Genomic DNA, 57,671 nt, shown 5'->3' with positions numbered 1-57,671 from the left:
TTTATACAGAATTCTCTGAGATTTTTTCCTAATGTTCTTAAGATTCCTTCCATAACTATCTCACTGCAAATAGCATTCTGTGCAGTACCGCCATGAATTTTCCCAATAGATATAACAGCATTATCTACTGCAGCTATTTCTCTGGATACAATACTTTGCAGATTATCTATTACTTTTGCAGCAATCAATATACTGTCAATTCCATCCTCAGGATGTGCACCATGACTTCCTTTGCCTTTAATATTTATTTTAAAAGGATTGGATGCTGCACTTACAACATTTCTGTTAACCCCAATTATCCCAGTTTTAATTGTCTCCTCAACATGAAGCCCAAAAATGGCCTTGACACCCTCAAGTGCCCCTAATTCTATCATGTCCTTTGCACCACCATCTGTCTCTTCTGCTGGTTGAAATATTAGCCTGACAGTTCCCCCTAGTTTGTTTTCAATACTCTTTAAGCAAAGGCTGCTCCTAATAAAATAGCCGTATGGGCATCATGTCCGCAAGCATGCATTAAACCATGCTTAGTTGATTTATATGGTACATCCTTCAAGTCGACAATCTCTAAAGCATCCATATCTGCTCTTAATGCTACAATATTATTATAATTTGTTCCTACTTCTGCTATTATCCCATTATTATTAAATCTTTTATACTTTATAGCATTATTCTTTAAATAACTTTCAACCAAATCTGCAGTTTCCTTTAAATCCCTATCAATTTCCGGCTTCATATGTAGCTGTCTTCTAATGGAAATCATAGTTTCATGATAGTTTTTAGCTAATTCAATCAATTCATTCATAATATTTCTCCTTCTTTAGCTTGCTAGTATTTTTGTAAGCAATTTTTTTTCTATATCAAATAATTCCTTACTTGAAGTATGAGTCAAACCTTCTTTTATAATTCTTAAAGCACTTCTCTTATCTCCATTATTGTAATATATATATGCTAAATTGATATAGCTTTTTTCATATGCATTATTGTATTTTAGAGATTTTCTAAAATATTCTATCGCTAGATTTTCTCTTTTTAAATCAATGTTTACTACCCCGAGATTATAATAAACTAAATAATTATTTAAATCTTTTTCTAAAGCTAAATTTAAATATGCTAATGCGTCCTTAAAGTTCTTCTTTGAATAAAAGCATAGAGCCTTATAATAAAAATATTTTGGATCATCAATTGAAAAATTTCTTTCTATTAATTTTACAGCATAATTTGTTTTTTGTTTTTTTATATTTTCTAATATAACTTCTTCTATTTTCACATAAAAAACCCCTTTAAAGCTTTTTTATAGATTATACACTTTAAAGAGGATTTTTATTCTTACTTACTTCTTATATTGTTCGCAATCTGCCACATTTCATCTGCAGCCTTTAAAGCTTTAGAATTTAATTCAAATGCCCTTTGAGTAACAATCATATCAGTTAATTCTTTACCTAAATCTACATTTGATTTTTCTAGATATCCCTGTTTTATTTTTCCATTAACTATGGTTTTAGGGTTTTCAGCTTTATAAATATTATTACCATATGACTGCATTTCATCTAAATTTTTAAAGCTATACAAGTTTATCTTCCCTATATTGTTTGAATTTGAAGTTAAGGTTCCATCTTCAGCAATTTTAAAATCGCTACTCAATTTGGTACTATCGTATCCTTCAATATCTAAAATTAAACCAGAACAATGTACAAAATTTCCATATTTATCTACATTAAAACCTCCATCTCTGGTATAAAAGTAATTACCTTGTCCATCAGTTAGTCTGAAAAATCCTTCTCCTTCGATAGCTAAATCATCAGCTTTTGATGTATCAACAAGAAAGCCTTGGGTAAAATTTCTTATCAATTTATCAGCTCTACTTCCACTTCCAACAATGAGCCCTTCTTTGTTTGCTGTCGTTATAGGAGTTCCAAGCCTGTCTAATTTTTCATAAAAAATATCTTCAAATCCAACATCACATTTTTTATATCCATTTGTATCTATATTGGCTATATTGTTAGAAATAGTATCTATTCTATTTTGATTAGAATACAGACCTGATCTACCATTCCATAATGCCTTTAACATAAAATCACCTCAATTTATTTTAAGCTTCCAACTTCATTAACCGTTTTTCCTAAAGTCTCATCCATTTGCTGTAAGATTTTTTGATTAGATTCATAGTTTCTCATAAGAGTTATCAGTGAAGTAACTGCTTCAATAGGGTCAACATTTGATTTTTCAATTGAATTTTGTATTATATTTGAGGTTGTATCTATATCAGGCTGTGAATTAGAAGAATAAGTATTAGAAGGTCCTTTTTTTAAATCTTGGCTATTGTTAAAAGAACTTATTAAAAATTTAAGTCCTCCTGTATTCTCTATCAAACCATCTGAACCAAGTTTGAAATCTGATTTTTCTACCTTAATAAATTTTTTTATACCAGCAGCATTTATGCCAACTACCCTTTCACCATTTATTGTAGTTAAAAATCCATTTCCATCAATTTTAAACCTTCCATCCCTTGTATAGCGATATTCCCCATCTGCGCCTTCAAGGGTAAAAAAACCGCTACCATTTATTGCAAAATCTAAATTTCTACCAGTTTCTTCAATTATACCCTGCGAATAAGTAGTTACTGTTTCATCAATTCCTACACCAAATTCCATCTTCCCTAACTTATTTGAGAAAGATTTCCCATTTAAGTACTTATCTCTGTTTTCTAATAAAACTTCATCAAATGATTTTATTGCTAAGTTATCTTTTTTAAATCCGGCTGTATTTATGTTGGCAATGTTATTGGTCAAATTTTCCATTTGAACTTGTTTCGTTATCATTCCAGTAGCAGCAGTATACAGTCCTCTTATCATATAAATCCCCCTTATTTTTTATCTTGCTCAAAATAAGCCTTTATCTCATCTGGGTATTTCATTCCCATCTCCCTGGCTTTTTTTTCAATTGTTGCTTTCGACAGATTTGTTGGTCCATAGGAATATAAAACCAATGTAGAAAGAATTAAACCTATGCCCAAACCAATAAGAAAATTTTTATCAGTTATATAATAAGTTATCAATTCTTTTGTTTTAAAATACCAATTCTTAATAACGCTTCACCCTTTCCTATGTTCAACAATGAACATATTTCATCAATATCCTTTCCCATGTTATATAATTCAGATATTAAAGCATTTTTATCCCTTTCAGTGATAGTCTGAACAGAAGAATCATCCATAATCTTATTTTCAACAGTCCCTTCACCTATTACATTTTCCTTCTCAGCATCTTCAACATCATTATCCTTTTTTTTGTTTTCCCATTGAATAAGATTTAGTTTCTCATTTAAAACAAACACTGCATTTTCTATTTCTTCCATTCTGCTGTTAATTTCGTTAATTTTATTTATTATTTCTGCACTATTAATATATTCCTCATAATCTTGTCTTTTGTTGCTCTGATTTATGCTGTCATTTTTATTTCTTCCTAATTTAGATGATACATATATCAAGATAATACCTGTTATCAATATAAAATAAGGCATAAACCCTTCCTCCAAGGTTCTATATATATTTTAATTTTTTCATATTTTCCCTTAATCTTAAAATAGCTCTACTGTGAAGCTGTGAAACCCTCGACTCAGATACTTCCATTACTTTTCCTATTTCCTTTAATGTTAATTTTTCATAATAGTAAAGATTTAAAATTAATTTATCCTTTTCTGGAAGCATATCAATTGCATTCTTTAGCATTTCATATTTTTCATTTTCCTCTAATACTTTTTCTGGCTGAGGACTGTTTTCATCTTCTATTATGTTTTTAAATTGTAAGTCTTCCTCATCTGACTTAAAAAACACTTCTTCTAAAGACACTACAGATACGTAATTAACAAATGTTACAATTTCTCTAACGTCCTCAACTGAAACATTCATATCCGCAGCTATTTCCTTTTCCGTTGGTTCTCTATTTAATTTAATCTCTAAATTCTCTCTTGACTGATTTAAAGCAGATAGTTTTGAAAAAGCGCTTTTAGGAATCCAACTGATTTTCCTCAACTCATCGATTATTGCTCCTCTAATCCTCAATGTTGCGTATGTTTCAAACTTTATACCCTTTGTAGGATCAAATTTATTTATCGCATCTATCAACCCTAAGACACCATAACTAATTAAATCTTCGTATTCGATCCCAGGAGGCTTCCCTGCTGTTAATCTTGACGCTATATATTTTACATAGGGAATGTATTTTATAATCATTTCATCCCTTTCATCAATCTGCTGACAGCACATCATATAGAATCCCTCCTTTTATCGTAATAATCTATTTTGTTCTCTTAATTTTTGAAAAATAAATCTAATTATTTTTTCTCTTATTCTTTCATCAATAGAATCAAATCTCAAACCTATTTTGTATTGATTAGTTTCATCATCCTTTTCAACTCTGACAACTGTACATAATAAGATAATTTCTTCAAAAAGATTAATTTTTATAATAACATTTGTATTCTTCATAACTGCTTCGCGAGTTACAAATTTTATACCGCCACCGCTTATATCTATAGTAACAGCCCTTTGCATCCTATCAAAATAACCAATGGGTACATCTTTAATGTGATTATATACACGATTTTCTGGCAAGAAATAATATTTTATTTCCATTGCGACTGGCAATCTAAAATACTCTCTTCTCTGTATTTTCTCTAAAACTTCTGGATAAGTTATCAAGACAAATTGCAGATTATTATCCATCTTTTTACCTAAAACTACAGATTTACACTTGTATACATTCTTATCTTCTGCACAATAATAAAATATTAACTCACTTCCTTGGTGCATCATATAATAGTTGTTACCAGAAATAGGCATATCAATAAGGACAGTCTTTTCATGAACATCATGGACATTACTTTTATAGGTGATATTTTTATCAATTATTTCAATTTTATCATTTATTCTAAACTTTATTGCCGCCATAATTATCTCCCCATTTTTCTCAGTAGTTTACCTAAATAGTCTTTTATGGAATTATTTTTATTTTCAATTGTTTCTCCAAGAATGACTGATGAGATTTTTTGTAAACATAAAGTTGCTTCACTTTTCGGATAAGCAATAACGTAAGGATTTTGTTCCCTAACAGCTTGTCCAACTTTTGAATCCTCAGAAATATACCCTAAATATTTTAATTTATAATCTAAAAAACTTTCTACGGTTCTACTAAGTTTTTCAAATGTATCCTTTGCTTCTGTGATACTTTTAACCCTATTTATTACTACATTTAAATTAGCTTTTATGTTGCTTTTTATTATAACTTTGATTAAACCGTAGGCATCTGTTAAAGCAGTGGGTTCTGCATTTGTAACAATTATTACATCATCAGCAACTTCAACAAAATTTAGTACAACATTTGACAAACCTGCACCAGTATCTACTAAAAGTATATCAATATTTTGTAATTTTGAAAACTCTGACAGCAATTTTTCTCTTTTTTCATCATTTAATTGCCCAAGTTCCTTAATACCTGAGCCACCTGGGATAATTTTTATATTATCCTTTGTTGTTACCATTATTTCTTCTATATTTTTCTCTTCGTATAATAAATGATATACACTATATTTTGATTTCACACCATAAAGAATATCAACATTTGCCATTCCAAAATCAGCATCTAATATCGCCACTCTAAATCCTCTCTTTTGAAGTATAGCAGCTAAATTTATAACAAAATTGGTTTTGCCTACTCCGCCTTTCCCACTTGTTACAGTTAAAACTCTAAATTTATTGTCATTATTTGCTTTTTTTAAGTTCATCAATTGTCGTAATTTTTCTGCTTGATCCATCAGTTATCAGCCCCCAGTATGAGTCTAGCAAGTTTATCTTTTTTAGCTGTTTCAATGTCCTCTGGTACGTTTTGTCCAAATGTTAAATATGAAACTGGAACGTTACCCTTTTTTATACAAGTTAAAATAGATCCACATACATCTGTTTCATCTACTTTGGTTAATATCATACTGTTATAATTTACTATTTTATAATTATCAATAATTGACGCTAAATCCTTCTGTTTTGTCGTCATACTAACAACAAGATATGTCTTATCGGCTCTTAATTCTTCGATAAATTTTCTAATTTCAGATATCTGCATTGTATTTTTACTATTTCTTCCCATTGTATCAACAAGTATAATATCGCAGTCCTTCATTTTTTCCATTACTTCTGGAATATCTTTACTTGTAAGAATTACCCCAAATGGTACACCTAAAATTTCAGCATAAGTTTTCAGTTGTTCTACTGCACCTATTCTGTAGGTATCAATTGTAACCAATCCCACCTTTTTATTTTGGTAAAGCGTGTAGTGACTGGCAAGTTTTGCAATAGTTGTAGTTTTCCCAACTCCTGTTGGCCCCACAAAAACTTGTATTCTCCCTTCAACTTTTTCATCTACTTTTATTATCTCTTCAAGTGCTTTATATATTTCTTTTTCATAGATACTTGCATTGAGTCTCTTATCTTTATATTTTTCTCTAACAACATTCAGTAAGTCATCTACAATTTCTTCTAAGATGTCATTCTCAATTAATTTTTGTTTAAATTTATTCTTACTTTCTTTCTTTACTGAAACATTATCCTTTTTTTCAACAATGCTCTGAATCATGCTTTTTAATTCATCTATCTCTTTATAAACATCCTTCTCATTATTTTTTGGTTGCTCTGCAACATTTTTTTTAGGTTTATCATCAACTGCTGCTGTAACTTCCAATTTTTTCTTTTTAAAGATTCCAATTAATCCTTTTTGTTTTATTTTTCTTTGGCTTACTATAACAGCCTCACTGCCTAATTCATATCTTATCTTTATCATAGCTTCATTCATATTATCAACAACATATCTTTTAATAATCACTTATTTCCACCACCCCTACTGTTTCTATCTGCATGTCAGTTGGAACTTCGTTCATTGATAATATAGTAATGCTTGGGAATACTATCTCCGTTAATTTCCTAAATGCTGGTCTTACCCTTGGAGAACAAAGAATTACAGGCTGATTATTATTAAAGAATGTTCCTTCAATACATGATTGTATTGATTCAAATACTTTCCTTGTTGTTTCTGGGTCTAAAGCCGGATAAGAGCCTTGAAAAGATTTTTGTATACTATCTCCAATTATTTGCTCTAATCTCGGATGTAAAGTTAAGACCTTAACACAGTTATTTTCATCAGAAAGTGGTTTACATATTGTTCTACCAAGTGCAAATCTTACATATTCAGTAAGAAGCTCTATATCTCTAGTACTTGAGGCATTATCAGCCAAACTCTCAAGTATTGTTACTAAATCTCTTATTGGAACCCTCTCTTTCAATAGATTTTGAAGAACTTTTTGAACTTCACCTAAACTTAAAAGTCCAGGTATTAATTCTTCAACAACAGCACTATAGTTCTCTTTTAAATTATCTATTAACATTTTAACTTCTTGTCTACCTAATAATTCATATGCATGCTGTTTTATTATTTCAGTCAGGTGTGTAACTAATACAGTTGTTGGATCAACTACTGTTATACCCAAAAGTTCTGCATCTTCTCTCTTACTGTCTGGAATCCAAACAGCAGGAAGTCCAAAGGTTGGCTCAACAGTTTTAATTCCTTCTATTGGTATTCCTTCGTTAGCTGGATCTATAGCCAAGTAGTGATTACACAAAATATCACCCTTAGCAACTACAGTATTTCTTATTTTAATTGTGTACTCATTGGTGGCTAACTGTAAATTATCTCTAATACGAATTGGTTGAACGATTATTCCCATCTCAACTGCACATTGCCTTCTAACCCCTGCTATTCTATCAAGGAGATCTCCGTCCTGTGATAAATCTGCAAGTGGAATAAGTCCGTATCCTATTTCTATCTCAAGGGGCTCAACATTTAAAAGATTTAATACATTCTCAGGCTCTCTTCTTTCCTGTACAGTATCAGTAGTGGCTGCTACTTCATCTAAATCAGGTTTTTTACTATCCTGAATTAAAAGATAAGCAGAAACACCACATATTACAGCCATAGTTAAAAAAACAAGTTTTGGCAATGAAGGTACCAAAGATAATATGAATAGAATTCCACTGGCAATAGCCAATACTTTAGGATATGAAGTTATTTGTTTTGATAATTCATCTCCAAGTGAAGTTTCATTGGCAGATCTTGTAACTATTATACCTGAAGCAGTAGATATTAATAATGCTGGCAGCTGACTAACAAGACCATCACCAACTGTCAATAAAGCATAGGTTTTCAATGATTCCATAGGAGATAAACCATGACTTACAATTCCAATAACTATTCCAGCTAATATATTTAATACAACAATAACTATTCCAGCAATTGCATCTCCCTTAACGAATTTACTAGCCCCATCCATTGCACCATAAAAATCGGCTTCCTGCTGCAATTTTTTTCTTCTTTTTTTAGCTTCTTCATCATTAATTATTCCTGCATTTAAATCTGCATCTATACTCATTTGCTTTCCAGGCATTGCATCTAAAGTAAATCTAGCTGCAACCTCTGCGACTCTGCCGGCTCCATTGGTAATTACGACAAATTGTATAACAACAATTATAATAAATAGAATAAAACCGACAATATAGTTTCCTCCAACAACAAAGTTTCCAAAAGCGTGTATAATCTCGCCAGCTTCAGCTTTTCCTAGTATAAGTCTTGTTGAAGAAATATTCAGCCCTAATCTTAGAAGTGTTGTAATTAATAATAGGGTTGGAAATATTGAAAATTCCAATACTTCTGTTGTAAACATTGTAAGAAGTAGTACTATTAGAGAAAAAGTTAAATTAAAGGCTAGCAAAATATTTAACAACACCGTATTCAAAGGAATTATAATCATTAAAACTATTAAAATAATAGCCACAGCTACTACGATATCTATATTCCTGCCTAACTTTGAATTTCTTCTATTTGTCATCAAATTCACCCTCACATTTTCTTTAAGCTGTAAACATATGCTAAAATTTCTGCAACAGCTTGATATAATTCCATAGGAATAGATTGATCAATTTCAACTTTAGCATATAAAGCCCTTGCAAGGGCTTTGTTCTCAACAATTGGAACACTATTCTCCTTTGCAATTTCTTTTATCCTTAAAGCCACAACATCTACTCCCTTTGCAATAACAGTTGGAGCAGAATTCTTACCCCTCTCATATTTTAGTGCCACTGCATAATGTGTAGGATTTGTTATTACAACTGTAGCTTTAGGAACTTCATGCATCATTCTTCTCATTGCAAGCTGTCTTTGCTTTTGCCTTATTTTTGATTTAAGTTGAGGATCTCCCTCTGTTTGTTTATATTCTTCTTTAACTTCCTGCTTTGTCATCCTCATATCACGTTTAAACTGTCTCTTTTGAAAAATAAAATCAGTAATACCAATAACAATCATTATTATTATTACCCTATTTAACTGTGTATCAAGAATATTTTTTACAAATGAAAAAACTCCATTTGGATTTAAATCACTGGTCTTTAGTATTTCAAAGATTTTAGAGCTTATATATTTATATGATACAAAGAAAATAAGTGCTATCTTAGCAATTGATTTCAAAAGTTCAACAATTGAACGTTTAGAAAAAATCCTTTTAAATCCTTCAATGGGATTAAGTTTTTCGAGTTTAGGTTTCAGTCCCTCGGAGGAAACTAAAAATCCAACCTGGGCTATGTTAGCAACTATACCCAAAATCATAACTGTTAAAATTACAGGAAGCCCTGCAATTAAACCATTTTTTATCATGTATATAAATATATTAGCTACATCGGTTAACCCTAAATCATCTTTTTTAATAAATTTAAAACTCTCAATTATAAATAATCTTCCATTGTTATAGTAATAATTACTGATAAAAGTAAGAACCAATACTGCTCCAAACAAAATTATAGCTGAATTAAGTTCCACACTTTTAGGTACCTGACCTTTCTTTCTTGCTTCTTGTAACTTTTTGGGTGTAGCTTCTTCAGTTTTATCATCTGATGCCATTAAAAGTATTACAGGAAAAGTTGAGAAAAACTTCATCAATTCCTCAATAATTTTATCAAAAGTCTTAATATACATATGGCTCAAACCTGGTAATATGGTTGCTATTGCCATCAAACCAACAATAACCTTCAATGGCATGCCTAAAATAAAAACATTTAGCTGCGGTACTGTCCTTGCTATTAAACCCAGTGTAAAGTCAGTAATAAAAAGAACAATAACAATTGGAGCAGCTAGCTGTATCGATATAAAAAAGAAATTAGAAAATGTATTCATCAAAACCATGAATGAACTTGAGTTCATGGTTGAAATTCCTGGACTTATTATTTCAAAACTCTTTATAATTGCCAATAAAATATTATGATGAAAGTTAAAAGTAACAAAAATTATAAGTGCAATCCAATTAAATAATCTTTCTAATGGTGTTGACATACCGCTTGTTGACGGATCATAATATTGTGCCATGGAAAACCCTATACTGAAATCCATAAGCTGTGCAGAAGCTCTAACTGCATTAAATATAAGTGTTGATATAAATCCTATAATAATCCCGATAATTATTTCTTTACTACATGTAATAGCTAAATCGATAATATTGTTTGGTATTATTACATTTGAAAAATCTGTTACATTTGCAACTATAATGGCAATTGAAAAGGATATTCCTACTTTTACCAAGGATGGTATTTGTCTCAAGGAATAAACTGGAGATGAAATAAGCATTGCAATTACCCTGACTGAAACTAGAAAATAAATAAGAAAATTATATCTAAGTTCCATTTCACTTTGTTATATAAGTTATATTTGAAAGCATATTCTGAGTAAATTGCACGATTACCTTCATCATCCATGGACCTAGTATTAAAAGTATTATTATGATTGCTATCATCTTTGGAACAAATGTTAACGTTTGTTCTTGTATCTGTGTAACTGCCTGAAATATGCTAATTAATAACCCAACCAACATTGAAACAATTAAAATCGGTGCAGATACTGAAAGAGCTGTTAAAATTGCTTGCTTTCCTATATCTAAAACAAAGGCATCACTCATATTATCACTCCTACATAAAGCTTTCTATCAAAGATTTTGCAACAATATGCCATCCATCTGCAAGCACAAATAACAGTAATTTAAATGGCAATGAAATAGTAACTGGTGGGAGCATAAACATCCCCATCGACATTAAGACACTTGCAACTACCATGTCAATTACAATAAATGGTACAAATATCATAAAACCCATCTGCATAGCTGTTTTTAATTCACTTATAACAAACGAAGGTACTAATATGTTAAAAGGAACCTTATATCTGTCTGTTGGTTTTTCAATATTTGCTGCTTTATAAAATAAAGCTAAATCTTTTTCTCTTGTTTGATTTAGCATAAAATCCTTTATTGGTTTACTACCAACTTCAATAGCCTCCTGCTGAGTTATCTGTCCCTTAACATATGGTTGTATCGCCTTACTATTGACTTCATTATATACAGGAGCCATAATAAACATCGTCATAAACAGTGCCAGACCTATCAGAACCTGATTAGGCGGTGATTGTTGAGTTGACAAGGCATTCCTTACAAAGCCTAGTACAATAATAATTCTAGTGAAGGATGTCATCATCAGAACTATTGCTGGTATAAAAGTTAATGCTGTTAGCAAAAGCAGCAGCTTTATGTTATTTACATATTCCTTTGGAGAATTTGACCCATCGACTGATAACGTTACCTTAGGTATCTGAATATCATTTGGAGCTGCATATGCAACAAAAGAACCTATTAAGATAAATAAAATAGATAATAAAAAAACCTTAGTTATTCTTTTCATTTTTCATCTTTCCTTTAATCCAATTTAAATTTATGGAACTTAAATTAAAGCCTAGTGCATTTTGGTTTTGGCTCTGTATTCCTATCATATAATCATTAATACTTTCTTCATTTAACTCAAGTAAAATCTGTGCACCTTTTTCACCATTTGTAATTAAATAAGGTTTATTATTTATTGAGACAACTGCTAAAAATGTATTTTGACTTAGAGGAACCTTTTCAATAATCTTAATAATTTTACCTCGGTTCATTTTTTCCATATACTTACCACTATATTTCATGGTAAAAATTATTAAAAATACAACTAAAGGAAGTAACACAATCAGTTTTAACAACTGTATTACAAAATTACCATCCATTATATACCCTGCTTTCTATTGAATAATAATATCATTTAGATAGATATTTGTTATCTTTCCATTTTCTAACAATCCATTAATTTTACTAACTAATTCACCTTTTAATTTAAGCATTCCATTTGAATTTAATTCTTCAGCTTTTTTAGTCATTAAATGAGTATTTATTATATCTCTTATTTGAGGTGTCTTTTCACCAATCTCAGTTTCCAACTTCTTATCTGTAAAAGCTAAATTTATTTTAACCTTAATATATCTAACATCTTCATCTGCTAAATTTACAACAAATTCATCTAGTTGAACAGTTTTTTCAGTTAAGGTTACTTTATTATTTGATGTTTTTGTTTGCTTATTTTTATATAAAATAAAATATCCAAAATATCCAGCCATTGCTACAACAATCGTTAAAGTAACAATCAATAAAATAATTACAAGTTTATTACTCTTTTTTGCTTCCATTGTCTTTATTCTCCTTTTCAGTAGATACAATTAAAATATTTACTCTTCTATTTTTTTGCCTTCCCTCTGGGGAATTATTATCGGCAATTGGGCTGAATTCGCCGCAACCTACAGCCTTAAACTGCTTTGGGTTTAATCCATTTACTTCTGACATATATCTTACTACTTTAACAGCCCTGTCAGCAGATAATTCCCAATTAGAGCGAAAATAACCCTTATTTATAGGAATATTATCAGTATGCCCTTCAACTATAATCTCATTTGGAAACTGTTTAAGAAGTTCGCAGATTTTATTTATAACTTCAAGGCTGCTTTTCTTTAATTCAGACTTACCTGAATCAAAAAGAATCTTTTCCTGCATCTCTATTATAACCCCTCTTGAATCTTCCTTTATCGAAACCTTGTCTTCAAGCTTATGCTTTTTTATAAAATCTGCTACCTGTTTGTAGTTCTTTTCAGTTTCCCCCTTAAGACCAGCATTTTCCATTATTTTATTTTCTACACCTGGATTACCATCAATAGGTATTGGTCCTTAGTTCCCACCATGATTTATGACCCCTGTTTTTCCTCCAAAAGCTGACGACAGAGAAATTGCTATTTGTTTAAACTTAATAGCATCAATGCTAGAAAATGAATACAATAGTACGAAAAATGTCAGTAACAGCGTCATTAAATCTGCAAAGGTTGTAAGCCATTCGCCACCACCTGAGGACGTATTTTGTTTCTTTCTTCTACTCATTTTGTTCCACCACTCTCGCTTCGCCATTTACATCTTTCAATTTTAATCTTGTTTCAGGTGATAAATAAGTTTTAAGCTTATCTTCCATTATTCTTGGATTTACACCTGCCTGAAGTGCAAGTATTCCCTCAAGCATCATTTCTCTTCTATTTGCTTCTTCTTCACTTTTAATTTCAAGTTTTCCTGCTAATGGTGTAAAAATTAAATTAGCTAAAACAGCACCATAGAAAGATGTGATTAAGGCTACTGACATACCTTTTCCAAGCTGAGATTGATCTTCAAGTTTTGCAAGCATCTGAATCAATCCGATTAAAGTACCAATCATTCCAAATGCAGGAGCAAAGGAAGCCCATGTTTTTAAAACTGAAATACTGCTTTGATGTCTTCTTTCCATTTCATTTATTTCTAGTTCTAATATCTCTCTGATTGTTTCTGGTTCAATTCCATCAACAACCATTTGCATACCGTTTTTTAAATATTCATCATCTATTGAATTTATGTCATCTTCTAAAGAAAGAAGACCTTCTCTTCTTGCTTTTTTTGCTATCTCAACAAATTTAACAATTATCTCATCTGGCTGTATCTGCTTATCTAAAAAAGCATTTTTTAATGATTTAGGCAGTTTTTTTAGTGTACTTAATGGATAATTTATAATTATAGCAAACAAGGAGCCAAATAAAGTTATAAAAACTGAGGGAAGGTCCCAAAACATTTTGGGACTTCCTCCATTAAGCATTCCTAAAATAATAGCTATAACACCTAAAATTAAACCTAACCCTGTTGACAAGTCATTCTTTTTCATAGTTTACCTCCGGCAAAGAAGTCATATATTTCTTTCTAAAATCAATAATTCTTTTAATTATCTCCTCTGGTGTTTCAAGAACTACAAACTTTTTTCCATTAGAAAGAGTAATTACTGTATCAGGGGTAACCTCTATTTTTTCAAACATATCACAATTTAAATAAAAAACTTTATTATTTAATGCAGTTAACAAAATCATAATCTATACCCCATTATCTCTTAAGGTTTATAAGCTCTTGTATCATTTCATCTGATGTTGTAATAGTCCTTGAGTTGGCTTGGAAAGCCCTGCTAGCTATTATCATATCAGTAAATTCATTTGCTAAATCTACATTTGACATTTCAAGGGCACCTTGATTTACACTTCCATAACCATTGCTACCAGCATAGCCAACCTGTGGATTCCCAGAATTTGCAGTCTTTTTAAATGAGTTGTCCCCAGCTTTTTCAAGTCCAGCTGCATTTGTAAAATTAGCCAGCATAACCTTTCCAATAACAACAGCCTTATCACCATATATTCCTTTAATTGTTCCATCCTTTTCTATTCCGAAACTTACCAGTTTTAATAAGTTCTCTTTTATTTCCTCAGTTGTTTCCCCAGAAAGTGTTCCCTCTAATGCTGTTCCCTTCACCTTAATTGTTGTTGTTATACCATCAGTCTTAAGTTGTGCATTTATTTTTGCTTCTAGGTCACTAGCTTGTACCATACCTTGTGTTGTTGTATTGTCAAAATCACCATCAATTGTGATAATTTTATTTACCTTATCTACAATTGCAGTCGTAGATGTATTATCATCCTTCTTACCAATTTTAAATTTCCATCCAATTAGTTCATTGCCTACACTGAATTCAAATCCTCCAACCTTAACAGCAGGTATATAATCAGCTACATTTATTTTTTCAGTTTGCTCACCGCTTAAAGCATTTTTATTTGGAGAACCAGTTACCATAACTGTTTCGTCTATTTTACCAGCTAAAGCTGAGTTAATCTGAGTAGCCAAATCACTTGGGGAAACTTTTCCCTCTTCAAAATTACCCTCTAGAGTAATTACTTTATCTGTTGTATTTACAGTAGCAGTAGTTGAAGCAGTCTTGTCTACTTTTCCAAGTATAAATTTATAATCTTGAAGCCCAGGACCAACCTTAATGTCAAATCCACCTATACTAACAGTTGGAGTATACTGTGGTTGAATTTTAATTGGCTTTAATGATAGGTTACTTAAATCTGCTGGAAAAGCTGTTTTGGTTAGCATATTTACTGGAGTTGCTTTATCCAACAATATACCCTGAACATATAAACCTGTTGATGTAATTAAATTCCCATCCTTGTCAAGTGTAAATGAACCGTCCCTTGTATATCTAACATCATAACCCTCAGCATCAGAAATTATAAAAAATCCATTTCCTTCAATAGCTAAATCTGTATCCCTTCCTGTTGGCTGCAGGGCCCCTTGTTTCATTATTGTATCAATACTTGAAACGCTAACCCCAATACCTACTTGTTTTGGGTTTGTTCCACCCCTTGTTGTTGATTTTTCATTAGCACCCTCTAGAGTTTGATTCAGCATATCCTTAAAAGTTACTCTACCTGACTTAAATGCTGTTGTATTTGAATTTGCTATATTATTACCAATTACATCCATTTTAGTTTGGTTGCCTTTCATTCCACTTACACCAGAAAATAAAGACTTTAACATAAACAATAACCTCCTATAAATCATTAATTACCGCTTCTGTCAATCCACGGTTCAGGCCCCCTTAAAAGGTCCAGCCTATAAAATAATAGCACTATCTATCTTTGTAAATATATTATTTTTTAAATTGCTGCTATCTACAGCTGTTATTATCGTGTTGTTTTTAATACTTGTAATAAAAGCCACGTTGTTATAAAAGATTAGAGCTTCTTTTCCACCCTTTTCCTTTATTGATTTTACTGCAGAACTTAGATTTTCAATATCTTTAGTATCCAAAGTTATATTTCTTTCCCTCATTCTCTCCATTGCATGGGAAGATACTTTAAGTGAGCTGGCATTAGAAACGTCTTCTAAAATCTTGTTAAAATCAATACTGGATTGTATTCTTCTTTCAACAGACTCATTTTTTATTTTGCTAAATGAGGCAATTTTATCTATCACTTGAAAATTCACCTACTCCAATTACATTGTTAATACTATATTTACCATTATCAGTAATAACGAAGACATCTCCATCAATTACCTTTACCCCTTTGACCTGCTCAGTTATTGAATTATCTTTTTCTAGCAATATCTCTACCTTTTTTCCTATTAAAGATGTAGCTTCAGTCATATTTTGAGAAGTTAATTGCCTTTGTAATGATAACATTACATATTGTAACTGTTCTGCTGAAGATGTCTGAACCGCAAGCAATTTCTCCATAGTCTGATTTAAATTTTGAGACTGCTCAAGGGCAGAAAATTGAGCCATTTGGGCAATATATTCAGTGTTGTCCTTAGCATTCTGTGGATCCTGATTTTTTAGTTGAACTGTTAATATTTTTAAAAAGGCATTCTTATCCAGATTATTGCCTTTATAATTCTGAGGTTCAACATTTTTATTGGTTACACCAGTTACCCCCATATATTCTTCCTCCTAAACAATAATTGAAAATTCTTTTTTATTGTTTTCATCAATTTTTTCATTAATTATGTCAATAAACTTTTCCTTATTTTGTTTATTTTTTTGCTGAAAATTTCTTCCTTGATGGTTATTTTTATTTTCTTCACTGTTCGCATTTATTGAAAGATTTGTTAAATTTATATTATTATTTTTCAATTCCTGTTTTATATTATCTACATGACTTGAAAGTATAGCTGCTACCTCTCTTTTTTCAGCTGTTATACTTCCATTTATCTGACCCTTTTCAAGGGTTACCCTGACCACCAAATCACCCAGTTCCTTAGGTTTTAACTTAACCCTTAGTTCATTTATCTCTGGAAGTTTCAATGCCTTAAATTTTCCTGTGATGATTTCATAAATATCCTGGTTATCCAGAATTCTTGAAATAACTTCATTATTTAATTTTGTGTTTTCAGATGATATAGATTGTGGTTCAGAACTATTTAAAATAGCAGAATTGTGATTAATAATTATTATATCCTCACTTTTACTATCTAACTGAGCTTTAATCCTTGGCTCATCTGAAATAGAGGTTTCAACATTATTAAAAGTTTTTAAGTTATTATTTTCTAATCCTGAATTTAACTTCATAAAATTATTTTGCTGATTTTTTTTATTTTCCAGCTTAAATAAATTTGGTTTAATGGCTTCTTCATCCACTTTAACTTCAACTTCTAAGGACTTGTTCAATCTTTGTACTGATTCTTTTTGTTCTTTGAGTTCATTACTATTAACATTATTAATTTCGCCAAGATTCTCCTCAGTCAACAAGTGTCCTTCATTAAGTTTGTTAACTGTAGTAATATTAGTCACATTTTCTTTAGAATTAGGTTCCTCCTGAACTATATTCTTCAATATCTGAAGTTTTACTTCATCAGTGCTGCCATCAGTAGCACTTTCTATTGTTTTTGTTTTTAAACCATTAAGTAAAACTTTACCTTCCTCAATATTCTTTTGTAAACTTTCTTCTTCCTTAAAAGGTATTGATTTAAAGTTTTGAAGAAGCTCGGTAAATCCTCGCAAATTCTCTACTTTAAAACCACTTTCTTCTTCATTTAATTGTTTTATTATTTCTTGTTGGAGAGAATTCATTTTTTCAACAGTTAATGTCTCATTAGCAGATAACATTTTTTTGCTTTCTTCTATGAAACTTTCAATTTCACCTAAATCCATCTCAAGCAAATTATAATCAGGAACAACTTTTAAATTATTATTTTCTTTATGCAAATAATTGAATGCTTCTTGGTTAAAGATTTTATTAGTTGAAGTTTCTAAAAACAAATTATGAATTTCTTCTGAAACCTCAGGTAATTCAACTCCATCTACAACATTTTCCTGACTTAATACGACTGTGCTATTTAAATTTGAGAATAAAGCTATTAGTATTTGAGAAAACTCTTCAATATTTTCAGCTTTTTCAGTAGGAAATTTTGCTAAAAAATCTTCTGTTAATCCAATACCCTTAATTTCCAATATTTCACCTCCTTTCTCTATTAACATATGCATAAAGTGCAAAGTCATCATTAAACCTCTGCTCTTTTTTACTTTGCTCTAGATTGAATTCCTGCAAAGCCCTCTCTTTAAGTTTTTCCAAAATTTTTCTATCCGAGATAGCCTTTAGCAATTCTTGCTTCTTATCTTCTAATTCTTTTTCACAGATCATAACCCTTTTTTTCTGGTTTTCTATTTTTTTGTTTACTGCGTCAATAAATTGCACGTAGGACTGGAACTCAAAGTTTGTTCTAAAATTTTCAGCATCTTTAATTACCTTGTTTTTTTTACTAATTGAATCCTCAAGAATCTTTTGCTCCCTATAAAGATTTTTTTGTGCAGCAACAAATTCATTTTTCTTTTTATCTTCAATAGTTATTCTGAAGTCTAGTACCTTTTGTAAATTGAAGTTGAATCTCTCCATTTATTTATTCACCTTCTATTAAATTGATAAAATTTTAGATCTCATTTCTTCAAAGGTAACATGTTCATTAGTAGCCTGTTTTAAAAATTTATCGATTAATGGCATTTGTTCAATAGCCTTATCTAACTTTGGATTACTACCTTTTTGGTAAGCACCTATATTAATTAAATCTTCAGACTCTTTATAAATTGCCATTATATCTCTAAGTTCACTGGCTTTTAACTTTAATTCATCATCTGCAATTTCAGACATTAATCTTGAAACGCTGGATAAAACATCAATTGCTGGATAATGATTTTTTGCAGCTATTTTTCTAGATAAAACAATATGACCATCCAGAATACCTCTGGCTGCATCAGCAATTGGCTCGTTCATATCATCGCCATCAACAAGAACCGTATAAAAGGCGGTGATAGAACCCTTATCTGATGTACCTGACCTTTCCATAAGCCTTGGCAGCATTGCAAATACTGAGGGTGTATATCCCTTCGTTGCTGGGGGTTCTCCTATTGTAAGGCCTATCTCTCTTTGAGCCATAGCAAATCTAGTTACTGAATCCATCATCAGCATTACATTCTTACCCTGATCCCTGAAATATTCTGCAATGGCTGTTGCAGTAAAAGCACCTTTAAGTCTCTGCAATGGTGATTGGTCTGATGTTGCTACTACAATAACTGATTTTTTAAGTCCTTCTTCTCCAAGATCCCTTTCAATAAAGTCCTTAACTTCTCTACCTCTTTCACCAATTAAGCCAATAACATTTACATCTGCATCACAATATTTTGCTATCATTCCTAAAAGTGTACTTTTCCCGACTCCACTACCAGCAAAAATTCCAACTCTTTGTCCAACTCCACAGGTCAAAAAACCATCTATTGCACGAATTCCTGTAGACATAATTGTATCAATTCTCTTTCTGAACAATGGATTGGGAGGATCATTGTCCAAATTGTATTCATCCTCTACTTGTATTTTTGAAAAATCCATGGGACGACCAAGTCCATCCAAAACTTTACCTAAAAGACTGCTACCAACCTTAACTTTTAAAGTTTTACCAGTTGGTTCAACTTGTGAACCAGGAGCAACACCTGTTAATTCTGAAAGTGGCATCAAAAGAACAGTATTATCTTTAAAGCCAACGACTTCAGCAAGTATTTCTTTCCCTTCGGATACATAAATTCTACACACTTCACCAACAAAAGCCTTTATTCCTTCTACCTCTATTGTAAGTCCAATAACTCGTTTTACTTTTCCTGTTAATTTAATTGGATTTATTGATTTTAAACTTTCCATAAGTTTTGTATAGTCTATGCTTAACATTCATTACTCTCCTAACAAACCTTTTAAAATTGTTACTAATTGATTATCAATGGATGCATCAACAAATCCAGAAGGTGTTTCAACTATTACACTGCCTTGTTGTATGTTAGAATCAGCTAAAATAAAAATATTGTTAGCATCCTCTACATACATGGCAAGATCATCCTTTCGCCTTTTGACAATGTTAAAGTCACCTGGATTTACTTTTAAAATCACTTGTTTTTTATCAACAGCTTGTGTAATTGCCTTCTCAGCAATTTTATAAACTGCATCAGGGTTAAGAGATAATTCTGTATTTATTATGTGTTTTGCAATATCAACGGAAAGTTTTATTATCTCCTTCTCAGTTTTTTTAATGTGAAGTTTTAATTCTTCAAGATTATTTTTAATTTGCTCTTCTGCCTGGTTTTTAATTTTTTCCCCCTCTTCCAAAGCTTCATTTATTCCATAGTTATATCCATCTTTATAACCTGACTGATAACCACTTTGATAGCCTGACTCTTCTGCCTTTTTAAGTATTTCTTTTTTACTAGCTTCTGCTGAATCGATAATATTTTTTGCTGTTGACTCAGCATTCTTTAACACTTCAGCAGCCTTTAACTTTGCTTCATCGATTATAGAGCTATAAATTTCTTCAATATTAAAACTATCCTTTTCTAACTTCATTTCAGTGTTATTTTTAAATACTTTTTCCATTATAGGAGGTGAAACTAAAGTGTTGTTTACAATGTTTGTTGATTTAATTACCTTACAGGATGATTGCATCGTCTCCACCCCTTGAAATTACAATTTCGCCTGCATCGTCCAGCCTTCTAATTACTGCAACTATAGCCTGCTGTGCCTTTTCAACATCTATAAGTCTAACAGGTCCCATAAATTCGATATCTTCCTTCAGAGTCTGAGCAGCCCTCTTTGACATATTATTAAATACAATTGTTGATACTTCTTCTGAAGAACCCTTTAGGGCAAGGGCCAAATCCTTCGGATCAACTTCCCTTAGTATTCTCTGAATAGATGAATTATCAAGAGTAATAATATCTTCAAATACAAACATGCTTTCTCTAATCTTTTCTGCAAGTTCAGGCTGTACTCTGTCAAGTTCCTCTATTATTGATTTTTCAGTTCCTCTATCAACATTATTTAAAATGTCAACTAAAGACTGTACTCCTCCAATTGTAGCCATATCTGAGCGAATTACATTTGAAAGCTTTTTTTCAAGTATCTCCTCAACCTCCTCTATAACAATAGGAGAAGTGTTACTCATTGTTGCTATCCTTTTAGCTACATCAGACTGCAGTTCCTCTGGAAGGCCTGATAGTATTTGAGCTGCCTTTTCAGGCTGTAAATAACATAAAATCAAAGCTATAGTCTGTGGATGTTCATTTAAAATAATGTTTAGTAATTGATGAGCATCAGCCTTTCTTGCAATACCAAAAGGTCTATATTGCTGAGTTATTTCTGAAACCTTCTCTATTATTTCTAAAGCCCTTTGACTTCCTAATGCTCTGCTTAAAAGATTTTTAGCATATTCAAATCCACCCTCAATTATATAATCCTTAGCTTTATTTAAATCTACAAATTCCTTTAAAACCTCTTCCTTAATTTCTTTCTTCACCTTTGGCATATTTGCAATTTCAAAGGTTATCTTCTGCAGTTCAGTTTCTGGCAGTTTCTTAAGTATTGGTGCAGAAGCATCAGGACCTAAGGTTATAAAGAGAATTGCAGCTTTTTGAACACCAGTCAATTTACCATCTCTTGACATCTAATCACCTCTCGTCCTCTGCTAACCAAGTTTTTATAACTTCTGCAACTTGTTCAGGTTTTTTGTTTGCATAATTTTTAAGCTCTTGTTCAAGTGTCATACCTTCATCGTTGTCATCAAGAATAGGCTCATATGCTATTGATTGCTTTGGAACAATATTATCCCCTACCATCAAATCAATTGTATGGGATGGTTTATCCTCTTCAAAATCTTCATTATTTTTCTTTCTTCTGTATATAATTAAAGCAATAACCAGTAGTATTAAAGCAGCAGAGGCTGCACCAACCTGAATATAGAATTTCTTTTTCTTTTCATATTCTTCTTGTTTTTGCATAGCAGCTAAATCACTTTCCAGCTTTTTCTTTGCTTCCTGGTTAAATGCCAATGCTTCTATATTGATGGTATCCCCTCTTTCCTGATTATAACCAGTTGCTGCTGCAACAATGTTCTGAATAGATTGTTTTTCTTCAAAGCTAAGATTACCATCAATTACTACTGAAACCGTCATTCTTCTTACTTCTCCAGGAGCTTTAACTACATTCTCCTTTGTTTCTCCAATTTCGTAGTTTGTAGTCTCCTCTTCTCTATTTGAATTAGAAGACTGATTTCCGCTATTTACTATATTATTAGATGTATTATTGTCTATAGGACTGTTGCCTGTGTCTTTTCCTAAAGAATCACTTGCATTTTCCTTAATTTTATGCTGACTTCTAACAATTGAATCTTTATCATATTTTATTGTTGTTATTTCCTTTGAATCAAAATCCAAATCAGCATTTACCTTAACTGATACCCTGCCTGCACCAAAAACATTTTCAAGCATTTTTTTTAAATCATTTTGAAGACCATTTTCAAACTGCTTTTCATATTCCTGTTGTTTTAAAGCAGAAACAGTTCCAGTTGGACTTATATCATTGAATAAATTTTCACTTAATAAATTCATGTTACTATCTATAACTTCTACATTTTCCTTTGGCAGATTTTTCACACTGCCTGAGACTAATGCAACAATTGCCTTTACCTGTTCTGGGCTTAATGTATTAGTAGCTTTCAATTTTAAAGTTACTGATGCTGTTGCTTTATCAGTATCCCTTGTAAAAACAGTTTCCTGTGGCATTACAAGGTGTACCCTTGCCTTTTCAACTTCTTCAAAACTCTCAATAGTTCTTGCAAGTTCCCCCTCTAATGCTCTTTGATACATAATTCTCGCTTCTGAGTCAGTTACTCCAAACTTTCCTTCGTCAAATAATTCAAATCCCTTTCCTGATGAAGGCATATATCCATCTGAAAGAACTGTCATTCTTAACTCATCAACTTTTTCTTCTGGAACTAAAATTGAGTTTCCCTTAATTTTATATTGAATTTTGTCTTCATTAAGCTTTGTTATGATCTTTTCAGAATCCTGTGGTTCTAAGTTAGAAAATAAAGTTGCATAAGTTACTCTATTTAAATATACAAATAATATAATAGATGAAAATATAATTCCTGATGTTAGTAAAATAATTACAATCCTTTTTTTCTTGCTTAAATTATTCCATTTTTCCTTTAACGTCTTAAAGTATTCCGTAAGCTTATTCATTAAACGCACTCCTTCAACTGAATGCTACTATATCTGCATTCTGCTTATTTCTTGATACGCATCAACTATTTTATTTCTTATCTGTACCGCTAATTCTAAAGCTAATCTAGCCTCTTCAGTTGAAATCATAACTTCATGTATGTCAGTTACTTCTCCTGTTAATAGCGATTTAGTAGATTCTTCAGCATTTAATTGAAGTTCATTTACCTTATCAAGTTCTTTTTGTAAAAATTCGCCAAAATTTACATTTTTATTTAAAGATTGTGAATTTTTTTAGATTCTGCCATTCCTAAGGCACTAACTGAATTTATCTGCATTTATCTCCCTACCTTCCTATTTCTAATGCCTTCATATACATTTGTTTTTCTGAATTAATTGCAGTTACGTTGGCTTCAAAGGATCTTGAAGCTGCTATTAAATCAACCATTTCATTTAATATATTTACATTTGGCATCATAACATACCCATCCTTATCAGCATCAGGATGTGAAGGATCATAAACTTTTTTTAAAGGACTTTGATCTTCAATTATACCTCTCACCCTGACTCCTTTGAACTTTTCCTGATAAGTATTTTTATTTTTGTCCAATGCCTTGTCCAAATTTTCCTCAAAGGTAACAATCTTTCTTTTGTATGGACCGCCTTCTGAGGTACGTGTAGTTTCTGCATTGGAAATATTGCTTGCAATTACATCCATTCTCATTCTTTCTGCAGATAAGCCACTAGAACTTATTCTCAATGCTGAAAACATGTTCATCTACTATCTTCTCCCTTCACTTATCACATATCTTCTTACTGAAATTCTGCTATTTGCTTGACTAATCAGAGCATTATATAATATATTGTTTGCTGCTAAGTTAGCCATTTCATTATCTATGTCTACATTATTTCCATCCAGACGCATTGATGTACTTTTATCCTTTATTACGTCATGAGAAAGAGTTGATATGCTACTCCCATCATTTATGTGTTTATCATGGGTTGTTTTAAGCCCCACATTTGCATTCTCTATGGCATCCTTTAATTTATCTTCAAAAACTACCCTTGACGCTTTAAAGCCCTTTGTATTTACATTAGCAATATTATGGGCAATAACCCTCCCTCTTTCTGCTGAAGCATTTAAACTTTTTTTCAAAAGCAAGTAATTCAGTTCATCAATTTTTTCTATCATTTGGTGTTTCTCTCCTTTTTTTGACTTTATATCCTACCTATACTAAATTTATTACATTATTTTGCATATGTCAATTAGTTTCATCCTAAAAAAAATGAAACCATTTTGTATTTTTAATATCGTTTATTATAACACTAAATTCTATATTAAATATTTTTTGTGACATAAATCATTATTGTCTATATTTTACGATAAATCGACACATTTTTAAAGGGCTTTAACAAAAAAATAACTACAAACTTTAAAAGTTTGTAGTTAAAGATCATAAAAACTCGTATTTAGTTACAAATTTTTAACCTTTCTTTGTTATTCTATAAGCTTCTTCAAATGTTTCCTTTAGCTCTTCAGCAAACCCTAAAACTTCTTTTGCTATTTCAATGTCTTTTTTAATATTAGCCTCAATCAACCTTCTATGCATATAATCATAAAGAGCCATTAGGGATGTTGCCATTTCTCCACCAATTTCTAAATTTAATGTTGCCATAAATTCTAGTATAATGCTTTGGGCTTTAACAAGATTGGTATTTGATTTATTTATATCTTTTTCTTCGATTCCTGCTATCCCTTGCTTAATAAATCTTACAAGGCCATCGTATAACATTATAAGAAGCTTTTCTTTTGAAGCTGTATTAACACTATTCTGTTGATATACATTTAATGCATTTGTATTATACATAAAGACACCTCTATCCCTTTAAATCAATAAAATTACCTGTTGTTCTTCTAACCTTCAAAAGCAAATCTTCCACATCATCTACTTCAGAATCATATATTTCATTATTATCTTTATCGTACATTTTTAATTTTACTTTATTCTTATGTAATCTATATTCAACTTTAATGTTAAACCTAGATAAAAGAGCTGTAAATTCTTCTGCAGCTTTTTGCTGTCTTTGTTCGTTAAAATTTTTATTACTACTGTTTTTATCTTTACTAAGCTCAGCTCCTTTTACCTCATGAACTATTCTATCTACTATTCTTTGCTCCACCTGTTTTATTATAAGGGGTTCTATTTTGTCTAAAGTGAAAGGGTTAATCGACATAGCACTCCCCCTCCCTACCTTTTCTCATCAACAAATATTCCTGCTATTTCCCATAACTTAGCAACCATATCAAGTATCTTTTCTGGTGGGAATTCTTTTAAAGTTTCTCCCGTCTTATCATCAATCACTTTAACCATTATATCTTTTGTTTTCTCATGTACCTGAAACTTAAGATGTGTATTATTTTTAAACAAAACCTTATTTGCTTTATCAACAGCTGAATCAAGTTCCTTATGAGTATATTTCTTTTCTTCTGTCTTTTGCTCAACTTTATTTTCTCTAAAAATCTCTTCTTTTTTAAATCCGTCATTAATACCAGAAAAATTAGTTATATTCACTTTATTTATTTCCAACTTCATCACCCCTAGTTAGTTCTACAAATTTTATCGGAAATAATATTAGAGACTTTATAGTAAAAATGTAAATTTACATTTTGTAACACTTTTTATTTTGACTTATTGTTGAACGTAGTATTTTTTTAACACTAAAGAGATGAAGTCTTGGAAATCTAGGATTTTAATATTTAGCTCATTATGATAATCATTTTTCAACCTGATTTTTGTAAGTTTTTCAGCCAATTGATTTATATTTTAAGTATGAATTTATTTTTTAAAGAAAAAAGACCCTTTTAGGTCTTCTAGTGCTCATTGGTATTTTCCATTTCAAGTAACATTATTTCCTGCTGAAGCTTTTGAATTTGCCTTCCTATTTCTTCTCTTTCAGCTTTACTTAAGTCATTTTCAAAAGCTTCAACAGCTAATTGCCTCATCATTATTAGTCGTTCCTCTATCATTTCAAGAATTTGTATTCTATATTTTACCCATTGAAGTTCTTTTATTAATTCTTCTTTATCATCCATATTTTCACACACTTACATCTATTATTATTCCTAAGTTTGGATCAACACTCTTTTCAATCATCTTTACTGTTTCATTGGCTGTTTGTTTGCCTGTTTCCATTACAAGTTTCATTACTGCAAGGCTTGTTTCTTGAGCTACTTTTGCTTGGTTTAGGTTAATTGATAAGGCAGCTATGTCCATGGTATAAGCCTCCTTACTATATTAAAAGAGCCAGAGGAATTTTTCTCTGCTCCTTTGGTATCTTTATTATCTTAATAACTGTAACACTCCTTGTGGTTGTTGGTTAGCTTGTGCAAGTATTGCTTGAGCAGCTTGTGTTAAGATGTTTTTCTTACTAAACGCCATCATTTCCTTAGCCATATCTACATCCCTAATTCTTGATTCTGATGCTGTTAAGTTCTCTTGTGTATTTTCATTAACAGCTAATGCATGTTCTAATCTGTTTTGTACTGCACCAAGATTAGCTCTTTTTGTTGAAATAGATTTAATAGCATCATCAAACTTTGTTATGGCCTCTTGTGGTGCTGTTGTAACATTTACGCTACCTAATCCTAACGAACCTGAATTTACACTAAATAAATCTATATCCATAGTTTGTCCAATATTTGCACCTAATTGTATCTTTAATGATGCTGAAAAACTTATTGATGTTGGAAATATAACATTAAAATTCGTAGGATTATCATTTAATCCACCTGTTGGTATTACATCCTTTGCATTTTTAGATGAACCTCCATGTGCACTACCAGATATTGAACCTACATCATCGTCATCTAAATCAAAACTTGCAGCATCTATGGCATTTTCAAAATCAGTAATATCGCCGAATGTAGTTCGACCAAGTATAGCTTGTATAGTGTTGTCCCCTGAGTCATCACTATTTTTTATATCTGATAATATATCTTTAAATGAGTTAACTCCACTAAGGTTACTAGCGGCTACCTTTACTGCCAAATAAGCAGCTGAATAATCAAGGCTTGTACCACTCCAAGCAGCACCATTAATAAGTTGTTTCGCCCTCGCCTTTGCATTTGCTAACCCATCTATTTTTAACCTTTCATCTGCACCTGGTATAAATTCTGCTGTACCTTCTTTAAACCAAGTTGGCATATCATAAAAATCATCTCCCATCGCGTCTGCCATTATGGCGTGAACCATTTCATGTGCTATTATTCTATCATTATATAATGGAGTTCCACTTAATGAAAATATATTTCTCCATCTGGTGGTTCACTTGGCTTAAAATCTGCTAAATCTATATTTAATGTTAAGCTTGTTAATGTAGCAGTACTTCCCCCAACACTCCACATTTGAGAAACACTTGCTAAAGTTCCGCCTTCTGCGTCTGTATAAAGATTAACGTTTAAATCGCGATTTGATGGAGTAAGTCCATAATAAGTTTGTATTAATTTTGCCGCCTCTTCAAGCCAACCTGTCTTCAATCCGTAAATTACTTTAGAAGTTAAATCACTTGGTGCAGATGAATTTTTAAGTATAAATTTACTATTAAACTGTGTGTTATTTGCTATATTATCTATTTCACTTAGTATTTGTGTTATTTCATCTTGTATTTCAGTCTTATCTTCTGATGTATTTGTTCCATTTGATGCCTGAACTGATAACTCCCTTCCTCTTTGAAGGAGAGAATGTACTTCATTTAAAGCTCCTTCTGCTGTTTGAACTAAAGATATTGCATCTTGTATGTTTCTTGATGATTGACTTAAACCTCTAATTTGAGCTCTCATTTTTTCTGATATTGAAAGCCCAGCTGCATCATCTGAAGCTTTATTTATTCTAAGACCTGATGATAGTTTCTCTATGCTTTTTTGCATATCTTGATTATTTATAAACATCATTCTATGAGAATTTAATGCATTTAAGTTGTTATTGATTCTCATGATTGTCCTCCAAAATATAATACCATATAATTTAAAATTAGATTCGGTAAGTATTCTCTATAAGCCTTGATATATCTCAGTTTTATATTAAAAATTTTTTTGAAATACAAATTCAGTATTATCAAGGCTTAGCTTGATTACCTACCGAATTAAGGTTTATTTAAATTCCAGTTAGTAAGAGAATTTATTCTTTAAAGCCGATTTATCTTTTTAATTGTTTAAATTCAGGCAAAATATTGCTATAATTAATAACATATCTTCCATTGTTAGTTTCTAAAATTACATGATTTTGTAAATCTATTAAATTGCTTTTTTTAAATTCATTATTAACCTTACTATATACATAATCAAATAATTTAAGAAAATCAGCATTTAAACCATGGTCAGTTGATTTAATCATTTCTCCGTCAACTTCCTTTGATGAAATTTCATTGTATTCACAATTCTCTATCGTTCTACAAAATTTACTTTTGTCAAAACAATTTATTAAATTATCAGTCTTCCCATGAAAACATAGTATCTTACATTTATTTTTAAAATTAGAATATATACATTGTAAATTTAATAGTTCGCTATCAATTCCTATTTTTTTGCTAAATATTCAAATTCAATACTTAATGTAAAATTATTTATAACCTGAAAAAGAAACCTATTTGCTTTTAAATATACTGGATATATCCAAGCAGAATTATCAATAATCAATGAAAATAATGTAGGTGCAAATGCGTTGCACAAATAGGCCAAATATGCACCATGTGACTGGCCATAGATAATTACTTTTTTACTATTAAATTCACAATTATTTTCATATATTATATTCATTACCCTTAACGTAGCAACTATATTATCTAATGCTTGCATTATACCCATATCATTAAAATCAAATAATGTTTCACCAGATAAATCCGCTTTAACATTTATATTTATATTGTAGTTCATTGCATTCCTAAGAAATTCATCAAAATCTAATTTGCCGTTTTTATATATTTTCTCTGTCTCTTGCTTTGTAAAAATTCTATTTATTTGTTCTTGATCCAAGTTTGGTATAATAATTTTATCTGCCTGTTGCATAAATTGCCATCCAAAATAATCACATTAAATTGTAACTAAGTTGTATTTATCTGCAAATTCATTTCTCATTTTCTTATAAACATTAGAGTTAGCATTTCCACCAAATCCTGCAATAAATAACAAAATACCCGTATCTGAGTTAATGCCATTATTAGGTTCAGAAAAATATATCTTTATTTTTCTATTTTTATAATTTCCTTGATTTTTACTATTAACATATATACTATTATGTGTATATTCTGTAATAAAATATTCTCTAGCCATTTTAAAATACTCCTTTAATTGTAATATAAACTTAATAATCATGTTTTAAATTTACAATTTCTTACCTAATATTTTTATAACCTCACAAACCTTCTCTATATTTTCCTGCTTTAATGATACAGAACTTGGCAAATTAATACCTTTTGAACTCACTTCTTGTGTTACACTTAAATCTCCACATCTACAATTTAAATATGATGGCATAGTGTGAACAGGAGTAAAAAATGGTCTTGTTTCAATTCCTGCTTCGTACATTATTTTTATAAGTTCATCCCTTGAAACTGGAAATCCATCCTCAATCAAAATTGAATATAACCAAAATACATTTTTAGTTTGTGGTTTTTCAACTGGTAAAGTTATGTTTTTAATATCTTTGAGCAACTCATTATAAATAAATGCATTTTTTCTTTTAACTTCTATATATTCTTCAATATTTTCAAGCTGTGCACATCCCATAGCTGCCAAAATATTAGGCATTCTAAAGTTAAAACCTATATCTGAATGATAAAAACCTTTGTTTTCCAATGTTACTTTAGCTTGTGTTGATAAGAATTTAGCTCTTTCACTTAATTCCTTATCATTTGTTACCAACATTCCACCTGCACCAGTTGTTATAAGTTTGTTACCATTGAAACTAAAGCATCCAATATGTCCAATAGTTCCTGTATGTTTTCCTTTATATATTGAACCTAAACTTTCTGTGGCATCCTCTATAACATACAAATTGTATTTATTTGCAATTTCCATAACCTTGTCCATATCTACAATATTACCATAGATATGAACAGGTAGAATTGCCTTTGTTTTTTGAGTTATAAGTTCTTCTATTTTTTCTGCATCCATAACAAATGTATCTCTACATATATCTACAAAAACAGGTTCTGCTCCTACATACTTTACTGCATTAACAGGTGCAATAAATGTCATAGAAGGAACGATAACCTCATCTCCTTCTTCTATTCCTAAAACTTTTAATGCCAAATGAAGTGCCGATGTACCATTTACATTTACAACTGCACTATTAGCACCAACAAATTTAGCAAAATCCCTTTCAAATTTATCTACATAACTTCCAACAGAAGAAACCCAATTTGTATCTAAACATTCTTTTATATATTTCCATTCATTTCCTTTTATCTCTGGCACACAAAGAGGAATCAATTTATTCATCTCCCTTTTAAAATTTATTAAACATTATATATATTTGTCTTATATAAGTGTAGATTATTTTTTAACCACTCAATCGTTTCTTTTAATCCTTCGTCTAAAGTATATCTTGGCAACCAGCCTGTTAAATCCTTTATCTTTGTATTATCAGCCCATAGCCTGTTAACTTCGCTTTTTTCTGGTCTTATTCTTTCTTCATCACATACAATCTCAACTTCTCTTCCAATTATATTAATTATTTTCTTTACTAAATCTGCAATTGAAATCTCATAGTTTGAACCTGCATTTATAACCTCTCCAATTGTGTTATCACACTCTGCAACCTTTATAAAAGCCTCAACAGTATCCTTTACATAATTAAAATCCCTTGTTGGTGTTAAACTTCCAAGCTTAATTTCATTAGCACCAGATAATATTTGACTTATTATAGTTGAAATAACTGCCCTTGCAGATTGTCTTGGACCGTAGGTATTAAATGGTCTTAATGTTACAACTGGCAAGTTATAACTTCTATAAAAACTTTCCGCTATTTTATCTGCACCAATTTTTGATGCAGAGTATGGCGATTGACCCTGCAGAGGATGTTTTTCATCAATTGGTACATATAATGCTGTACCATAAGTTTCTGAAGTGGATGTATGAACCACTTTCTGTACATCATATTCTCTACAAGCTTCTAATACATTAGTTGTACCTTCTACATTAGTTTTTACATAAGCCATAGGGGATATATAAGAATACGGTATAGCAATAAGTGCAGCAAGATGAAAAACTACCTCTTGCCCCTTAATTATCTTTTTCACACCGTCATATTCCCTTATATCCCCCAAAACCACATTTATATTATCCTTTATATTTTTATCAAAGGTTTCAATCCAACCCCAATTATTAAAAGAATTATATTGTACAAGAGCTGTTACATCAGTCCCTAATTCAACTAATCTTTCTGTTAAATGGCTGCCTATAAAACCTTCTGCTCCTGTTACTAAAACTTTTTTGCCCTTTAAGTCCATCTATATCTTCTCCTTTATACCTTTGTTTTTATAATCTTAGCAGGAACTCCAACAGCGACCTTATTATCACCGATATTATCAATCACTACAGCCCCTGCACCAATGGTAGTATTTTCACCAATATTGATACTATGTATAACTGTTGCACCTATACCTATATGTACATTATCACCAATTTTACAATTACCTCCTAATTTCGCACCAGGGGATATGTGGCAATTATCTCCAATAACACAATCGTGTTCTATTATAGAAGATGTATTTATTATTGAGTTTTTGCCTATATATGCATTAGCATTAACAACTGCATTTGCCATTATACAAACTCCTTCTTCAATTGTAGTATATGGTGAAACTATTGCATTCTTATGTATAAGTGTTGGAATTTTGAAACCTATTTGTTTAAGTTTTTTATATAATTCATATCTAAATACTAAATTATCTATTGAACCAACTGAAACAAAGGCATATTCTATACCTTTTTTAAATAAGTCCTGCAAAACTTCATCGGTGTCTATTATAGGTATTCCGAACAAATTACCACCTAAGTTGAATTTATCTGTAATACCAACTATCTCAAATTCTTTAACACTATTAATAATATCTATAATAACCTTGCAATGTCCACCTGCACCTACTAAAACAATTTTTTTCATAACAACCACCCTAAAATCTTTCCCTTACAAGCATAAATGCTTCGGCATAAGCGACTCCACAAGAAGCACCTCTAAATCTTGCTAATGCTTTTATATTATCTAAACTTCTTGGAAGTGGAATTTCTTGAACTTCAGATTCATATAATTTCATTATCTCTAGTTTCTTATCAATATAGTCAGTAATATCGCTGTAAACATTAGGTATAAAAATATTTTCTGGTAAACTTGGTGCTATCTCAGTTTCAGAAATACATTCATACATTAATATCTTCTTAATAAATGGGTATCTAAAGCTTTTTGTACAACTCATTATTGCTCTTGCCGCTACTTGATGGTCTGTATGTATATCTGATCTATTGACCATATACACAACTTCAGGTTTTACTTCCATTATAATCTTTGATAAATTTTTTATCAGCAAACTAATATCTACTTGATGTAGTCTTGTAGTACTATATTGAAGCTGATATACACTATTAAATTTATAAAGCTGAGAAACAGCTTTAACTTGTTGTTCTCTATCATTTATAAACTTTTTACTGTATCCTATCGATTCTTCTGGCTTTGTAATAATTAACCAGTATGTATCATCCCCATTTGCCGTATGCTTTAATATTGTTCCGCCACATCCCAATGTTTCATCATCAGGATGAACAGAGATTATTAACACCTTCATTAATATTGCCTCCTAATATACATCAGAATCACCCATTGTAATATACCAGTTACTAATATTTCCTAAAAATTCTGCATTAATTGAGTCAGAATTAATTTTAAATCCAAAGTGTGATATTTTATCGTTGTAATTAAACCCTAATTTTAATAATTTACTTACAAACAAATTATCATTTATCCAAGTTTCTACACTAACACCTTTCTTATCAATTATTTCATTGATTACTTTTTTGATTAATTCTTCAAATACAAAATCGTCATAACATAATATATCAACAATGTCGCCAGTCAATTTATCTAACTCTGAATACATTTTGTAAACACAATATCCTAATAATTTTTCATCTTTTTTATATTCTAAAATATAATATTTATTTGTTGGATTAGAGACATATCTCCAATTTAAATATTTAGAAGTTCTATCAACTATAATTCCATAATTACGTTTTAAAATCACTTTTCTAAAAAAATCGTCATATTCTTTTCCAAACATACTTATAGCTGATATGTTATTGTCAACATCGCTATATTTTTTAAATATGTTTTTCGACAAAGCATTAACATCTGAAATATGCTGCCAATCAAGATATTTAACAAAACCATGAAGAGAGTTGTTATTTGGGAACCCCCAAATTAAGTTGAGTATATTATAATTCTTTTCATATAAATCCCTCGCTAACTTTTTAAAAATACCCATGTTTTTATATTTGTTCGAGGTCATAGTAGTCATTGAAAATCCAGTACGAACAGCCCTATTATTAATATAAAGATCTATTGGAAAAGTAGCATAATGCCCTGCTAAATCTTCGTCATTCCACATCAGATTAATATATTTTTCTTTAAACTTGTTGTATCTCCAGTTCCAATATTCAAGTTGCATTTCTTTATGGAATACTTGCTTGAAAAGTTCTGTTATTTTATATTCATCACCTATTTTATATTCTCTAATAACTAATTCCATATAACATCCTCCTTTTTTTCAGAACTATTTTAGTAAGTAATCTTTTTCATTAAAAGCTTTTTCTTATCCATAAGAAGTGTAGTTAATATGTTCTCAATCTTTTTAGATGTATTTCCATCACCATAAGGATTTTCACATGAATTACAAATCTCTTTGAATTCTTTATCTTGAGTAGCTTTTAATATACTATTTACAATCACATTTTCTGCTATACCACAATCCAAAACGTTATCTCCCTTAACTCTTCCTTTTTGCCTTGTTCCAATATTTATAGCTGGAATCTTAAATGAAGCTGATTCTAATATTCCACTTGATGAATTTCCAATTACAAAACTACAATTTTTAAGTAAAGAATAATATTCTTCTTGCGATAAACTGTCTACCAGCAAAAACCTTGGATTGCTATAACATTCATTTTTTATTATATTCATTATCTTATCACTCCCTAAATCATTATTAGGCTTAGTGCATATTACCTGAATATCAAAATGACTTAAAGCTTTGATTATATTATTTATTTGTAACTCAATATTCTCAAATTCTGTTGGTACTGGATGAAACGTTAATACACAAAAGGGTTTTTTAAAATCTAAGTTATTGAATTTTCTTCCTAAATCATCTCTTGATAAAAATTTACACATATTTATATAATCTATTGCAGGAGAACCCACATTAAAAACTCTCCATTCTTCTTCCCCCATTTTCTTAATTCTTATAGCATGATCTTCAAGTGCAGTAAAATGGATACTAGCTAATTTTGTTATACAATGCCGTACATTATTATCGTAAGTTACATATTCATCTATGGTGTCGCCTCCAAATATATGACATACAGGGATATCACACAGCATTGAGCTATAAACAGGCACTATTAATTCAGTTCTATCACCTAGAACTATTACTAAATCAAATTTATTATTTTTCAAATAATCTGCAAAGGATAAAAATCCAATACCTAAACTTTTTACTAATGTATACTTATTTATATCACTCATAAACAAATCTACCTCATCTACATGCTGACATTTTTCTTTAACATATTTAATTGTATTACCATGCTCCTTAAGCAAATGAATGCCTGTTGCAATTACTTTCACTTTGAATTGCTTTGACTTTTCTAACCTATTAATAATTGGGAATAACAATCCAAAATCTGCTCTTGAAGTAGTAACAACACCTATTCTTTTCATTATTATCACCTACTTAACTTTTCAAATGTTAATATTTCATCTTTTTCTATGTCTTGTATAGCCATATTTCCAACTATTTCATCCGCATATACAGGAGATAATCCTCCTTGACACCTTTTAAATGAAATATTGTCATAGGATATTAGTTCTCCTTGCTTTATTAATCTATTTGCTACTATACTTTTTCTAGCACTTCTCTTAGAACTTTCCTCACTTTTTTGGCAGCTTTTTATACCATTACCTAGTGAATTTTCTATATTCCTTATGCTAATGATCATATTCTTTAATTCTTCAGCATCCAATGAGGCTCTATGATCTGGTCCATCCATACTCTTATCTAAAGTAAAGTGTTTTTCTATAACCACTGCACCCATTGTAACTGCAGCAATAGGAACTTCTATTCCTATTGTATGGTCTGAATATCCAACAGGTAATTTAAAAGCATCCTTTAATGTAACCATTGCTCTTAAATTAACATCTTCATAGTCTGTCGGATAATTTGATGTACAATGTAATAAAATTATTTTATCATTTCCTTCTTGCTTTATTGAATTAACAGCACATTCAACCTCTGCTAAATTCGCCATACCTGTTGAAACTATCATAGGTTTATTAAATTTTGCTATATACCTTAAAAGAGGAATGTTTGTTAAATCCCCTGAACTTATTTTGTATAAATCTACACCCAGATTTTCCAACAAATCAACACTTTCAAAATCAAATGGAGTAGAAATAAATATTAATCCCTTTTCTTCTGCGTATTTTTTTAAAATAACATGGTCTTCAAATGATAGTTCAAGTTTTTTTAGCATTTCATATTGTGTACCACTTCCAGTAGTGTTTACTTGATAGTTTGCCTTCGGTGCATCCTTTGTAACTAAGTTTTCTGATTTAAATGTTTGAAATTTTACAGCATCAACACCTGCTTCCTTTGCAACATCAATTAACTTTTTTGCTATTTCCAAATTACCATTATGGTTTACTCCTGCTTCTGCAATAATAAAACATTTATTTTGCTTAAATAATCCTTCCATAGCTATCTACTCCTTGCTTTAATAAGAACTCTGTAAATTTAAAATCTATTTCATCATCAATGTCAACTGATGTAAACTTATCCATAACAATTGGAATTGTATTGTTTGTATACCAATTTTTATTATTTAATATTATATCTACTTTTGCAATATATATTGCTCCATTTAATCTATAAACAATAGGCAAATCCTGTCTCCTTGCATAAAATTTATTATCACTCAAGTAATCAACCATCTTCCCGTTTTTTATAACCTTCATCCAATATGGATTAACTTCACTTTCACACACACTAATAGCTGAATCTGCATCTTTTGTGTATATATCATATATTCCCTGATCTATATGCTTTGAATTTCTTAAAGGTGATGTACATTGAAGACACATCACATAATCAGAATTATAATTTTCATCATACAATAAATAATTTATAGCATGAATTATTGGCTCTATTCCAGGTGTATCATCCTGTGCAAGCTCCTTTGGTCTAAGAAAAGGAACTTCTGCACCAAAAGACTTAGAAATTTCTGCTATCTCTAAGTCTTCAGTTGATACAATTACTCTATCTATATATTTACTATTTAATGCTTCTTTTATTGTATAGGCAATAAGTGGTTTACCATTCAAGTTCTTTATATTTTTTCTTGGAATACCTTTTGAACCACCCCTTGCAGGTATTATAGCAACAACCCTTTTACCTTCTATCAAAGTCATATACTCCTTTCATTCTTCTATATTAAGCCTCCTTAACATATCTTGAAGATTATCCATCTGTCCCATATCCATCCAAGAACCTTCGCTTATAGGATATACCCCTACCTTTTCACCTTTTTTTAAGTAATATTCATAAAGGCTTGGAAGGTCAAAAAACTCATTTTCTGGAACATCATATATAGTTTCTGGTTCTAAAACATAAAAACCAGTATTTACTAAATATGTGTGTTTAGGCTTTTCAACTACTTTTTGAACTTTGCCACTATCATCAAGTTGTATAACTCCATAAGGAACTTCAAAAACTTTAAGCGATGTAACCATAGTTATTTTATTTTTATTTTCTTCGTGTTTTTTTAAAATATCACTATAATCTGCCTCAACTAAAATATCACAGTTGGATACAAAAAAAGTAGTATTTATCTTATCCTTTAAAAGATAAAGGCTTCCCCCAGTTCCTAAAGGCTTTTCTTCTTCTATATATGTTAACTCATAATTTTTTTCTATTTCTCCAAAATATGATTTTATCATATTTTTCTTATAATTTACAGTTAAATAAAACTTCGTACATCCAAACTGATTAAATTTATTTATAATTCTTTCTAATATTGGTGTATCTCCTATTGGAATTAACGGTTTAGGCAAAATCTTAGTATATGGATGTAGTCTTGTTCCTTTTCCCCCTGCCATTATTACAACAGGTACATCTATTTTTTCTCTCTTTTTAAATTCTTCATTATTTAACTCATTCCAAAAAACAATTGATTTTAATACCCCATTATCATCAACAAGAGGAATTGCTTCAATATTATTCTTTAACATTAAATTCAAAGCTTTATTTTTATGCTTTATATTTAAAGTAATTGGGGTTTTATTCATCACTTTTTCCACTTTTTCATTTAAGTCCCCATTTTTAAGTATCCATCTTCTAATATCTCCATCTGTTAAAACTCCAGAAAGTCTATCATCTTCTACAACCAATAGAATTTTTTTTGCACTTATGTCCAGTTTCCTCATAGCTTCAAGAATTGTCACATTTTTATTTACCATTAAATCAGTCATATAAGAACACCTTCATATCACATTATGATATAACATTATAAATATCTTTTTTAAAATCCTTAAATATATCCTCTAAAATTGGCAACATTTCATATTCAAAAACATCTCTTATTAGATAATAATCCATATTTTTTATGCCTTCAAATAAAAATTCAAATTTACTATTTAATATATTTATTTTTGAAAAATCTCTACTAATATTATTATAATGCTTTATCATATTTTCTATATCATCAAGAACTTTAAACATCATCTGATTTGCAAGCTCTATCTTTCTTTTTTTTATAAGTTCTAAATAAATTTGTATACTGTTATAAGCACTTTGGCAAAAATAACTGAATTTTTTATATGATTCTATTTTAACCTCATCAATCACAATGACTCCTCCATTTTTTTAATAGTTTGTTCTATAATAGGTTTACTAAATTCAAATGTTACTTTTAATTTGCTATATAACCATTTGCCTTTTTCTGAAACTATCTCAATTTTATCTGTCTCACTTTCACATTTTGATACTTCTTTATCTTCAAATTCTTGAGATAATTCAATGTTAATGTAATCTACAAGCGTTTCAAAAATACACATAACTTCTTTATTATTTTTAAAATAACTATCTATTTCATCAAGTTTTTTTAGTGCCTTATTGTATTTATTTCTACCATCTACATATAAATACTTCAGTTGTGAATTAATTTTTATTGATTCATTGCATAAAGAAATTAAATTATCTATTTGGCTATATATATCTTTTAATTTTTTCAATAGGACATTTAAATCTATATTTATATTAGGTATTAATTTAATAATTTCTTTTTCTATAGGAGAAGTATACACTTCTATAACTTCTTTTAAAGTTTTAACTTCTGTTCCTTCTATATGTGCTCCACCCTCTGTACAATTTATAAAAGCTGTGTCACTATAAATTCTAATCATCGTTTCTAATCTTTCTCGAAACATATTCAAATCATGATTAGTCATAACCTTTTCTTCAACAACACCTTTAACATAAATTCCTGTATCTTTAATATCATTACTTTCCCCTTCTATAACTGCATTATTAGCATGTAGCTTGTTATTAGTATATGCCAAATCTTGCCCTATAAAAATTATTGGGTCGCATCCAAGAAGTTTAGCAAAACTTGTGCAAGTGTGTGCAACTGAACCACCTTGAAATAATAAATCCATTTTAAAATCTAATAAGTATCTACTTGCATTAATAAAATCTTTAGAATTAAACAATATTTTTTCCCCTTTATATCTTTTTATTATTTCAGTATTACCTGTATCTATAGTTAATAATGGAACTTCACTATCTAAAGAATGCTTAAAAACATCATACATTTCTTTAGATGAATCTATAATACAAGCAAAATCCGGATTTATTCCCTCCCTAATTAAGGTATTTAAAGTTCTAGCACCTGTAATTATTATGAATTTATCTTCATTTCCCTTTAAATAATTTAAATTCTTCTCAAGCGATGGCCCAGCTGAAATAACTATAGCAGGTTTACCTTTAAAAATATTTTTATAACTATCAACTCTTTCAAAATCATTAATATATGTCAAATTACTTAAAAAATTAACGAACCAATCTTCAGCAAAATATTTTTGAGTATTTTCCATAAGTTTTTTATCATTATACATAAAAATAACTTTATCTAAAAACGCTTTAAATTGCTCTTTAAATACTATATCATAATTTGAAAAAACTAATATTTCAAAACTATTTTTAGAAACTGCTGATAACAAATTTTGATAAAAATTTTCATCTTCCATACAAGCAACTCTAACTATATTATTTTTTATATTAAATTTATTGCTTATTAATTTGTTAAAAAGTTCTTTATTAGGTTCTACAATTACTATTTCTTTAGATTCAGCAATATTGTCAATATCATTTATCCAAACTCCATTTGCTCCACCAAAAACTATAATTGATTTGGTTATTGAAGTATTTTTAATTGTATTTTGAATAATATCAATTTCTTTTTTCATGTTGTACAAGCTTCCTATATAATTCAACTTTCCATCAATATTTACTCTTAAAATTGGAAAGTTATCTAAACTCCAATCTAAATAAAATGAATTCAACATATACTTCACCCTTTATTTTTATTTTAAAAAAGGACCAAGGTCACCCCTTGATCCTTTATATTTCATTATAATTATTATCTTAATAATTGTAAAACACCTTGTGGTTGTTGGTTAGCTTGTGCAAGCATTGCTTGTGCAGCTTGAGCAAGTATATTGTTCTTACTGAATTGCATCATTTCTTTAGCCATATCAACATCTCTAACTCTGCTTTCTGCAGCTGTTAAGTTTTCTGAAGATGTTCCAAGGTTAGCTATTGTGTGTTCAAGTCTATTTTGATATGCACCAAGTTTAGCTCTTTCCTTTGAAACAGTTTCGATAGCAGTATTTATTGCTGTAATGCTTCCCATTGCAGTATCTCTTGTTGAAGCATCAACACCGTTGATTGTAAAGCTCATACCGCTTGTTACAGCAGTAGCTGATATTCCTAAATTACCACCAGATACTGCTAATTTTGATCCATCAGCCTTATCTATAAGCAATACATTTCCTGAAACTGTACCTACAATATTTCCATCCTTTAATACATTAGAACCTTTTGTTTCATAATTTCCTGGTGCCATGTCATCAGCAGTACCATCTATAGTTCCTTTTACTGAGAATTTTGTTCCATTTTCTGAAATAGTTATTAATGAACCATTTTCAAAATTATCTGTAGTTAAACTCATAACTGCAGTTCCATCTGCTTTTACAACTTTTCCACTTATTGTTCCTACTGAATTATTGCTTGCATCATATACTGATGTACCTGAAACTCTATAAGTTCCATCAGCCAATTTATTTCCAGTTACAGAGCCACTATTAATTGTAATAGTTGATGTTAATCCTAAGCTTGCTGTATCCATCTTATTGATTGATAGTGTAAGTTTTTGATTTTCATTAGCACCTATTTGAAAATCCTTGTTTGAGAATGAACCATTTAATAGCTTTTGTGTGTTGAATTCAGTTGTTGTAGCTATTCTATCTATTTCTTTTGTTAACTGATTCATTTCATCTTGTATAGCGTTTCTATCTGTTGATACATTTGTATCACTTGATGATTGAACTGCTAATTCTCTCATTCTTTGAAGAATTGAATGAGTTTCATTTAAAGCACCTTCTGCTGTTTGAATCATTGAAATACCATCTTGAGCATTTCTTGATGCTTGTTCAAGACCTCTTATTTGTCCTCTCATCTTTTCTGAAATTGCAAGTCCAGCTGCGTCATCACCAGCTCTGTTGATTCTTAGACCTGATGATAACTTTTCCATTGACTTTCCAGCGCTAATAGTGTTAACTCCCAACTGACGATGTGCGTTCATAGCATTAAGATTGTGATTGATTATCATAATAAATTCCCTCCTTGAAATTTTACGGACATCCTTGTCCAAATTTTATTTTGAGCCAAATCTTATGGCCACTCGACTTGACTTTTTTCTTTCTAATATTTTTATCGATAAAATTTTTAATTACTTTATACTTTTTTATAATTTTTTATTTAAAATAATTGAAGTTGATATTGTATTTTTATAAACAGTACTTACTCTTTTTTCATTAGATATATTGTTTAATTCTTTTTTTAAGAAATCATATTTTTTCCTCATTGTTTCATTTAAATCAGATTCAAGCTGTAATAAATTTAAAGTTTTTGCTACACTTGAAAAATCTTCTTCTGAATCTATTTTTACGATTTCCTCTATACATTCCTGCCTCTTGTCTAAAGCTTTTATTAAGGACATAAAGTCATCTGTATTTAGCGCATCTATAGCATCTAGAGTTAATGACTTATATTCTATCAACTTGTCTAAAAGCATATTCATTAATAATTACCGCCTTGTCCTAATTGTTGCATCAACCAGCTTGATTGACTATTTAGCTTTTGCATAGCCTTCTCCAATTGTGCAAACTGATTGTAATATCTATTCTCTTTATCAGCCAGCTTTAGTTCTAATTCCTTTATTCTCTTATCGTAATTATTTTTTAATTGATTTGAAATTATATTGTCATAAGCTGAAACATCTCCTGTAATTCCTGCGGTTCTTATGAGTATTCCTTTATTACCTGAACTATCCCTTGTAGTTCTTGTATAGTCCTTTAAAATATCATTTATTCTTTGAAAAATTCCTATCTGATCATATCTATCCTTGTCACTTTTATGGTCCGGATCATATTTTATATCTGAATCCTTTGTTAGTAATTTAATAACTGCATCTCCTTTATTTTTTAGGGCATCCTTCAATTTTGACTCATCTATTATTATTTTCCCGCCCTGGGTAAAGTCGCTGCTGGTTGAAAGACCTATTTCGTTTAGTGTTATTCCGGCATCATTGACACCGTCAAAAAAGCTTCGCCTTAAGGAAGAAAGCATGTTAAAAAGCATTGAGTCTCCACCCAGTATCCCCCGTTTTGCTTTTTCTTCCCATTTTTTTATTTCATCTTCCTTCATTTCCTTCTTCTGGTCATCAGTTAAAGGTTTATAGCTATATTCCTTTTTTTCTGTTAATTTTGTTTGAATTTTAGTTACTATTTCGTTGTATTTATCTATAAAAGTTTTAATTTTGTCAAAGGCTTTTTGAAGGTTTTGAGTTATAGTTATCTTTGATGTCCTAGTAATATCATCACTTTGCAGATTATATGTTACCCCATCTATTGTAAAGGTGTTGGTTGGTCTTTCAACGGTAGCTGTTTCTCCATCAGGATTTGTTATTGTAACGGATGCATCGGAACCCTTTTTAACTTGTGCCAAATCCTCAGTTTTTATCCCTAGCTTTGTTATATTTCCTGATGTATCTTCAACCTTTATATCTTTATCCAAACCAGTACCAACAGTCATAATTCTAAACTTTCCCGTAAGCTCGCTGAACTCAGCCTTAAAAACCCCGTTTCCTGCTGTGTTTATTTTATTTATTACATCAGATATTTTATCGGTTTTATTTAATGTTATTGTTTTTTCAGTTGCAGCGCTGGTTATTTTAATATCAAAAGAATCACTTGCAACGCCAAGTGTCTGTAAAGTTGTAGCACTAGTTGCATTAATTTTATCCCCCTCAACCTTTGCTGCTTTTGCAATGCTATTAACAACAACACTATAAATTCCAGATTTTGCACCACTTCCAGCAGTTGCAGTTGCTGTTGGTGGTAAAGCTGTTGAGGAAGCATCAACTGAAGTAACATCAAAACTTGATAAACTGTTAGAGGATAAGATGTAGCTATCTGGTCTTAAAACATCAAAGTAGGTTGTCTTAAATGTGTTAAGATCAGACAAAATCTCTCTATATGCATCCTGTTTCCACTGAAGGTATTGTCTATCCTGTTTTACCTTATCTACTTTAACTCTTTCAGCCTGCATAAGCTGTTTAACCATATTATCAACATCCAGACCAGTAGCCATTCCTGTAATTCTTAAGTTTGCCACAGACTACACCTCCCTTTTATTTACTAAGATTTCTAAATTATCTATTGACTGTCTATTTAGTTCACCAATTTCTTTTACAAGTTCTTTTCTAATTATTTTAATGTTTGCTGGTGCATTTATTGACAGTTTTACTGAACCATTTGATGTTTCAACTACTGTAATTTCAATTTCTTCCCCAATTAAAAGAGATTCTCCAGGCTTTCTCTTTAATACTAGCATTTTATCTCCTGCCTTATACTATATTTACTATCTGTTAATATTATCTGTTTCCCATTATTATTTATTATATTTATTATAATTGGGGCAAGAAAATTAGCAGTTATTTTATTTTCACGTATGGTAACAACATTATAGACCATTACCTGCTCATGGCTAGTTAACTCTAGCTCTTTTATTTCCTCATCAGAAAGCTCAATTTCATAATCTTTAATATAGTCCCAAGGTGAAATAAGCAAAAGGCAAACATCCTTATCATTGATACTTTGAATGCATTTAAAATTTGTATCTTCTATGTCTAATAAAACAAATTTTTTTTCATTTTCAAAACCAGGAATTCCTCTTTTAAATGTTATTATTTGACTATCTTCTAATTCAATTTCTCCAAAAAACTTTGTACTGATTTTCATATTAATCATCCTATCTTAAATAATCTAACATACTTGGCTGAAGAATTTTAGTTCCAACGTTTAAGGATGCCTGATATACGCTCTCCATTACTTTAAATTCCATATATTTTTTTGCAACGTCTATATCGTATGTTTTAGAAAGTAGTTCCGTCATGTTAAAGTTTTCTGATTCATTCTTTTCCTTCATGTCACCTAATCTATTTTGTTTTGCTCCTATATCTGCTCTTAATCTCAATATCTCGTTGAATTGCTTGTCAAAATCACCTAATAAGTCAGCTGGACTTTCATTGTTTTTTAACTTGTCTAAAACATCTGTTATTACTTTAAATATATTGCCCTCTGAAGAAACCGAAGGGTCATTAGAAAATACGCTGCCTGAAATACCTATATCCATCTTCACCCCTGGGGACATTTCTTTAATTAATCCTTCTTTTGAGCCTTTATACAAAACCGTTCCATCATCATTTAGTTGAAATGGAGGTTCAGTTGTTTTGTCGCCTGCAAAAACATATCTTCCATCATATGCAGAATTTGCAATTTGAACAATTTGTTCCTTTATCTGCTTTACATGCTTATAAACTGCTTCCCTTTCGTCTTTACTGTATGCTCCTCCAGCAGCAATCATCTTTTCTCTTACTGTCTGAAGGGAATCTCCAATTTGACCAAGGGCAGTATCAATTGTATTAACCCATCCTAATCCTTCTTCTATATTTTTTCCATATCTTTCGTTTGCTGCAATAGAAGATGTAAGCTCCATTGTTCTAGCTACCCTGAATGGATCATCAGAAGGTCTTCTTATTTCATGTCCTGAGGATAACTGATCCTCATATTTTCTCATACCTTCAAGATTACGACTTAAATCACCTAAATATCCTCTTACTAAAACCTTATTTGTTATTCTCATAAACTCACCTACCTTTTAAGACCATTTACAACAACATCAAGAAGTTCATCGATAACATTTATCATCTTTGCGTTTGCCTGATAAGCCCTTTGAAACTGTATCATGTTAGTCATTTCTTCATCCAATGAAACACCAGAAATTGATTCTCTCCTTACAACAAGTTGATCAAGCAAAGCTTCCTGGTTAGTTATCATCTTCTTAGCTTCCTGATTAGATACCCCAAGTTGGGCAATTGTTGCTTTAAAATAGTTATCTACCGTTGTTCCTGAATTGTTGCTGACTAATTTTACATCTTTAACAAGGTTAGTACCTGTTAATGAAACATTTGCTGTGTTAATATCAGTTCCATCGGCATTTTTAAATACATTCTTTAAAAACTCTTCCCTGCTGCTTATTTTTAGTATTTCCATTCTTGTATTTCTTAATTGACCAAGCATTAATGCCCTTTCTCCATTACCTGCAGCATAATTATCCTTATCTGAGTTTAAATATTTACCTGCATTTATTTTAGAAACATCTTTTTCTATATCTTCATTTATCTTTAAATATTTAGCAGCTTGATCTGAAGTCTCCGCATCTTTATCAAAAAAGTTAACTCCTGTATTTGAGTCTTTGGAATTTGAATGAACAGTATTTACAGAGATAGCAATTGTCTTTGCTAGAGTATTAAGCTGCTTTTTATAATCGTTGATTTCACTGTATAAAGACTCTAATCCTTTAAACGTACCGTTATCAAATTTTGATGGAGATATCAAATCCTCACTAAGGGTAGGAGTTTCACTTACTTGTTTTTCATAAAAGACCGTGTGTGGCATAATTGATAATATTTTAAATTTGCCACCACTAAGTTCTTCAACATGACAGTATTTTTTTAAATTATCAGCTCCATTAATCTCAATTGTCTGTTTTTTATTAATATCTCCATCTACGAAAACTTCTATATTAAATTTATTTGGCAGTGGATTATCCAATGTAATTGGATAATCATCCTTTGTAATATCTTTACCACCAACATTAATTGTTAGATTGTTAATATATGCTACGCCTTTTTTTACTTTACCATCAGTCAATATTTCAACTGGATCGCCATTCTCTATCTTTGATTTGATTTTTATTCCTCCAAATTCAGTTTCCTCTGTTTCTATACTGAATTTTTCAGATAATTTATCCAAAAGCAGGTCTCTTCTGTCATATAAATCATTTGGAATTTTGCCACCGATAACAACAGCCTTTATCTGCTGATTTAAATCTGCAATTTGGGTTAAAATACTTGCAGTATCAAAGGTATTCTGCTGAATCAAATCCCCAACATTATTTTCCAAATCTTCTAATTGTCTATAGTTGTGAGTTACTGTTTCTGCCAGTGCCTGACCATTGCTCTTAACTAACGTTCTGGCTGTTGAACTTTCAGGATTTGTAGCTAGTGCATTCCATGAATCCCAGAACTTCGTTAATGTATTAGCAAGTCCTGTGTCAGATGGTTCAGTAAATATTGACTCAACTGATGAGAGAAATTCCTCTCTGGTTTTGTATCTATTAAGTGTACTTGTTTCTTTTCTAATCTGAACATCTAAAAACTTATCCCTTGCTCTTGTTATACTTGCTACTTCCACTCCAGTTCCTATTTGTCCTGGTTCAGCTGCAGACATCCTTGATGCCATGCCAAATGGCTGTGTAGTTTTTAGATCAACTCTTTGAACAGAATAACCCTCTGTGTTGGCATTAGCAACATTGTGGGAAACCACTGTTAGTGCAGTTTGTTGTGCCATCATACCTCTTTTAACTATATTAAAAGTACTAAATAATCCGCTCATTCTATCACTCCTAAACTGTAGTTGTAAAGATACCTGTTGATGATGTATCTCCAACTGCTCCATTGTTTTTATACACAACATTTTTGTTGTTAGGATTCAGTGCAAATGTTATCATTCTTATATAATTTAAAGATTGCTTCGTCAAAGCTAAATTAGTCTCATCCTTTTCCTTAACGATATTTATCAAACTTCTAAGTTCCTCTATTTTACTTATATCAACAATTCCTTCTGAAATCATTTCATCTGCAGTCTTGTTTCCACACAAATTCTGCCTGTTCTTTTCAAGAACTGCTATTTTCCTTGCAATTTCCTTCTTTCCTTCAATTATAGCAGGAAGTTCCGATGCTAAATCCTTTTTTAAAACTTCTTTTTCATAGTCCAATAGCTCAGAAAGTTCTTTAACTACTGTTATTTGTGAAGTTAATATTTCGTTGATATTCATCTTATATCACTTTCCTTCATAGTATTTAAGATACCTTTTGCTAATTTTTCTGTGCTAATTTCATAAGTATTGTTTTTTATTGCTTTTTTAATTTCTTCAACTCTCTTATCGTCAATTGCTGAGCTTTTTGCCATCTCTACATATTTTGAAATTTCCTTTCCTGTTACTGAAAGCTCAACCCTATCATATCTGTTTGTTTTGATATTTTCCTTAGTTTGTACCTTTGTGTTTTGCTTGTATACATTAATAACCTTGTTTACATTTAATCCTATTTTCATATTATCACTCCTTAGCCTTGTGTTTTACACTAAGCTCCGCTAATAAAGATATCGTACATTGTAAAAGAAACTTTAGAAAAAAATCTGCAAGCTATTTAACCTGCAGACTTTTTACTCTTTCATCATTGCTTATTATATTTGTAATTCTTACTCCAAAGTTTTCATCTATAACAACTACTTCTCCTAAAGCAACCTTTTTCCCATTAACTAGTATCTCAACAGGTTCTTCAGTGAGCTTATCAAGTTCCACTAATGAACCAACACCAAGTGACAATATTTCTTTAATACTCTTTTTTGTTCTTCCTAAAACAACTGAAATTTCAAGAGGAACATCAAGTATTAAATCAATATTTTGTTTTTCCTGCGGTGACATGTTTGTCAAGGGAGCAAATTGCGCCCTTTGCACATTTACAGCTGGTTCTTCATACCTTACTTTGGGTTGTTCTTTTTTCACTTCATTGTTTTTATTGTTTATTTGTACTTCATCAAATCCAAATTCATTGATATCTGATATGTCCTCAAACTCACTTATTTCTGTCTCTGCTTTACCTGTCATTTTGTTTATTATAGCCTTTGCTGTCTCAACAGGAAGAAGAAGCATAATTTCGCTATCTACTAGATCCTCTATTGTTAATCTAAATGAAATTCTAACTATTTCTTCGTCTTCATTTACGTTTTTAGACAAGTCCTGAGTTTTATCATCCCAGACCTTAGCATCTGGAGGTGATATGTTTATTGGCATATTAAGCATTGTAGCAAGTGATGTTGCTGATGAACCTATCATCTGGTTCATAGCCTCAGAAACTGCACTTATTTCAATTTCTGTTAAAGATTCTGACTTCCTGCTTCCATCTCCACCCATCATCAGGTCTGCAATAACTACAGCATCAGTTATCTTAATAAGGAGGAGATTCTCCCCTATTAATCCTTCTGTATATAATACCTCTAAGGCAATTATCGGAACTTCGAAATTATTTTTCATTTCCTTTAAAGTAGTAGTTGTTACTCTAGGTGTTGTAATATTTACCAGTTTATTAATTATTGTGGATAGCGCTGTGGAAGCAGAACCCATTGATATATTTCCAATTTCACCTAGAAGATCCTTGTCACTATCACTTAGTGCAGGTGGTTTGCCTACACCGTTAAGAAGTGCATCTATTTCTTCCTGTGAAAGTAATCCCTCATGCATTGTCTTTCACATCCTTATCTATTATTTCTACAATCTGTACCCCAAGTTTCTTCCCAACAGTTCCTGGGTATACGCTAAAATGTAATTTTTCTTTTATAAACATATCAAGAGGTTCATTGATGTGTTTATTTAAGCTTATACAATCCCCAACAGAAAGGTTTAAAAATTCTTCAACTGTAATATTAGTTCTACCCAGCTCAACATGTCCTGTTACTTCAACATTCATTAAATTATTTTGCATCCTGGTTTTATTATCAATATCGTCGTTTGTTGTAACTGTATTTTTATATTGTATCACCAATTTATCAATAAATTTTTCAATAGATATATATGGTATACACATATTTAAAAAGCTTTGGTTTTGTGCAATTTGAACGGACATAGTTATAAGAGCAACAGGTTCATTAGGTGCCATAACCTGATTTAAAACAGGGTTGGTTTCTAGATTGTCAAACTTAACATTTACATCTATAATATCTTCCCATGCAAGCTTAAGATGTTCTATTAATTTTAGATTAATCCTTTTAATAATATTTTTCTCTATTTCAGTAAACTCTCTTGTTTTTAAAACAGTTTTTCCCTGACCTCCAAAAAGTATATCAATTACTTGAAATACAAAAGACGGTGCAGTTTCAAAAAGCATTATTCCACTTAATGGTTCAAGATAGAACGACATCAAAATTGTTGGATTTGAAATTGAATGTATAAATTCTTCAAATGTTGTCTGCTCTGTTGATAATACTTTAATTTGAACCGAGGTCCTTAAGTGAGCAGTTAAGTAATTTGATGCTATCCTTGAAAAATTGTCATGAACCATCTCAAGTGTTCTTATATGATCCTTTGAAAACTTATTTGGCCTCTTAAAATCATATTTTTTTACTTTATGCTTTTCTTCAGCTGACGTTTCTTCTAACTCTACTGCACCTGAGGATAAAGCCGAAAGGAGGGCATCTATTTCGCTTTGAGAAAGAACTTCACCCATACTATCCCTCCTATCTGTTTAATAGCATTTCTCCCTCCAACAGAGTAACAATATATTCTTTAAAATTTATTACGCCTTTAATATAAGATGTGGTATCGTTAACTTTTTCAACCATATCATCAGATATTTCCACTACTTCATGGACGTTGTCTACCATTAATCCAACGTTTTCTTCATTGATATCAACTATTATTATGTTTTCTTCTTCCTTAGTAAATTCCATATTTAAAAGTGCCTTTAAATCAATGATAGAAATAATATTTCCTCTTAGATTTGCCAGACCCTTTATATAGTATGGAGCATTTGGTACCTTAGTTATACTCATCATTTTCTCAATACCTTGAACCAGCCTAGTCTCAAGTGCAAATTTTTCCCTACCAAGGTAAATACAACAACCTGCATCTAAATCACTCCTATCCAAGGACCTTTTTAATTGCTTCTAGAACTCTCTCTGGCTGGAATGGTTTTACTATGAAATCTTTTGCTCCTGATTTAATGGCTTCCATAACCATAGCCTGCTGCCCCATTGCTGAGCACATTATTATTCTTGCATTTGGGTCAATTGCTTTTATTTCCTTAACAGCTTGAATCCCATCCATTTCAGGCATTGTTATATCCATTGTTACAACATCTGGATTCTCACTTTTATATAGTTCTACTGCCTTTAACCCATTTGGAGCTTCACCAGCTATTTCATATCCATTTTTAACTAATATATCCTTTAACATCATTCTCATAAAAGCTGCGTCATCTACAATTAATACCTTTGGCATTATTACTACCTCCTAAAATTAAGTATTATAGTCCTAAATTTTGTAATATTATATTTAATGAACCAGGTTTAGGAATAAAAAAGAAATTCCCTCCTACTTCTTTGTCATCTTCAATAAACTTGGTATCTATGGCAAGAACATAATCACTATACTGCTCTGCATCAAGAAAACTTATACTTAAAACTGCTGCAAGCATATCCATTGCAACACTTGGTACTGAAGTTATAAGATTTAATGGTGTTAATCTTGTTATTGCATTTATATATGAGTTCCCTAGTATATTTCCTATCTCTTGAAAAACTGATATAAACATTTCTTCAGATACATCCTGATAGCCCATAAGCAGCATCTCTGACAGTCTTTGAGCCTTTTCCATATCCATTATGAATAAAATATTACCAGGTGCATCTCCAAAAACCTTTAATAAAACAGCAACAACTAATTCATCTTCTTGACCAATTGTATTTATCATTTCATTAAATGGTAATATTTCTACCTGGGGAACTGTCATATCAACTTTTCTGTCAATCATCTGTGACATTGCTGTTGCTGCATTTCCAGCTCCTATGTTTCCAACTTCCCTCAGTGCATCCAGTTGTAGTTCTGTTAATTCAAGTTCCACACTATCACCCACTTTACACAAGAGCTGCAACATCAACTATCAATGTTACTAAACCATCACCAAGTATAGTTGCACCTACGTACTCTTTTAAACTTTGTAATGTTTTACCCATTGATTTTATAACTATTTCCTGCTGACCAAACAAGGAGTCTACTATTAGCCCAACTGTCTTTTCACCGACTTTTACTATGACAACATATTTTTCACTGTTATCACTTTCAACGAGATTTAATCTATCCGCAAGTCTAACTACAGGAATTATACTGCCCCTGTACATTATTACTTCCTTGTTATTTGTTAACTTTATTTCATTGATATTTACATTTATGACTCTATCAATAAAACCTAAAGATATTGCTAATGTTTCGCTTCCTACCTTAACTAAAAGTGCTTGGATAATTGAAAGCGTCAAAGGAAGTCTTATTATAAAAGAGGAACCCTTACCAAACTCACTTACCACATCTATTGTTCCTCCAAGGGAAGCTATTTTTGTTTTCACAACATCCATGCCAACTCCCCTGCCTGAGATGTCAGTAACCTTGTCACTGGTACTAAATCCCTGTAAGAAAATTAAATTCTTAATATCATTATTAGACATTCCTTCAGTATCAATACCAAGACTTTGGGCTTTTTTCTTGATTTTGTCAAGGTTAAAGCCATTTCCATCATCATCAATTCTAATTACAGCCTTATTTCCCTCTTGATAAGCAGTTAGCTTAACGACACCCTTTGGATTTTTTCCCTTCTTGATTCTTTCTTCAACTGGCTCTATTCCATGGTCAACTGCGTTTCTTATTAAATGTACCAGTGGTTCACCTATTTCGTCAATAACTGTTCTATCTAATTCTGTTTCTTCTCCTTCAATAATGAATTCTATATCCTTATTTAATTCCTGTGCAAGATCCCTTACCATTCTTGGGAATCTATTGAATACTCTCTCTATAGGCAGCATTCTTACCTTCATAACTAAATCCTGTAGGTCTGTGGTTATCCTTCCAACCTGCTCTAAGGTTTCATGTAGATCATTTAATCTGTGATTATTGCTTATCTGTTCAAGTCTTGTTCTGTGAATAACAAGCTCCCCTACAAGGTTCATAAATTTATCCAGACGCTCAATATCAACTCTTACAGATTGATGTGTTTTCTTTGTATTTTTTTCATCTTCCTTTGAATTTTTTATGTTTTCTGCAGCAGCTTTCTCCACAGCTGTTTGATCTTTTTTATCTTCATTTTCTTTAATTTCATTCTTTACATTTTCTATAAGGTCTACATTCACTTTTTTGATTTCTGATATAGCTAAAACCATTCCCTCTATTGTTTCTTTTTGCTTATCAGAAATAACAACTATACTGAAAGTTAAATCGAATTTTTCTTGCTCAATATCCTCAATTGATGGAGATGACTTTACAATCTCTCCTATACTTTCTAAAGTTTTATAAACTAAAAATGCCCTTGCAGATTTTAAAACACAATCTTTTATAAGCTCTACATCAACTTTATAAACCTTATATCCCTTTTCATAGGCTTGTTTTACGATGTTAATATCATACTCGTTAAGTTTAAAGTCATCAAGATTTTTTTTCTCAACATGTTTATCAGAATTTTTGGAATCAACAATAGACTGAAGTTGTAACATGATTTCATTAATATCAACAATTTCATTACTACCGTTTTGAATATTGCTAATCATCTTTTCAAGTGTATCAAGACACCTGAATAAAATGGTAATAACCTCGGATGTAACCTTTAATTCATCGTTTCTGAATTTATCAAGAACATTTTCCATTTTATGTGTTAATTCAGCGATATCACTGAATCCCATACTTCCAGCCATACCTTTTAAAGTATGGGCTGCTCTAAAAATTGCGTTAATCAAATCTTTATCTTCAGGATTCTTTTCTAGTCCTAATATGTCTTCATTGAGGTTTTGTAAATTTTCATATGATTCCTCTAAAAACATATCTAAATATTGAGACATATCCATACTAATTACCTCCTGGTTTCCTATAAATAAAGGTTGAAGCTTTTTCAAAACCTAATTCTCTGTAGTTGTAAATACTTTCAGTTGCACCAACAAATAAAAGTGCTCCAGGTTTCATAGCCTGATAAAACTTTTTATAAATTTCATTTTTTGTCTCCTGAGTAAAGTAAATTACAACATTTCTACAAACTATTAAATCAAAACCTGTTTCATATTTATCAAGTATTAAGTCGTGTCTTTTGAAAGTTACCCTGTCTTTAATCTCTTTTTTTATAGCATAAGTACCATCTTGGATCTCAAAATATTTCTTTAATAAATTTTCTTCTACATTTTTTACATCGTTTTTATTATAAATACCCTTCATAGCCATATCTAAAATAGTTCTATCTATATCAGTTGCAAGGATATTGTGTCTTTTATTTGGAGTTAACCTGTCCATTATCATTGCTAATGTATACGGCTCGGCTCCGTAAGAACATGCTGCACTCCAAATCTTTAACGTGTTTATTTCTGGCTTCAAAATTTCTTTTATTTTTTTCTCCAATTCTAAAAACATCTCTTTGTTTCTGAAAAATTCAGAAACATTTATTGTTAAATGGTCTAAGAATTTTTTACTTATTGTTTTATCAGCTTTTAATATTTTAATAAAATCAATTTCGTTAGAAGCTCCGTTTCTTAACATGAAACTTTCGATTCTTCTAAGTAACTGTTTTGATTTATAAGCAGATAAGTTTATGCCGTATTCTTTTAAAACGAATTCATCGATTTTATTGAACTCCATAACTTCACGTCCTTTTAACAACCTTAATGATTTCCTCTGCAATCTTATGATCTGGAAGAACTACGTCTACACAACCTGTTTCATAAGCTGCCTTTGGCATTCCATAAACAGTAGAAGTTAGCTCATCTTGAGCTATAATATAGCCTCCATTTGCCTTAATTTTTTTTACCCCTTCTGCACCATCCTTACCCATACCAGTAAAAACGCATCCGAGTAAGTTTTCTTTGTAAAACTCTGCTGCAGAAGTAAAAAGTTTATCAACAGCTGGTCTTACTCCATGGATAGTAGGGGACAAGTCTAGCCTGATTTTATTCTTTTCAAGCAACATATGATAGCCTCCTGGAGCTATATAAACTGTATTTGGTAAAATAGCTTGTCCATCTTGTCCTTCCTTCACAGTCAATTTACTATTTTTATCGAGTCTTTCTGCAAATGCTTTAGTGAAGCCTGCAGGCATATGTTGAACCACAAATATCGGCACGTTTAAATTGTTTGGTAAGTTGGTGATTACGTCAAAGAGCACCTTAGGTCCTCCAGTTGATGCTCCTAATACTACAGCATCAATTTTTTTATTAACTGTCTTAATTTGCCGGCTGGATTCTATGTTACTCTTTCTTATCAATTTATTTTTTTGATTATGAGCCTTTGCATATCTTATCTTTTCAATCAATTCTTCCTTTACTTTTGAGATATCAAGAGATATTGAACCTGAAGGTTTTTGGATAAAATCAAATGCCCCTTTTCTTAATGACTCTATTGTTATTTCTGACCCTTCAGAAGTTAAACTACTTAACATTATTACCTGACAATTACAATGTTTTTTAATTTCCTGTAGAGCTTCAAGACCATTTTTGTTTGGCATTTCAACATCTAAAGTAACAACATCAGGTTTTAACAATGCAGCCTTCTTTATGCCAATTTCCCCATCCCTTGCAGTATCAATTACCTCCATGTCAAGCTCGCTGTTAATCATATCAGATATTATTTTCCTCATCAAAGCAGAGTCATCCACAACCAAAACCCTTATCTTTTCAAACATATCTACAACTCCTTCAATCCCTTACCTATTGTCTTAATATATACCTTACCATCTTCTGCATCGATAATCATTGTGCGTCCAGAATTTCCTCCCAAATCTTCAGACAATATAGGTATATTGTAGTCACTTAATATTTTTTTAACTGCAATACCATTTCTATTTCCAATATCCATTATTGGACTTTTATCACCAAAGGAGAACATGCTGGCTCCACCAGCTATTTTAGCCTTTAAATTTCTCAAAGTAGCTCCACTGGCAACCATTTTGTCAACTAACATTGGAATGGCCTTATCTGCAAATTTCATTGGATTACTTTGATTACTAAATCCTGAACTCTCTGGAAGCATGATATGGGCGAGCCCCGCTATTTTTTATAACTATCATACAAAGCGATTCCAACACAAGATCCAAGTCCTAGGGTAATTATCTTATCAGGTGGAAATGCAACATTAAGATCCCCTATACCTACTTTAATTTCTTTTTTGTCCATAATATCTCTCCAATTAAGCCAAAGAATTTAAAGCTTCAATATCATCATTAGAAACTATTCTTTCAGTATTAATTAAAACTATAATCCTATCTTCTATTTTAACAATTCCTGTAATATACTTATTGGAAATACCTTGAACTATCCCAGGCGCTGGCTCTATGCTCTCTTGTTTTATATCAATAACTTCTGTAACTAAATCAACAATTAAACCTATATTTCTTTCGTTATGCTTTACAACAATAATTTTAGGTTCTGTGTTTGTTTTTGTGTCATTAATATTTAATCTATTTTTTAGGTCTATTATTGGTAAGATTTTATTCTCATACTTTATAACTCCCTTAACAAAATAAGGAGCTTCAGGTATTTTCGTTGGTTCTACATAACCTAAAATTCTCTCAACCTGCATAATATCTGCAGCAAATTCATCCTCATTAATTTTAAAAACCACAAGTTTTCTCATTTCTGACATAACTTCACCCCTTAAAATTTTAGTTTCTCCACAATCAGTTCTCCTTTAGAAATATAAGCCTTTAATTTTTTTACAGGATATTCAAGCTTAAAGGTGATTTCGTCAAAGCATAAAATAGTGTTGTTGTAAGCAATTTCTGCCTCTATTATTCCTTTTTTAGATGTCTTTAAAACAGTTGGAACACCAGCATTTGAACCAACTTCTTTAACCTTTATATTGCCTCCTACAACTACTTGTCCACCTCTTAAAACCCCTGGATTTCCATAAATTGTAACGTTATTTTCTGCAATTATATTAGTATTATAGCAGCCCTTTCCTTTAACTTCTACATCGTTGGTGGCAAAAATTTTAGAATTTTGACAATAACCAACACTCACATCTGCAGGGGTATTTAAAATCGTATATGTATCAAGAAAATTAGAAATTAAATTTTTTGTTATTAAAATTTCATCTAATTTATTAACTTTTCTTTGTAAAATAAGACTTTGAAAATTATTTATTCGTAACCATATCTCCTTTAATTTTTCGTTAATCTCTTTGCTTAGTTCAATATTATTCCCTTTTTCAATAATCTCCTTAACAAATTTAAATTTAGATTCTAACAAAACCTTTATAATCTGTTCTATTCCAATGTTTTTTGATAATTTACCATTAGTTAAAACTTCATTAATTGCTTCAATAAGACTTTCCAAAAAGGCATGATACGAAGAAATCGTATTGATAAGCATTTTTTCTGTTATTTGTTTCTCTCCTGCGTGAATCTCTGAGGATATAACATTTTTTTCTATGATAATATCCCCTTTTGCCTGTATTTTTCCTTCAGCAACATTGCCTTTTATTAAAATACTATTTCCCGCTTTAACCTCCATACCTTCTTTTACATCACCAAGTATATGTATGTCCCCATTGAATTCTATATTCCCAGTTATTATATCAACATCTCCTGAGATTTTATGAACTGGGAAAACGCAAATTCTTTCCCCTTTAATACATGGCATACCGCTGATTGTCGCTCTTATTTTGTTTCCATCATCAAAGGTTTCGCAACCTGGACCACATAGGAATTTTATTTTTTTTCTTTTTGGAGGCATTACTGTTTCACCATATACATTAACCCCTGATATACCATCTTTTCCTTCTATTTTAATAGCTAATAATTTACCTGCTTCAACAAAACTAACTTCACCTTTATTTAAATAATCGACTTTTCCATCAACTTCTATAGGAGTTTTTATTTTTTCATTATCAAAAAAGTAATCTATTCTATCATCTATCGGCATTTCAACTTTTCTCCCCTCAGCAATAACTGCTGTTCCACCATTTAAAACACCTGATATATTCTCCCATTTTACTCCATATTTTATTTTATTTTCACTAAGAATTTTTTCTACGTCTTCCTTCGTAAATGCTTCAGATCTTTTCTCATCAATAACTATCGTTTCAATAAACAATTCATTGGCAGGTTCAGTATCTTTTAAAGTATATATCCTGCCATTTTTACAACTAACTTTTAAGTATGCTTTTAACTTTTCTTCTTTTACTTCAATAGTCATATCCCGTATACATTCGTCGTTAATTATAGTAATTTCTATTACCTCATCTCCATTTATACTGATTTTGTCCCTAACACATTTATTATTGA

The 57,671-nt window shown here is 30.8% G+C and carries 71 protein-coding genes and 3 pseudogenes (1 of these 74 running past the window's edge); all 74 read right to left on the bottom strand.

Going from position 1 to position 57,671, the window contains the following annotated elements; translation table 11 throughout:
• Positions 1-449: the 5' portion of a M20 metallopeptidase family protein gene (locus tag Q428_RS14435; RefSeq protein WP_278244874.1), read on the bottom strand. Its footprint begins 373 nt before the window's first position; only the first 449 of its 822 coding nucleotides appear in the window; it begins with the start codon at positions 447-449; its stop codon lies beyond the left edge, outside the window.
• 5 nt (positions 450-454) lie between these two features.
• On the bottom strand, positions 455-802 hold the full coding sequence (locus Q428_RS16315) for a M20/M25/M40 family metallo-hydrolase (RefSeq protein WP_051514994.1): 348 nt from the start codon (positions 800-802) through the stop codon (positions 455-457).
• A gap of 15 nt (positions 803-817) precedes the next feature.
• Entirely contained in the window at positions 818-1,267 is a 450-nt protein-coding gene (locus tag Q428_RS05895) for a tetratricopeptide repeat protein (protein ID WP_035379094.1), read from the bottom strand.
• 59 nt (positions 1,268-1,326) lie between these two features.
• Positions 1,327-2,070 (bottom strand): flagellar hook-basal body complex protein, encoded by a 744-nt coding sequence (locus tag Q428_RS05890; protein ID WP_035379092.1) that lies wholly within the window; start codon positions 2,068-2,070, stop codon positions 1,327-1,329.
• Positions 2,071-2,084: 14 nt separating this feature from the next.
• Positions 2,085-2,852, bottom strand: coding sequence for a flagellar hook-basal body complex protein (locus tag Q428_RS05885; RefSeq protein ID WP_035379090.1), 768 nt, complete (start codon positions 2,850-2,852; stop codon positions 2,085-2,087).
• An 11-nt stretch (positions 2,853-2,863) separates the two neighbouring features.
• Positions 2,864-3,013, bottom strand: coding sequence for a hypothetical protein (locus tag Q428_RS15610; RefSeq protein WP_207639969.1), 150 nt, complete (start codon positions 3,011-3,013; stop codon positions 2,864-2,866).
• A gap of 38 nt (positions 3,014-3,051) precedes the next feature.
• Complete coding sequence (locus Q428_RS05875) at positions 3,052-3,519, bottom strand: DUF6115 domain-containing protein (RefSeq protein WP_035379087.1); 468 nt, start codon at positions 3,517-3,519, stop codon at positions 3,052-3,054.
• A 19-nt stretch (positions 3,520-3,538) separates the two neighbouring features.
• The gene (locus tag Q428_RS05870; protein WP_035379086.1) at positions 3,539-4,267 is read right to left on the bottom strand and encodes a sigma-70 family RNA polymerase sigma factor; all 729 of its coding nucleotides are present in this window, start codon (positions 4,265-4,267) and stop codon (positions 3,539-3,541) included.
• A gap of 15 nt (positions 4,268-4,282) precedes the next feature.
• Entirely contained in the window at positions 4,283-4,948 is a 666-nt protein-coding gene (locus Q428_RS05865) for a flagellar brake protein (protein ID WP_035379085.1), read from the bottom strand.
• A 2-nt stretch (positions 4,949-4,950) separates the two neighbouring features.
• Positions 4,951-5,811, bottom strand: coding sequence for a MinD/ParA family protein (locus Q428_RS05860; protein WP_051514993.1), 861 nt, complete (start codon positions 5,809-5,811; stop codon positions 4,951-4,953).
• Complete coding sequence (gene flhF / locus Q428_RS05855; protein WP_035379082.1) at positions 5,811-6,872, bottom strand: flagellar biosynthesis GTPase FlhF; 1,062 nt, start codon at positions 6,870-6,872, stop codon at positions 5,811-5,813. Before flhF ends, Q428_RS05860 begins: the two co-directional genes overlap by 1 nt.
• Entirely contained in the window at positions 6,862-8,928 is a 2,067-nt protein-coding gene (flhA, locus tag Q428_RS05850; RefSeq protein ID WP_035379080.1) for a flagellar biosynthesis protein FlhA, read from the bottom strand. The genes flhF and flhA overlap by 11 nt, the downstream gene beginning before the upstream one ends.
• Before the next feature lie 11 nt (positions 8,929-8,939).
• A complete protein-coding gene (gene flhB / locus Q428_RS05845; RefSeq protein ID WP_051514992.1) occupies positions 8,940-10,769 on the bottom strand; it encodes a flagellar biosynthesis protein FlhB in 1,830 nt (609 codons plus the stop codon).
• 1 nt (position 10,770) lies between these two features.
• On the bottom strand, positions 10,771-11,040 hold the full coding sequence (gene fliQ, locus Q428_RS05840) for a flagellar biosynthesis protein FliQ (RefSeq protein ID WP_035379078.1): 270 nt from the start codon (positions 11,038-11,040) through the stop codon (positions 10,771-10,773).
• Between the two features lie 10 nt (positions 11,041-11,050).
• The gene (gene fliP / locus Q428_RS05835) at positions 11,051-11,812 is read right to left on the bottom strand and encodes a flagellar type III secretion system pore protein FliP (RefSeq protein ID WP_035379076.1); all 762 of its coding nucleotides are present in this window, start codon (positions 11,810-11,812) and stop codon (positions 11,051-11,053) included.
• Positions 11,796-12,170: a flagellar biosynthetic protein FliO gene (locus Q428_RS05830; RefSeq protein WP_035379074.1), complete on the bottom strand. Its 375-nt coding sequence runs from the start codon at positions 12,168-12,170 to the stop codon at positions 11,796-11,798. The genes fliP and Q428_RS05830 overlap by 17 nt, the downstream gene beginning before the upstream one ends.
• A 15-nt stretch (positions 12,171-12,185) precedes the next feature.
• On the bottom strand, positions 12,186-12,626 hold the full coding sequence (locus Q428_RS05825; RefSeq protein WP_051514991.1) for a flagellar basal body-associated FliL family protein: 441 nt from the start codon (positions 12,624-12,626) through the stop codon (positions 12,186-12,188).
• On the bottom strand, positions 12,607-13,113 hold the full coding sequence (locus Q428_RS05820; protein WP_242847782.1) for an OmpA/MotB family protein: 507 nt from the start codon (positions 13,111-13,113) through the stop codon (positions 12,607-12,609). The genes Q428_RS05825 and Q428_RS05820 overlap by 20 nt, the downstream gene beginning before the upstream one ends.
• A gap of 45 nt (positions 13,114-13,158) precedes the next feature.
• Complete coding sequence (locus tag Q428_RS15940; protein ID WP_242847781.1) at positions 13,159-13,365, bottom strand: flagellar motor protein MotB; 207 nt, start codon at positions 13,363-13,365, stop codon at positions 13,159-13,161.
• Positions 13,358-14,167 (bottom strand): motility protein A, encoded by an 810-nt coding sequence (locus tag Q428_RS05815; RefSeq protein WP_035379071.1) that lies wholly within the window; start codon positions 14,165-14,167, stop codon positions 13,358-13,360. Before Q428_RS05815 ends, Q428_RS15940 begins: the two co-directional genes overlap by 8 nt.
• Positions 14,154-14,366 carry a flagellar FlbD family protein gene (locus Q428_RS05810; RefSeq protein ID WP_035379070.1) on the bottom strand — a complete coding sequence of 71 codons (213 nt, stop codon included), beginning with the start codon at positions 14,364-14,366 and terminating at the stop codon, positions 14,154-14,156. The genes Q428_RS05815 and Q428_RS05810 overlap by 14 nt, the downstream gene beginning before the upstream one ends.
• Before the next feature lie 13 nt (positions 14,367-14,379).
• Positions 14,380-15,864, bottom strand: coding sequence for a flagellar hook protein FlgE (locus Q428_RS05805; protein ID WP_035379068.1), 1,485 nt, complete (start codon positions 15,862-15,864; stop codon positions 14,380-14,382).
• A 75-nt stretch (positions 15,865-15,939) separates the two neighbouring features.
• Complete coding sequence (locus tag Q428_RS05800; protein WP_051514989.1) at positions 15,940-16,302, bottom strand: TIGR02530 family flagellar biosynthesis protein; 363 nt, start codon at positions 16,300-16,302, stop codon at positions 15,940-15,942.
• Between the two features lie 256 nt (positions 16,303-16,558).
• Positions 16,559-16,765, bottom strand: a pseudogene (locus Q428_RS15935) (flagellar hook assembly protein FlgD); the annotation flags it as partial.
• Positions 16,766-16,777: 12 nt separating this feature from the next.
• Positions 16,778-18,277, bottom strand: coding sequence for a flagellar hook-length control protein FliK (locus Q428_RS05790; RefSeq protein ID WP_035379066.1), 1,500 nt, complete (start codon positions 18,275-18,277; stop codon positions 16,778-16,780).
• 4 nt (positions 18,278-18,281) lie between these two features.
• A complete protein-coding gene (fliJ, locus tag Q428_RS05785) occupies positions 18,282-18,719 on the bottom strand; it encodes a flagellar export protein FliJ (RefSeq protein WP_035379064.1) in 438 nt (145 codons plus the stop codon).
• A gap of 18 nt (positions 18,720-18,737) precedes the next feature.
• A complete protein-coding gene (fliI, locus tag Q428_RS05780; protein WP_035379062.1) occupies positions 18,738-20,039 on the bottom strand; it encodes a flagellar protein export ATPase FliI in 1,302 nt (433 codons plus the stop codon).
• A gap of 3 nt (positions 20,040-20,042) precedes the next feature.
• Positions 20,043-20,804 carry a FliH/SctL family protein gene (locus Q428_RS05775; protein WP_035379060.1) on the bottom strand — a complete coding sequence of 254 codons (762 nt, stop codon included), beginning with the start codon at positions 20,802-20,804 and terminating at the stop codon, positions 20,043-20,045.
• Positions 20,788-21,801: a flagellar motor switch protein FliG gene (fliG, locus tag Q428_RS05770; RefSeq protein ID WP_035379058.1), complete on the bottom strand. Its 1,014-nt coding sequence runs from the start codon at positions 21,799-21,801 to the stop codon at positions 20,788-20,790. The genes Q428_RS05775 and fliG overlap by 17 nt, the downstream gene beginning before the upstream one ends.
• Positions 21,802-21,805: 4 nt before the next feature.
• The gene (gene fliF, locus Q428_RS05765) at positions 21,806-23,380 is read right to left on the bottom strand and encodes a flagellar basal-body MS-ring/collar protein FliF (RefSeq protein ID WP_035379056.1); all 1,575 of its coding nucleotides are present in this window, start codon (positions 23,378-23,380) and stop codon (positions 21,806-21,808) included.
• A 27-nt stretch (positions 23,381-23,407) separates the two neighbouring features.
• Positions 23,408-23,632: pseudogene (gene fliE, locus Q428_RS14850) on the bottom strand (flagellar hook-basal body complex protein FliE); the annotation flags it as partial.
• Positions 23,633-23,705: 73 nt separating this feature from the next.
• Complete coding sequence (gene flgC, locus Q428_RS05755; RefSeq protein WP_035379054.1) at positions 23,706-24,137, bottom strand: flagellar basal body rod protein FlgC; 432 nt, start codon at positions 24,135-24,137, stop codon at positions 23,706-23,708.
• Positions 24,138-24,140: 3 nt separating this feature from the next.
• Entirely contained in the window at positions 24,141-24,551 is a 411-nt protein-coding gene (flgB, locus tag Q428_RS05750) for a flagellar basal body rod protein FlgB (protein WP_035379052.1), read from the bottom strand.
• Positions 24,552-24,843: 292 nt separating this feature from the next.
• On the bottom strand, positions 24,844-25,227 hold the full coding sequence (gene fliS, locus Q428_RS05745; protein WP_035379050.1) for a flagellar export chaperone FliS: 384 nt from the start codon (positions 25,225-25,227) through the stop codon (positions 24,844-24,846).
• 10 nt (positions 25,228-25,237) lie between these two features.
• Complete coding sequence (locus Q428_RS05740) at positions 25,238-25,594, bottom strand: hypothetical protein (protein WP_035379048.1); 357 nt, start codon at positions 25,592-25,594, stop codon at positions 25,238-25,240.
• Between the two features lie 14 nt (positions 25,595-25,608).
• Entirely contained in the window at positions 25,609-25,947 is a 339-nt protein-coding gene (locus Q428_RS05735; protein WP_051514988.1) for a flagellar protein FlaG, read from the bottom strand.
• Positions 25,948-26,231: 284 nt separating this feature from the next.
• Complete coding sequence (locus tag Q428_RS05730) at positions 26,232-26,453, bottom strand: hypothetical protein (RefSeq protein ID WP_035379046.1); 222 nt, start codon at positions 26,451-26,453, stop codon at positions 26,232-26,234.
• A 4-nt stretch (positions 26,454-26,457) separates the two neighbouring features.
• Positions 26,458-26,634 carry a YjfB family protein gene (locus tag Q428_RS14845; protein ID WP_084478156.1) on the bottom strand — a complete coding sequence of 59 codons (177 nt, stop codon included), beginning with the start codon at positions 26,632-26,634 and terminating at the stop codon, positions 26,458-26,460.
• A gap of 66 nt (positions 26,635-26,700) precedes the next feature.
• Positions 26,701-27,666, bottom strand: coding sequence for a flagellinolysin (locus Q428_RS16310; protein WP_278244873.1), 966 nt, complete (start codon positions 27,664-27,666; stop codon positions 26,701-26,703).
• Positions 27,654-28,352 carry a flagellin N-terminal helical domain-containing protein gene (locus tag Q428_RS14420; RefSeq protein WP_051514984.1) on the bottom strand — a complete coding sequence of 233 codons (699 nt, stop codon included), beginning with the start codon at positions 28,350-28,352 and terminating at the stop codon, positions 27,654-27,656. The genes Q428_RS16310 and Q428_RS14420 overlap by 13 nt, the downstream gene beginning before the upstream one ends.
• A gap of 202 nt (positions 28,353-28,554) precedes the next feature.
• Positions 28,555-28,752 carry a hypothetical protein gene (locus Q428_RS16530; RefSeq protein WP_341349012.1) on the bottom strand — a complete coding sequence of 66 codons (198 nt, stop codon included), beginning with the start codon at positions 28,750-28,752 and terminating at the stop codon, positions 28,555-28,557.
• 182 nt (positions 28,753-28,934) lie between these two features.
• Positions 28,935-29,423: a DUF2920 family protein gene (locus Q428_RS15125; RefSeq protein WP_152539076.1), complete on the bottom strand. Its 489-nt coding sequence runs from the start codon at positions 29,421-29,423 to the stop codon at positions 28,935-28,937.
• 24 nt (positions 29,424-29,447) lie between these two features.
• Entirely contained in the window at positions 29,448-29,687 is a 240-nt protein-coding gene (locus Q428_RS15120; protein WP_152539075.1) for a hypothetical protein, read from the bottom strand.
• A gap of 51 nt (positions 29,688-29,738) precedes the next feature.
• On the bottom strand, positions 29,739-30,848 hold the full coding sequence (locus tag Q428_RS05710) for a LegC family aminotransferase (protein ID WP_035379044.1): 1,110 nt from the start codon (positions 30,846-30,848) through the stop codon (positions 29,739-29,741).
• A gap of 26 nt (positions 30,849-30,874) precedes the next feature.
• Positions 30,875-31,867, bottom strand: a complete 993-nt coding sequence (locus Q428_RS05705) for an NAD-dependent 4,6-dehydratase LegB (protein ID WP_035379042.1) — start codon at positions 31,865-31,867, stop codon at positions 30,875-30,877.
• Positions 31,868-31,881: 14 nt separating this feature from the next.
• Entirely contained in the window at positions 31,882-32,523 is a 642-nt protein-coding gene (locus Q428_RS05700) for an acetyltransferase (RefSeq protein WP_035379040.1), read from the bottom strand.
• A 10-nt stretch (positions 32,524-32,533) separates the two neighbouring features.
• Complete coding sequence (locus Q428_RS05695) at positions 32,534-33,199, bottom strand: PIG-L deacetylase family protein (protein WP_035379038.1); 666 nt, start codon at positions 33,197-33,199, stop codon at positions 32,534-32,536.
• 12 nt (positions 33,200-33,211) lie between these two features.
• Positions 33,212-34,159 carry a GNAT family N-acetyltransferase gene (locus tag Q428_RS05690; protein ID WP_035379035.1) on the bottom strand — a complete coding sequence of 316 codons (948 nt, stop codon included), beginning with the start codon at positions 34,157-34,159 and terminating at the stop codon, positions 33,212-33,214.
• 29 nt (positions 34,160-34,188) lie between these two features.
• Positions 34,189-35,349: a UDP-N-acetylglucosamine 2-epimerase gene (gene neuC, locus Q428_RS05685; RefSeq protein ID WP_035379033.1), complete on the bottom strand. Its 1,161-nt coding sequence runs from the start codon at positions 35,347-35,349 to the stop codon at positions 34,189-34,191.
• Between the two features lie 5 nt (positions 35,350-35,354).
• Complete coding sequence (gene neuB, locus Q428_RS05680) at positions 35,355-36,383, bottom strand: N-acetylneuraminate synthase (RefSeq protein ID WP_035379031.1); 1,029 nt, start codon at positions 36,381-36,383, stop codon at positions 35,355-35,357.
• Complete coding sequence (locus Q428_RS05675) at positions 36,367-37,095, bottom strand: acylneuraminate cytidylyltransferase family protein (protein WP_035379029.1); 729 nt, start codon at positions 37,093-37,095, stop codon at positions 36,367-36,369. Before Q428_RS05675 ends, neuB begins: the two co-directional genes overlap by 17 nt.
• Positions 37,096-37,104: 9 nt before the next feature.
• Complete coding sequence (locus Q428_RS05670; protein WP_035379026.1) at positions 37,105-38,154, bottom strand: nucleotidyltransferase family protein; 1,050 nt, start codon at positions 38,152-38,154, stop codon at positions 37,105-37,107.
• A 22-nt stretch (positions 38,155-38,176) separates the two neighbouring features.
• Positions 38,177-38,530, bottom strand: a complete 354-nt coding sequence (locus Q428_RS05665) for a hypothetical protein (RefSeq protein WP_035379024.1) — start codon at positions 38,528-38,530, stop codon at positions 38,177-38,179.
• On the bottom strand, positions 38,527-40,248 hold the full coding sequence (locus Q428_RS05660) for a motility associated factor glycosyltransferase family protein (RefSeq protein WP_035379022.1): 1,722 nt from the start codon (positions 40,246-40,248) through the stop codon (positions 38,527-38,529). Before Q428_RS05660 ends, Q428_RS05665 begins: the two co-directional genes overlap by 4 nt.
• A 74-nt stretch (positions 40,249-40,322) precedes the next feature.
• Positions 40,323-41,573 carry a flagellin N-terminal helical domain-containing protein gene (locus Q428_RS05655; RefSeq protein WP_035379020.1) on the bottom strand — a complete coding sequence of 417 codons (1,251 nt, stop codon included), beginning with the start codon at positions 41,571-41,573 and terminating at the stop codon, positions 40,323-40,325.
• A 135-nt stretch (positions 41,574-41,708) separates the two neighbouring features.
• Positions 41,709-42,038 carry a flagellar protein FliT gene (gene fliT / locus Q428_RS05650; protein WP_207639968.1) on the bottom strand — a complete coding sequence of 110 codons (330 nt, stop codon included), beginning with the start codon at positions 42,036-42,038 and terminating at the stop codon, positions 41,709-41,711.
• 5 nt (positions 42,039-42,043) lie between these two features.
• On the bottom strand, positions 42,044-43,639 hold the full coding sequence (fliD, locus tag Q428_RS05645; protein WP_051514982.1) for a flagellar filament capping protein FliD: 1,596 nt from the start codon (positions 43,637-43,639) through the stop codon (positions 42,044-42,046).
• 3 nt (positions 43,640-43,642) lie between these two features.
• A complete protein-coding gene (locus Q428_RS05640) occupies positions 43,643-43,858 on the bottom strand; it encodes a carbon storage regulator (RefSeq protein ID WP_035379017.1) in 216 nt (71 codons plus the stop codon).
• Positions 43,852-44,265, bottom strand: a complete 414-nt coding sequence (fliW, locus tag Q428_RS05635) for a flagellar assembly protein FliW (RefSeq protein ID WP_035379016.1) — start codon at positions 44,263-44,265, stop codon at positions 43,852-43,854. The genes Q428_RS05640 and fliW overlap by 7 nt, the downstream gene beginning before the upstream one ends.
• A 10-nt stretch (positions 44,266-44,275) precedes the next feature.
• On the bottom strand, positions 44,276-45,169 hold the full coding sequence (gene flgL, locus Q428_RS05630; RefSeq protein ID WP_035379014.1) for a flagellar hook-associated protein FlgL: 894 nt from the start codon (positions 45,167-45,169) through the stop codon (positions 44,276-44,278).
• 8 nt (positions 45,170-45,177) lie between these two features.
• Positions 45,178-46,983 carry a flagellar hook-associated protein FlgK gene (flgK, locus tag Q428_RS05625; protein WP_035379013.1) on the bottom strand — a complete coding sequence of 602 codons (1,806 nt, stop codon included), beginning with the start codon at positions 46,981-46,983 and terminating at the stop codon, positions 45,178-45,180.
• Positions 46,984-46,993: 10 nt separating this feature from the next.
• A complete protein-coding gene (locus Q428_RS05620; protein WP_035379012.1) occupies positions 46,994-47,425 on the bottom strand; it encodes a flagellar protein FlgN in 432 nt (143 codons plus the stop codon).
• The gene (flgM, locus tag Q428_RS05615) at positions 47,422-47,703 is read right to left on the bottom strand and encodes a flagellar biosynthesis anti-sigma factor FlgM (protein WP_035379011.1); all 282 of its coding nucleotides are present in this window, start codon (positions 47,701-47,703) and stop codon (positions 47,422-47,424) included. Before flgM ends, Q428_RS05620 begins: the two co-directional genes overlap by 4 nt.
• A gap of 91 nt (positions 47,704-47,794) precedes the next feature.
• Positions 47,795-48,892: a flagellar motor switch phosphatase FliY gene (fliY, locus tag Q428_RS05610; RefSeq protein ID WP_035379010.1), complete on the bottom strand. Its 1,098-nt coding sequence runs from the start codon at positions 48,890-48,892 to the stop codon at positions 47,795-47,797.
• The gene (gene fliM / locus Q428_RS05605; RefSeq protein ID WP_035379008.1) at positions 48,885-49,874 is read right to left on the bottom strand and encodes a flagellar motor switch protein FliM; all 990 of its coding nucleotides are present in this window, start codon (positions 49,872-49,874) and stop codon (positions 48,885-48,887) included. Before fliM ends, fliY begins: the two co-directional genes overlap by 8 nt.
• 10 nt (positions 49,875-49,884) lie before the next feature.
• Positions 49,885-50,295: a chemotaxis protein CheW gene (locus Q428_RS05600; protein WP_341349011.1), complete on the bottom strand. Its 411-nt coding sequence runs from the start codon at positions 50,293-50,295 to the stop codon at positions 49,885-49,887.
• On the bottom strand, positions 50,288-50,647 hold the full coding sequence (locus tag Q428_RS05595) for a response regulator (RefSeq protein WP_035379006.1): 360 nt from the start codon (positions 50,645-50,647) through the stop codon (positions 50,288-50,290). The genes Q428_RS05600 and Q428_RS05595 overlap by 8 nt, the downstream gene beginning before the upstream one ends.
• A gap of 25 nt (positions 50,648-50,672) precedes the next feature.
• Complete coding sequence (locus Q428_RS05590; protein ID WP_051514980.1) at positions 50,673-51,302, bottom strand: chemotaxis protein CheC; 630 nt, start codon at positions 51,300-51,302, stop codon at positions 50,673-50,675.
• Positions 51,283-53,253, bottom strand: coding sequence for a chemotaxis protein CheA (locus Q428_RS05585; protein ID WP_035379002.1), 1,971 nt, complete (start codon positions 53,251-53,253; stop codon positions 51,283-51,285). Before Q428_RS05585 ends, Q428_RS05590 begins: the two co-directional genes overlap by 20 nt.
• Position 53,254: 1 nt before the next feature.
• Positions 53,255-54,031 (bottom strand): CheR family methyltransferase, encoded by a 777-nt coding sequence (locus tag Q428_RS05580; RefSeq protein WP_035379097.1) that lies wholly within the window; start codon positions 54,029-54,031, stop codon positions 53,255-53,257.
• 4 nt (positions 54,032-54,035) lie between these two features.
• Positions 54,036-55,070: a protein-glutamate methylesterase/protein-glutamine glutaminase gene (locus Q428_RS05575; RefSeq protein ID WP_035379000.1), complete on the bottom strand. Its 1,035-nt coding sequence runs from the start codon at positions 55,068-55,070 to the stop codon at positions 54,036-54,038.
• A gap of 2 nt (positions 55,071-55,072) precedes the next feature.
• A pseudogene (locus Q428_RS05570) lies at positions 55,073-55,560 on the bottom strand (chemotaxis protein CheD).
• 13 nt (positions 55,561-55,573) lie between these two features.
• Entirely contained in the window at positions 55,574-56,029 is a 456-nt protein-coding gene (locus Q428_RS05565; protein WP_035378998.1) for a chemotaxis protein CheW, read from the bottom strand.
• 11 nt (positions 56,030-56,040) lie between these two features.
• A partial coding sequence (locus Q428_RS05560) for a FapA family protein (protein WP_035378996.1) occupies positions 56,041-57,671 on the bottom strand: 1,631 nt, incomplete at its 5' end.

Origin of the sequence: Fervidicella metallireducens AeB (assembly GCF_000601455.1) — a bacterium.
Classification (GTDB): domain Bacteria; phylum Bacillota; class Clostridia; order Clostridiales; family Caloramatoraceae; genus Fervidicella; species Fervidicella metallireducens.
This window is presented reverse-complemented; position numbering and strand designations above follow the sequence as displayed.

Bases quoted from the DNA above. Each gene is read 5' to 3' on its own strand.
- Q428_RS16315 (WP_051514994.1), bottom strand. From the start codon at position 802: ATGAATGAATTGATTGAATTAGCTAAAAACTATCATGAAACTATGATT.
- Q428_RS05890 (WP_035379092.1), bottom strand. From the start codon at position 2,070: ATGTTAAAGGCATTATGGAATGGTAGATCAGGTCTGTATTCTAATCAA.
- Q428_RS05885 (WP_035379090.1), bottom strand. From the start codon at position 2,852: ATGATAAGAGGACTGTATACTGCTGCTACTGGAATGATAACGAAACAA.
- Q428_RS05875 (WP_035379087.1), bottom strand. From the start codon at position 3,519: ATGCCTTATTTTATATTGATAACAGGTATTATCTTGATATATGTATCA.
- Q428_RS05870 (WP_035379086.1), bottom strand. From the start codon at position 4,267: ATGATGTGCTGTCAGCAGATTGATGAAAGGGATGAAATGATTATAAAA.
- Q428_RS05865 (WP_035379085.1), bottom strand. From the start codon at position 4,948: ATGGCGGCAATAAAGTTTAGAATAAATGATAAAATTGAAATAATTGAT.
- Q428_RS05860 (WP_051514993.1), bottom strand. From the start codon at position 5,811: ATGGATCAAGCAGAAAAATTACGACAATTGATGAACTTAAAAAAAGCA.
- flhA (WP_035379080.1), bottom strand. From the start codon at position 8,928: ATGACAAATAGAAGAAATTCAAAGTTAGGCAGGAATATAGATATCGTA.
- flhB (WP_051514992.1), bottom strand. From the start codon at position 10,769: ATGGAACTTAGATATAATTTTCTTATTTATTTTCTAGTTTCAGTCAGG.
- fliQ (WP_035379078.1), bottom strand. From the start codon at position 11,040: ATGAGTGATGCCTTTGTTTTAGATATAGGAAAGCAAGCAATTTTAACA.
- fliP (WP_035379076.1), bottom strand. From the start codon at position 11,812: ATGAAAAGAATAACTAAGGTTTTTTTATTATCTATTTTATTTATCTTA.
- Q428_RS05830 (WP_035379074.1), bottom strand. From the start codon at position 12,170: ATGGATGGTAATTTTGTAATACAGTTGTTAAAACTGATTGTGTTACTT.
- Q428_RS05825 (WP_051514991.1), bottom strand. From the start codon at position 12,626: ATGGAAGCAAAAAAGAGTAATAAACTTGTAATTATTTTATTGATTGTT.
- Q428_RS05820 (WP_242847782.1), bottom strand. From the start codon at position 13,113: ATGGAAAATGCTGGTCTTAAGGGGGAAACTGAAAAGAACTACAAACAG.
- Q428_RS15940 (WP_242847781.1), bottom strand. From the start codon at position 13,365: ATGAGTAGAAGAAAGAAACAAAATACGTCCTCAGGTGGTGGCGAATGG.
- Q428_RS05815 (WP_035379071.1), bottom strand. From the start codon at position 14,167: ATGAAAAAGAATGACTTGTCAACAGGGTTAGGTTTAATTTTAGGTGTT.
- Q428_RS05810 (WP_035379070.1), bottom strand. From the start codon at position 14,366: ATGATTTTGTTAACTGCATTAAATAATAAAGTTTTTTATTTAAATTGT.
- Q428_RS05805 (WP_035379068.1), bottom strand. From the start codon at position 15,864: ATGTTAAAGTCTTTATTTTCTGGTGTAAGTGGAATGAAAGGCAACCAA.
- fliJ (WP_035379064.1), bottom strand. From the start codon at position 18,719: ATGGAGAGATTCAACTTCAATTTACAAAAGGTACTAGACTTCAGAATA.
- fliI (WP_035379062.1), bottom strand. From the start codon at position 20,039: ATGTTAAGCATAGACTATACAAAACTTATGGAAAGTTTAAAATCAATA.
- Q428_RS05775 (WP_035379060.1), bottom strand. From the start codon at position 20,804: ATGCAATCATCCTGTAAGGTAATTAAATCAACAAACATTGTAAACAAC.
- fliG (WP_035379058.1), bottom strand. From the start codon at position 21,801: ATGTCAAGAGATGGTAAATTGACTGGTGTTCAAAAAGCTGCAATTCTC.
- fliF (WP_035379056.1), bottom strand. From the start codon at position 23,380: ATGAATAAGCTTACGGAATACTTTAAGACGTTAAAGGAAAAATGGAAT.
- flgC (WP_035379054.1), bottom strand. From the start codon at position 24,137: ATGAACATGTTTTCAGCATTGAGAATAAGTTCTAGTGGCTTATCTGCA.
- flgB (WP_035379052.1), bottom strand. From the start codon at position 24,551: ATGATAGAAAAAATTGATGAACTGAATTACTTGCTTTTGAAAAAAAGT.
- fliS (WP_035379050.1), bottom strand. From the start codon at position 25,227: ATGTATAATACAAATGCATTAAATGTATATCAACAGAATAGTGTTAAT.
- Q428_RS05740 (WP_035379048.1), bottom strand. From the start codon at position 25,594: ATGTCGATTAACCCTTTCACTTTAGACAAAATAGAACCCCTTATAATA.
- Q428_RS05730 (WP_035379046.1), bottom strand. From the start codon at position 26,453: ATGGATGATAAAGAAGAATTAATAAAAGAACTTCAATGGGTAAAATAT.
- Q428_RS14845 (WP_084478156.1), bottom strand. From the start codon at position 26,634: ATGGACATAGCTGCCTTATCAATTAACCTAAACCAAGCAAAAGTAGCT.
- Q428_RS14420 (WP_051514984.1), bottom strand. From the start codon at position 28,352: ATGAGAATCAATAACAACTTAAATGCATTAAATTCTCATAGAATGATG.
- Q428_RS16530 (WP_341349012.1), bottom strand. From the start codon at position 28,752: ATGATTAAATCAACTGACCATGGTTTAAATGCTGATTTTCTTAAATTA.
- Q428_RS15125 (WP_152539076.1), bottom strand. From the start codon at position 29,423: ATGCAACAGGCAGATAAAATTATTATACCAAACTTGGATCAAGAACAA.
- Q428_RS15120 (WP_152539075.1), bottom strand. From the start codon at position 29,687: ATGGCTAGAGAATATTTTATTACAGAATATACACATAATAGTATATAT.
- Q428_RS05705 (WP_035379042.1), bottom strand. From the start codon at position 31,867: ATGGACTTAAAGGGCAAAAAAGTTTTAGTAACAGGAGCAGAAGGTTTT.
- Q428_RS05700 (WP_035379040.1), bottom strand. From the start codon at position 32,523: ATGAAAAAAATTGTTTTAGTAGGTGCAGGTGGACATTGCAAGGTTATT.
- Q428_RS05695 (WP_035379038.1), bottom strand. From the start codon at position 33,199: ATGAAGGTGTTAATAATCTCTGTTCATCCTGATGATGAAACATTGGGA.
- Q428_RS05690 (WP_035379035.1), bottom strand. From the start codon at position 34,159: ATGGAATTAGTTATTAGAGAATATAAAATAGGTGATGAATATAAAATA.
- neuC (WP_035379033.1), bottom strand. From the start codon at position 35,349: ATGAAAAGAATAGGTGTTGTTACTACTTCAAGAGCAGATTTTGGATTG.
- neuB (WP_035379031.1), bottom strand. From the start codon at position 36,383: ATGGAAGGATTATTTAAGCAAAATAAATGTTTTATTATTGCAGAAGCA.
- Q428_RS05675 (WP_035379029.1), bottom strand. From the start codon at position 37,095: ATGACTTTGATAGAAGGTAAAAGGGTTGTTGCTATAATACCTGCAAGG.
- Q428_RS05670 (WP_035379026.1), bottom strand. From the start codon at position 38,154: ATGACTGATTTAATGGTAAATAAAAATGTGACAATTCTTGAAGCTATG.
- Q428_RS05660 (WP_035379022.1), bottom strand. From the start codon at position 40,248: ATGTTGAATTCATTTTATTTAGATTGGAGTTTAGATAACTTTCCAATT.
- Q428_RS05655 (WP_035379020.1), bottom strand. From the start codon at position 41,573: ATGATAATCAATCACAATCTTAATGCTATGAACGCACATCGTCAGTTG.
- fliT (WP_207639968.1), bottom strand. From the start codon at position 42,038: ATGCTTTTAGACAAGTTGATAGAATATAAGTCATTAACTCTAGATGCT.
- Q428_RS05640 (WP_035379017.1), bottom strand. From the start codon at position 43,858: ATGCTAGTATTAAAGAGAAAGCCTGGAGAATCTCTTTTAATTGGGGAA.
- fliW (WP_035379016.1), bottom strand. From the start codon at position 44,265: ATGAAAATCAGTACAAAGTTTTTTGGAGAAATTGAATTAGAAGATAGT.
- flgL (WP_035379014.1), bottom strand. From the start codon at position 45,169: ATGAGAATAACAAATAAGGTTTTAGTAAGAGGATATTTAGGTGATTTA.
- flgK (WP_035379013.1), bottom strand. From the start codon at position 46,983: ATGAGCGGATTATTTAGTACTTTTAATATAGTTAAAAGAGGTATGATG.
- Q428_RS05620 (WP_035379012.1), bottom strand. From the start codon at position 47,425: ATGAATATCAACGAAATATTAACTTCACAAATAACAGTAGTTAAAGAA.
- flgM (WP_035379011.1), bottom strand. From the start codon at position 47,703: ATGAAAATAGGATTAAATGTAAACAAGGTTATTAATGTATACAAGCAA.
- fliY (WP_035379010.1), bottom strand. From the start codon at position 48,892: ATGCATGAGGGATTACTTTCACAGGAAGAAATAGATGCACTTCTTAAC.
- fliM (WP_035379008.1), bottom strand. From the start codon at position 49,874: ATGGGTGAAGTTCTTTCTCAAAGCGAAATAGATGCCCTCCTTTCGGCT.
- Q428_RS05595 (WP_035379006.1), bottom strand. From the start codon at position 50,647: ATGCCAAAGGTATTAATTGTAGATGACGCAGCTTTTATGAGAATGATG.
- Q428_RS05590 (WP_051514980.1), bottom strand. From the start codon at position 51,302: ATGTTGCAGCTCTTGTGTAAAGTGGGTGATAGTGTGGAACTTGAATTA.
- Q428_RS05585 (WP_035379002.1), bottom strand. From the start codon at position 53,253: ATGGATATGTCTCAATATTTAGATATGTTTTTAGAGGAATCATATGAA.
- Q428_RS05580 (WP_035379097.1), bottom strand. From the start codon at position 54,031: ATGGAGTTCAATAAAATCGATGAATTCGTTTTAAAAGAATACGGCATA.
- Q428_RS05575 (WP_035379000.1), bottom strand. From the start codon at position 55,070: ATGTTTGAAAAGATAAGGGTTTTGGTTGTGGATGACTCTGCTTTGATG.
- Q428_RS05565 (WP_035378998.1), bottom strand. From the start codon at position 56,029: ATGTCAGAAATGAGAAAACTTGTGGTTTTTAAAATTAATGAGGATGAA.